Consider the following 57,671-nt stretch of genomic DNA (forward strand, 5'->3'; position numbering starts at 1 on the left):
GGAGAAGGATCAGATGGAGTATGCCGAGAACGAGAATTTTGAAGCTACAATGGAGGTACTGGAAAAAGAGGATCTGGACAGGGTAGTGGAATATAAGAATACCAAAGGTGAACAATATCAGAATTCAGTTCGGGATATTATTTTCCATATGGTGAATCATTCTACCTATCATCGCGGGCAGATCGCTACCGAATTCAGGAAAGAAGGTATAGATCCAGTGGTTTCAGATTATGTGTTTTACAAGCGCGATAAATAGCAGGTAAAAAATAAATATTAAATTGAAGAAAATTTAAATCATGGAAGACGATAAAAAACATAAAAACCAAAAAGGAAAGATCAATATAGAGCTGGATGAAGCCGTGGCAGAAGGAACTTATTCCAACCTGGCCATTATCAACCATTCTGTATCAGAATTTGTGGTGGATTTTGTGAATATCATGCCGGGAAGGCCTAAGAGTAAAGTTAAGTCCAGGATCATCCTTACTCCGCAGCATGCCAAAAGGTTATTAAAGGCCTTAGGTGATAACATCAATAAATTTGAGCAGGCTCATGGAGAGATCAGGGATTATGATAAAGCTCCGTTGCCACTTAATTTTGGTCCTACAGGACAGGCGTAGTTTAGCAATACAGATTTACTAAAAAAGAGATTTCTCTCGTTGCCCTGAATGACAAGATTAAAATTGTCATTTCGAAGGAGCATAGCGACTGAGAAATCTCTTTTTTATTTTCAGTTTTTAAAGCGAAAAAATCCTACTAATCATTGTATTTGGCAAAATAGATCTTTGCGGCTTTCATAACTCTTGGTGAAAGAATCAATGTAGCGATCATAGTTGGAATTGCCATTAAAGCGAAAAATCCGTCGATTAGATTCAGGATAAAACTTAATGAGGTTGTAGCTCCAATAATGATACTCAGAATATAGACCCAGTTGTAATATTTTTTGTTTTCGGCACCTATAAGGAATGAAAGACATTTTGTTCCGTAGTAGGAATAAGAGAAAAGCGATGATATACTAAAGGCAAGTATACAAAGCAATAATAAGTAATGTCCAACATATGGAATCGCCTGGTCAAATGCCGCGGCGGTAAGGCTTACCCCATTCACATCTTCTGTCTGCCATACATCTGTTACCAGAATTGCCATTGCCGTTAAAGTACAAACCACCAAAGTATCGATGGCCGGGCCTAACATGGCGATAAGACCTTCCCTGATAGGTTCAGAAGTTTTACTGGCACCATGCGCCATCGTAGCTGTACCAATTCCGGCTTCATTAGAAAATGCCCCTCGTCTTATCCCAAGTAAGATCAAGCCTCCTAATAAACCTCCCAGAAGCGGTTCTCCCTTATAATTATTAGCAGCAAAAGCATCTGTAAATATCATCCCGAAATAATGGAAAACCACCTCGTAATTCACCAATAGAATTGCCAGAACCGAAACAAAATATAAGGCCACCATCGCCGGTACTAATTTAGAAACAGTTTTACTTATACGGTCCAAACCTCCAATAATAACAACAGTGGTAATAAGTGTAAGAGCAATTCCTATAATCAGGCTGGAGGTAAATCCTGTTTCAATATTGTTAGGTTCAAGCAGGATATAATTGATCGCCTGCGTAAGCTGGTTCACATTGAAAACCGGTAAGGCACCTACCAGACCCGCCACTGCGAAAAATACAGCCAGAGGTTTCCATTTTTTGCCAAGACCTTCAACGATAAAGTACATTACTCCACCCTGAATTTTCCCCTCGGTATCTTTACCTCGGTACATCACCGCCAGGCTGTTTGTAAAGAACTTTGTGGCCATACCTACAATAGCACTAATCCATAGCCAGAAGATCGCACCTGGGCCACCTACGGCGATAGCGACTGCTACCCCGGCAATATTACCCATTCCCACCGTTGAGGACAAGGCTGTAGATAAAGCCTGGAAATGATTGATATCCCCCGGATCATCCGGATTGTTATACTTACCACGAAGCACTTCAACAGAATGTCCAAGGTATCTGAAAGGTAAAAATCGGGAATAAATTAAGAGATAGATCCCGCCACCAATAAGCAGGATGACTAATGGAATACCCCATACAAAAGAGGCAAAATCTTCAATGAATTGGTTGATTAGGGACATAGGTATACTTTGTCCCGAAAATAGTAAAATTTGTGGGTGTATCTATCCTATTAAAATGACTTTTAAAATTTAGCTTCCAATTAAATTCATTTTGCCCAAACCCAGCCGGAGTTTAAGTATCCTAAATTAAAGACCCTGAAACAAGTTCAGGGTGACTTTCTATTTTTTTCGTCATGCTGAACTAGTTTCAGCATCTCAAATGATAGGTTTTGAATCAAGTTCAGGCTAACGAATCTTAAAACTCAGACGTAAAATGGAATTTTATAGATGGATATTTTTGTTGCGTCATTTGTAAAGAGAACTGGGAATCGGCAAGAAATACCATTTGCCCGGATTTATCCTTAGCGAGGTATTTAGATTTTACCCTTTTAAATTCCTTGAATTCTTCACTCTTTTCATCTTCAGCTTCGATCCAGGTAGCTTTATGTACGTTCAGATTCTCGTAAGTGCATTTAGCACCGTATTCGTGCTCCAAACGATATTGAATTACTTCGAACTGAAGTGCTCCCACAGTCCCGATGATCTTCCTGCCGTTCATATCCAAAGTAAATAGCTGGGCAACCCCTTCGTCCATCAACTGGTCAATTCCTTTTTCCAATTGCTTGGATTTCATAGGATCGGCATTGTTGATATACCTAAAGTGTTCCGGGGAGAAACTTGGGATCCCTCTATACATCAGGTTTTCACCTTCAGTAAGAGTGTCTCCAATTTTAAAGTTCCCGGTATCATGAAGTCCAACGATATCACCAGGATAAGAAACATCCACGATCTCTTTCTTTTCAGCAAAGAAAGCGTTTGGAGAAGAGAACTTCATGTTCTTGTTATGGCGAACATGAAGATAATTCTTATTCCTTTCGAATTTTCCTGAAACGATCTTTATAAAGGCCAGCCTGTCGCGATGCTTAGGATCCATATTCGCATGGATCTTGAATACAAAACCTGTGAAATCTTTTTCATCTGGTTTTACAATTCTGGTATCACTTTCTTTAGGTCGTGGTGGGGGAGCGATCTTGATGAAACAATCCAACAATTCTCTAACACCAAAATTATTCAGGGCAGAACCAAAGAATACCGGTTGCAGCCTTCCCTCAAGATATGCTTCGCGATCAAATTCGGGATATACACCCTGCGCAAGTTCAAGCTCCTCTCTAAGAGTTTCAGCTGCGGAACCTCCTATCAATTCATCAAGTTCTTCAGATTTAAGATCGCTGATCTCTACTGTTTCTTCGATATCTTTTCTCGGATCTCCGGTAAAGAGATTCACATTCTTTTCCCATATGTTATAGATTCCTTTAAAATCATAACCCATCCCAATAGGGAAACTCAAAGGAGTTACGGTAAGATTCAGTTTTTGTTCGATCTCATCAAGTAGTTCAAAAGCATCTTTACCTTCACGGTCAAGTTTGTTAATGAAAACGATCATTGGGATGTTACGCATTCTACAAACCTCTACCAGTTTTTCAGTTTGTTCCTCCACACCTTTGGCAACATCAATCACTACGATCACACTATCTACAGCAGTAAGAGTTCTGAAAGTATCTTCAGCAAAATCCTTGTGACCCGGAGTATCCAGGATATTTATTTTAATATCGCGGTATTCAAATGCAAGAACAGAAGTAGCCACCGAGATCCCTCTCTGTCGCTCAATTTCCATAAAGTCACTGGTAGCACCTTTCTTGATCTTGTTAGATTTCACCGCTCCGGCTTCCTGGATAGCACCACCAAAAAGCAAAAGCTTCTCTGTTAACGTGGTTTTACCGGCATCGGGGTGAGAAATGATACCAAATGTCCTTCTTTTATTTATCTCTTTCTGATAATGCTTCATACCTGCTGATATTGGAGCGGCAAAAATACTATTATTTTCACGAATTTCCTTTTTAAAGAGGTCGCCTTTTTATCGTTGAAATTTCACCTTTAAACCATTAAACAGTAACTTTATTGGGTATATGTTCGATATGGCGGATATTTGATGTAATCCTGTGAGAAATGATGGATTTTACCCTACAAGATCTTAGATCTGTAATTTTGTTTTTTACTGTAAATCTTATTTTCAGCTTCTCTTCATTTTCTCAAATCCACACCGAAACAATTGCCAAGGATTCTTACGCCATTAACCTTGGTATTACTCCGCAGACAACTGCTAATGCCTTAAAGCCCTATGGTTTTATCTACGAGTTATTAAGTGAATACCCGGTAGAGATCAAATGGATTATAGATCCTGAAAAAAGGAAGGATGGAGTTGATTTCAGGCTTGGCGAGGAAGATTTTAGATCAGGTTCTTTTGTGATCCCGGTTTCTTATATAACGGAAGAGGTAAGATCCAGGATCCAGAACTGGGAAGATCGGGGGATAATTGGAACTTATTTGAGTGAGGATAAAGCTTTACCCATATTTACAGATCTTTCCATTGCTCCAAAATGGACACTGGATAAGCAAAACGGTAGTATCGCGCTGGCATATTTTAGGGCGGCCGGTATCCCCGGGGATGCCCATGGAGGCTATAATTCCAGCAACTGGAAGACACCAGATGAACTGGGAGTTTGTGATGATATCTTTGTGATGCCTCATGCTGAACCAAAATTTGAAACTCATAAGAATCTTTATTACTGGAACAGGGAATATAAAGGTGCGATTTGGGCCGGTTGCCATGCCGGGAGCCAGCTGGAGAATTTACACGGAATGGTCCCGGCGGTGGATACTACAAAAATTATCCAATTAAATTTTTTATCTGAAGGCGCTGCAGGGGCCAGGACCACTGGTCTCATTCCGTATTATGAACACCGGTATGCCACTCCTCCATATACGCATCAACTCCCAGCCGATCCCGTTTCACAATACCTGGGACGAAGCGATAAAGCTTTGATCAATGGTTCTGAACGTATTTTTTATCCTAAAAAAGCGAATGTCTGGCGTCAATCTGCCAGGCAGATAATCATAGATGTCTCGGCTCCAGATGTTCCTTTACTTTCAAATGGTCCCGGAGCTGTTATGATCTACGGCAATGGTTTTGGTGATGCCAGGAACGGATTGGTAATGTACCAGGCTTCCCATGATTTTTCTGGTGATGCTCCTGAGAATATTGCGGCCATGAGAGCTTTTTTCAACTGGAGCTTTTATGCTGCAGAAGTGAAGCGCAAAGAGAATATCATAAGATTTCAGAATGCACAGGGAGATAAGATCTTTGCGGCGAGGGTAGGGGACGATCTGGCTAAAATGCTGAATTTGGATCCGATTTTATTCGACCTCGATAAGGCTGAAATCAAATCTCAAGCGGCAAAACAACTGGATGAGATCGCGGCCTATATGCTTGAATATCCAGAATTGCTTATCGATATAAGATCCCATACAGATAGCAGGGCAGACGATAGCTACAATATTAAACTTTCTAAGGAACGGGTGGCGGTTACCATGGATTATCTAATCAATAGTGGTGTTGATGAAGCCAGGATCTCCGGTAGGGGCTATGGGGAGACCGAGCTGGTCAACAACTGCAGGAACGGCGTAAGATGTTCTGAAAATGACCATGAAAAGAACCGCCGATCTGAATTCATACTTTCCATAAACTGCGATATTTATAGCGGAAACCTAAAACTTTAGGAATTGCTTAATCAGCTTCTTTATGATACAAATCACTGTTTTTGTACATTTGAGCTTCAATTAAAAAAATGGCAGAAGAAAAAGTAATCTTAGTTAACGAAAAAGACGAGCAAATTGGGCTCATGGAGAAAATAGAAGCCCACGAAAAAGCTTTACTGCACAGAGCTTTTTCAGTATTTGTTTTCAATGACAAAAATGAGCTGATGATCCAGCAAAGGGCCTTGTCAAAATATCATTCTCCAGGATTGTGGACCAACACCTGCTGTAGTCATCAAAGAGAGGGAGAATCTAATGTTGAGGCTGGAAAAAGAAGACTTCAGGAAGAAATGGGGTTTTCTACAGATCTAAAGGATACCATTTCTTTTATTTATAAAGCACCGTTTGATAACGGACTTACAGAACATGAATACGATCATATTCTTGTGGGAAATTATGAAGGAGTCCCAGATCTTAACCCAGATGAGGTGGCTGCCTGGAAATGGGTGTCGCTAGATGATCTAAAAGTGGACATGAAAAAGAATCCACATATTTACACCGAATGGTTTAAGATCATTTTCGATAAATATTCTTCACACGTAGGATTATGAGAGTAACGGTCCATAGAAAAGCTCACTTTAATGCGGCGCATCGTCTTTTTAGAAAAGACTGGGATGATGAGCGCAACCTTGAAGTTTTTGGAAAATGTAGTAACCCTAATTACCACGGGCATAATTATGAGCTTATCGTTTCAGTTACCGGAGAACCAGATCCTGAAACTGGTTTTGTGATGGACCTGAAAATTCTAAAGGACCTTATAAATTCTGAAGTTGAAGAACCTTTTGATCATAAGAACCTTAATATTGAAGTTCCCGAGTTTAAAGAATTGAATCCTACTGCAGAAAATATTGCCGTAGTGATATGGAATAAATTGCGAAAAAAGATAAATAAAAGTCATGAACTGGAAGTTACCTTGTACGAAACACCAAGGAACTTCGTGACTTATAAAGGAGATTAATATGAACGTAGGCGATAAAGTACCAGATCTGGAATTAAAGGATCAGAATGGAAAAGCATTTAAATTTTCAGATCTCATAGGGAAGAAGGCCTTTGTAGTATATTTCTATCCGAAAGATTTCACCCCGGGCTGTACTAAAGAAGCCTGTAGTTTTAGAGACAGTTACGAGGATTTTAAAGAACTAGGTGCTGAGGTAATAGGAATAAGCGGGGATTCTACTGAATCACATTCAAAATTTGCATCAAGGTATAACCTGCCATACGTTTTCCTTTCAGACGATAAAAAAAGGGCAAGAGATGTATTTGGCGTAAAATCAAGTCTGCTTGGTTTGATCCCGGGTAGGGAAACTTTCATTTTTGATAAGCAAGGCAAGCTGCTTCATAAATTCAATAGCATGAATGCAAAAAAGCATATGCCCGAAGCTTTATATGTTTTGAAAAAAAATCAGAATTAATTTTATCGAAAAATCATTTTGGTTTCGAAAAATAGTTTAAATTCGCAGCCGAAATTTAATGATAATGGCGAGTAAAAGATTGCTTAAAAAGGACGTGAATTATGTAATGGGAGACATCATCGATGCTGCCTATATTCACCAAATGGCTAACCCAAAAGAAGACCCAGCGAAATCTGAGGCGATCGTGGACGAGGCTATTAAAGAATACGATGCATTGATCACGAAGATCAACCGTCGTGACGTTGAAAATAAACAGAAACACTTTAAAGAAGTTCAGTCTGAGCTTGAGACTAAAGCAAACGCTTTGATCGAAAAGCTTAACGCACTTTAATAAGTTGCCGATGTAGCTCAGCTGGCTAGAGCAGCTGATTTGTAATCAGCAGGTCGTGGGTTCGAGTCCCTCCATCGGCTCAAAGAAAAGCTTCTCCTTTAGGAGGGGCTTTTTTGTTTTTATCACGTTGGGACGAGAAGCTTGTCCTGAGCGAAGTCGAAGGGAGTCCCTCCATCGGCTCTTAGCAAAAACCTCTCTTTTTAGAGAGGTTTTTTATTTTCAGGTAAGTTCATTTTTAATTCTGGATCAATGTAATACTTCCAGTTCCAGGTTTTTTGAGCATTTTTCCTGTACCTTTTTAAAATATGCTTCATCCTCACGAACATCTTTATCCCAGAAAGGGATCATTTTATTCAGTTTTTCACGGTATTCTTCAGATTCTATTTTTTCAGGAAAAGCGATCCTTAGTACTTCCAGCATAATATGAACTGCTGTGGAAGCTCCCGGCGAAGCTCCTAAAAGAGCTGTGATCTTTCCATCCTTGCTATGCACCACATCGGTGCCGAATTCCAGTACTCCTCCCTGTTCTTTATCTCTCTTAATGATCTGAACACGTTGGCCAGCGACTTTTAACTCCCAGTCATCGGGATTTGCATCTTTAATGAAGACCTTCAGGTCGTTCACACGGTCCTCGTGATCCATTCTCACCTGCTCGATAAGATAGGAGGTAAGGGGAAGGTTATGCCAGAATACACCCCACATGGAGGGTAGATTGTCAAGTTTTATAGATTTGGGAAGATCCAGAATAGATCCTTCTTTCAGGAATTTTGTGCTGAACCCGGCAAAGGGCCCAAATAGCAGTTCCTTTTTACCATTTATATACCTGGCATCAAGATGAGGAACAGACATGGGTGGAGCGTCCACCCCGGCTTTGCTGTAAACTTTAGCATGATGCTTCTCTATGGTCTCCCTGTTCTTGCAAAATAGCCACTGGCCACTTACGGGGAAACCACCATAGCCATCTTTTTCGGGGATCTCAACTTTTTGAAGCAAGGGTAAGGCACCTCCACCAGCACCTATAAATATATGTTCGGCATCATAATAACTTGTTTCGCCGGTATTTCTGTCTTTAATTTTGGCCGACCAGTCTTCAGGGCCATCCGGATCTATGTCCAGAACCTCGCGGTTTCTTAATACCGGCACCTCGAACTGCTCTTCAAGGATCTTAAAATATTGTTCGGTAAGTGATCCAAAATTCACTCCTGTTCCCAGTTCCATTCTGGTCGCGGCCATTACTTCATCTGCTGAACGATTTTTCATGATAAGAGGGAACCACTCCTTCAGTTTTTCATGTTTGTCTGAAAATTTCATTTCCTCAAACATGAAATTTGAGCTCATGGCTTCGTATCTTTTTTTAAGAAACTCCACATCTTTTTCTCCCCGTACCCAGGCATGGTGAGGTATGGTATGTATGAAACTCTGAGGATCCTTTATTAATTTTTGTTCAACCAGGTATGACCAGAATTGTTTAGATCTTTCAAACTGCTGAAAGATATCGATAGCCTTGGATATGTCTACCTCGCCATTTTCATCCTGGGGAGTATAATTAAGTTCGCAAAAAGCCGAGTGTCCCGTCCCGGCATTATTCCAGGCCTTGGTGCTTTCCTGGGCTACACTGCCCAGTCTTTCAAAAATTATAATTTTCAGTTTTGGGTCTGTAAGCTTAAGCATTAGCGCAAGAGTAGCGCTCATTATTCCGCCACCAACACAGATGAGGTCATAATCTCGATTGGTATTATGCATAGTAAAAAGAATTTTTCTCAAGATAATTAATGCATAAGCTAAATTGAGCCAATGAAATATTAAGAACTTGTTATAAACTAAAAAAGGAGCCGAGTGGCTCCTTTAATGTTATATGTGAAATTGATTTGTCCTATGAATTTTGATCCACAGTCTGATCTTCAACTTTCTCTTCAAGTTTTTCCTGCTTTCTGCGCTCCTTTAAAAAATCTTTCAATTCTTCTCCATATTTCGATTTCTTTACTTTCGGAGCCAGAGAAGAATAAATGGTATCCAGATATTTTATATTAGCATCGAATACTTCTGAAAGGGCAAGGTAAGGAGCGATCTCGTGTTCCTTGTTATTGATGGCGAAGTTCACGGTGTACAGGTACTTTCTTTTCAGAAGTTTATCATATTTCTTATCGATCTCCATTAATTTTTCTTCGTCCTGAGCTTTTTCAGCTTCAAAACTCTCCTTGATTAGATCAAGGTTTTGATCGTTAAACCTGCTTATCATTTTACGGTATTCCACCAGTTTTTCCTGATTTACAGAACCAACGATATTTGCATTGGTCTCAAATTTCTCAAGACTTGTATTAATGGTAACCTCGCCTTTGTCTGCGAAAAAATCTATACGATCGTCGTATCTGTTATTGTCAACTTTCTCTAAATAGAGGTACATGATCTGCGGGCTTTCAATATAGGTCTCCATAGCGAAATTTGGATCGCCATCTACAATTACAGAGTCTACATTTACCAGAACGGTGTCTTTTATTTTCTGAAGATAAAGGGTTCCTTTTTTAAGACCTTTAATTTCACCGCTAACAATAAGGTTGCTTTCTTTCTCAGAACAAGCTGTGATGCTTATTATAATAACTAAAAGAAGAGCTAATTTTTTCATGTGTTGAATTCAGATTTTTTAAGGTGGGCAAATATCTTATATTTTTCTGTTTAATACTAACTCCCGGCTGCTATTTGCATTAAAATTGTACACAGGATCGCGCCGTATGTTCCTACCACGTATCCAAAGACAGCTAGCAATACTCCAACCGTAGCTAAAGAAGGATGAAACGCAGCTGCAACCACTGGTGCAGAGGCGGCTCCTCCAACATTCGCCTGGCTTCCAACTGCCAAAAAGAAATAAGGTGCCTTTATAAGTTTTGCGGTAGTAAGCAATACGATCACATGGATCAATATCCAGATAAGACCAATGCCTAATAAGCCCGGGTTTTCGAAGATCTTCCCAAGATCCATTTTCATACCTATGGTAGCGACCAGGATATAAATGAAAATACTTCCTATTTTACTTGCTCCGGCTCCTTCATATTTTTTCATTTTGGTAAAAGAAAGAAGTATCCCGATGGCAGTAGCGATAGTGATCATCCAGAAGAACTGCGACGAAAATGAGGAAAGCGCGCTTTTGGAATCGCTGAAGATTTCAAAATTGGCGAGAAGGTATTCAGACATTCCATCTGCTCCCCAATGCGCAATTCCCACGGCTCCGAAGGCCAGCGCCAGCATGATCATAAAATCTGGTAGGGTTGGAATTCTGGTTACGCTTTCAGCATAACTGCTCACCTTCACCTTTAGTTCCTGTATTGCAGAATTATCTGCTTTTAACCAGTTGTCTATACTTTCATTTTTACCAATTCCCATAAGGATGATGGCCATCCAGAGATTCGCCACTACGATATCCACGAGGACCATACCGCCATATAGTTCGGGGTTGTACTCATAGATTTCCAGCATTGCGGCCTGGTTGGCACCTCCACCAATCCAGCTTCCGGCAATGGTAGAAAGGCCTCGCCAAATAGCATCTGGCCCAACACCGCCTAAAGTTTCAGGTGATATTACAGACATAATAAGAATGGCCAGGGGACCACCAAGTACGATACCTATAGTTCCAGCAAAGAACATGATCAATGCTTTGGGTCCAAGGTTGAAAATGGCTTTTAGATCTATACTCAAAGTCATAAGAACCAGGGCTGCCGGTAACAGAAATCTACTGGCTACGAAATATAATTGTGAAGTCTCATCATCGATCAATCCTAAAGAATTGAAGATTGCAGGGATGAGGTAACACATTAATAAGGCTGGAACAATTTTATAAAATTTACCCCAAAAACCTTCTTTCTTTGAAGATGTATAAAAAACGAAGCCCAGTGCGAGCATTAGAAGTCCGAAGACTATCGCGTCATTAGTAAAATAAGTAGTTTCTTCCATAAAATTAGACTAGATGGCCGGCAAAATACAATTTTTATTATTTAGGATTAAAGGCAGTACAAACTTAAATTTTGAGCAATTCTGAAATGCTTTTTGCTACGCCATCTTCTTTTCCGGGAGTCGTCACCATATGCGCTATTTCCAGTACCTCTGGCTTTGCATTTCCAACAGCGATACCCATTCCTACACCTTTTAGCATTTCGATGTCATTGTAATTGTCTCCAAAGGCCATGCTTTGGGAAAGTGGGATTCTGAAATGATTGTCCAGCAAATGTTCTACCGCGGTTAATTTCGAGATCGCTTTTGGAGCTATTTCCAGGTAAGAAGGTTTTGATCGATATAGGTGCAGATCTTCCGGATAATTTTCTAGTAGGAAATCCCGGATGCGGTCTATATTTTCCTCTTCACCCATGGCCATGATCTTGTGAGCTCCCTTTTCCTCGCTTTTCCATTTAGAAATAACATTGCTGTTGCTTTCAAATTCAGGATTTACCTTGGTGTTGTTGATCTCCCGCCTGGTCCAGAAATCGTCTTTGGGCACATACCATTCATCATTATGAAACAAACTTAAATGTACATCGATGCTCTCGTTGAATTTGCTCAGGTCACTAAGAATATCAATTGGGATTTCGGTAGAGCTTACCGATTTTCCATCCACCAGGATCAAACCTCCATTATAACTGATAAGAGGCAGGTGTTCTATATCCATCTTTTTCTGAAGATGCCTCATTGCTGCGGGCATTCTTGAAGAAATTAGAATGAAAGGAATATTGGAATTATTAAGCTTTTTAATAGTTTCTACGGTGTAATCTGAAAGATCTCTTTCGGCATTCAGCAGTGTGCCGTCAATGTCTGAAAAAATTATTTTGAACATTATTCTTCCTGCTTTTTATTTTTAGGGTTTCTTTTTGCTTCTTTTAAAGCCTTGTTTAGCATCCATTCTATCTGCCCATTGGTACTTCGAAATTCATCTGAAGCCCATTTCTCGATAGCTTTTAACATATCTTCATCTACTCGTAAGGCGAATGCTTTTTTCTTGCCCATAATTTACTCAAGTTCTTTGATAAAATCGGTAATAACCGGGATCAATTCAGGATGTAAAGGCCTGTTGGGTTCGTTGTAGGATTTGGTGTTTACCAGCCTGTCTTTGCTTTCTACTTTTCTGAAAATATGGTTCATGTTCTCAAGTAACACCAGCTTGGAATTTTCATTGGCAGAATGCAGCATTTCAGCCTCCTTCGGTTCTGTTTGAATATCCATGGTTCCATTAATGATCAAAACCGGGATGTCCAGATCTTTAATTTCTTCTGAAGGATCGTATTGCATCCAGCTTTTAATGAAAGGCTGTACATATGGTGCGAAGATGGAAGCAAGCATAGGATTATCATTTTCTGTAGTTCCTTTTTCCTCTAGCTCGTCAAACTTTTTACGGGTACTTTCTCCCAGCTCAGGTGCCATCTTTGAATACTGTTCTACTATAATGTCATCTATAGGTTGTCCCGGGCCAGCCAGGGAAATAAACGCATCTGCATGTTCCTTGGAAGCCAGTATCCCAATTAGCGATCCCTGGCTGTGACCGGCTACGATGAAATTTTCAAATTCATCCTTAGCTTTAAAATAATTAAGTATATCTACTACATCACCAGCCATATCTGAAATGCTGAGGTCTTCGATCTTCATTTTAAGTTCCATCATTTTGAAGATCCTCTTATCAAAACGAAAGGAAGCTATACCATTTCCGGCAAGTTCGCGAGCCATCTTTTTCATTCCATCGTTTTTCATCATGGATTGGTTCCCATCCCTGTCTGTAGGACCAGAGCCCTGTATAAAAATGATGAGGCTTTCTGCCTTTTGATCTGCTGGCCTGGTTAAGGTTCCAGGGATCAACTCGTTTATACTTAATTCTTCTTCGGTATATTTTACCTCCTGGGCAAATCCTGAAAAGGATATATTTAAAAGGAGAATAAGGGTTATGCTGATTTTTTTCATTTCTGGTTTAATTTTTCCTGATATCGCCTGATCACTTTTTTGGCTTCTTCAGGCTTATTGGTTCCTATCAGGAATTTCTTTTTGTCTTTTGTAATGATCTGTATGCCTATATTTCCTGATACATTATAAGCTTTTTTCTTGCGGGATACTCGAATTCCCCAACCGCCATATTCTGTCCAGGGAGAATATTTCCTGACGTAACACTCATTGATCTCACTCCATTTAAATTCTTTCCTGAAAAAGCTAAAAGCTTCAAACCTGGCGCTTATTCCCTTGGCATCGATCTTAGTATGTAATCTCAAAACCCAGAAAAGAAGGATGATCAATAGCACTAGACCCAGGCCAAAAAATTCCGCGGTCGCCGTTCCGTGTAATTGATAATTTTTTACCATGGGAATAATACAGCCTACCATGGTAAGAGCGAGGATTGCGATGAACCACCATTGCCTGAAAGCCTGTTCTTCCTTAAAAATTCGCATTCCTAATGATTCAGGGTTCCGGCATTTACCACAGGAGTCGCATCTTTATCTCCGCAAAGAACTACCATAAGATTACTAACCATAGCTGCTCTTCTTTCTCCATCAAGTTCTACCACTTCTTTTCTGCTTAATTCATCCAGAGCCATTTCTACCATACTTACGGCACCTTCAACGATCTTATGTCTTGCGGCAACGATTGCAGTAGCCTGTTGTCTTTTTAACATGGCGCTGGCAATCTCATTGGCATAGGCCAGATATCCGATCCTTGCTTCCAGGACTTCGATACCGGCAATATGTAATCTTTCTTCCAGCTCTTTTTCTAAGGCATCGCTTACCTCATTTACACTCGATCTAAGGGTAATATCCTCATCCAGTCCTTCGTCGGCAAAATTATCATAAGGATACAAACTGGCAAGTTTTCTTACCGCAGCATCTGTTTGCACTACCACAAAATTCTCAAAATTATCCACATCAAAAGATGCTTTAAAGGTATCCTCGACCCTCCATACCAGGATGGTGCTAATCATTACCGGGTTACCAAGTTTATCGTTCACCTTAAGACGCTCACTATCAAAGTTTCTTGCCCTAAGCGATATTTTCTTTTTAGTATAGAAGGGGTTTACCCAGAATAATCCGTTTTGTTTTACGGTTCCCTTATAATCTCCAAAAAGCAAAAGTACGCGGGACTCGTTGGGATTTACCAGGATAAGCCCTGGCAGAATTAAAATAGCGATAATAAAGGCGATGCCCCATGTTGGGTTGCCTGTAGAAAGAACAGCTGCAATACTTCCGAAGAAAAGTATTAGAAATAGAAATAACATTACGTAGCCGTTAAATGCCTTTAGTGATTTTTCCTGTGTCATGATCGAAATTAGTTATGATATTAAAATGATATCATAAATATATAATTTTAAATTTTAATCTTTTGTATTGTTAACAGTTATTTTTTGTTGTCTTGATTATATTTGCGGCAAATAACAAAAAAGATGAGAAGAATATTTTTTGCAGTCACTTTTATATTTGCTTCAAGCTTTGGATTTGCTTCTGAAGGAGATTGGGGTAAAACAGGGCATAGGGCTACAGCAGAAATAGCCGAAAGTCATTTAACCGAAAAAGCAAAAAAGGCTATCAACGATCTATTGGACGGATACGGTCTGGCATTTGTCGCTAATTACGCCGATGATATTAAAAGTGATCCGGATTATAGAAAGTATGGTCCATGGCACTATGTGAATATAGATCCAGAAGCTGAAGAGTATGTTGTTGAGGAAGCTAGTGAGAAAGGTGACCTGGTACAGGCTATTAGAAAATGTGTGCAGGTTTTGAAAGATGATAATGCTTCAGAAGAGAAAAAAGAATTTCATCTTAAAATGCTGGTTCATTTTGTAGGGGATCTTCATCAGCCTTTTCATACTGGCCATGCCGAAGATAAAGGAGGAAATGATATTCAGGTGCGCTGGTTCAATGACGGTTCTAATATTCACAGGGTATGGGACAGTGAAATGATCAATTTTTACCAGATGAGCTATACAGAACTGGCAATGAACACTAAAGACCTTACGAAATCTGAAATTAAATCAATTCAGAAAGGAAAGTTATTGGATTGGGTCTATGAATCCAGAGCAATGGCTGAAGATCTTTATGCAGGAGTAGAAAATGGTGAAAAGTTAGGCTATTCTTATATGTATGAGCATATGCCTACGGTGCTTACTCAATTGCAAAAAGGAGGTTTACGTCTGGCTAAGATCCTTAATGATATATATTCCGGTAAAGAGAAGGATTCTTAGTAGATCTTTCTGAAAGTAAGATTTATCCTGGGATCAACCTGCATTTTAGTTTTTGGAAGCTGATGTTTCCAGAACTCCTGAGTTGTTCCCTTCATGATTAAAAGGCTGCCATGTTGCAGCCTTATTTTATGCTTAGCCGTTGTATCTTTTTTATGTTTTAGATGAAATATTCTTTTTTCTCCTAAACTTACAGAAGCGATAATCGGATTTTCTCCTAATTCCTTTTCGTCGTCAGAATGCCATCCCATGCTATCTGAGCCATCCCGGTAATAATTCGCCAGGCAAACATTGAAACTGGTTTCGGCGTATTTCTCACATTTTCTTTTGATCTCTTTCAAATCCCTGGTAAAAGGATCGGGCTTCATTTCCAGGCCTGAATAGGTATATGATTTTCCAGATTCACCGAACAAGGCAGTTAATCTTGGTTGATAGATCTCCCTGCCGAAGAGCTTTATTTTATCATGCCTCCAATTATCTAGATTTTTAAGATGATCTAAATAGGTATTTGCCTTTTTCTCATCAAGAAAATTGGGGTAATACTCCAGCTCTGCGTCTTTAAGATCGATCTTCATGAGATTAAAATTCTAAAATCTTAAATAATACCATGCCCACCAGATAATAATAAATTGTAAGAAAATCCTTACAATTAAAGCCCAGCGGGGTAGTCCCGCTCCTGCTTTCTCTGAGGATAACATATAGAAGTGTACCAGGAAGAAAATAAGCAACATCAATATTATCCCATAGATGGCGTAATCTTTTGTTGCCGGGAACAAAAGGCCAATACCTAAAATGATCTCTGCCAGTCCGCTAAGGAGCACCAAAGCCTTATGGGCCGGGAGGTATCGAGGCATGATTCTCATATACATTTTAGGTTTTATAAAATGAAAAATACCTGCGACGATATACATTATCGCCATTAAATAAAGATGCCAGGGGTAGGTCATGAAAATAATTTTTGATGAAGATAAGAGAATTTAGCGTTCGAAGAAATTTGTTAAAACTTTTACTCCTACAAATAAATGTTGCGTAAATACTTTAATTAGAGTAATTTCAAACCCCAAAATCTAACTGTTAACCTAACCAGCTTTTGAAGAAAAACTACTTTCTTTACATTCTAGTATGTGTTTTTTTCTGGAATTACTCCGCGGCACAATCTACCGATAAGATTTCTGAAGATTCTCTAAGGGTTATTTCAGAAACTATTGCAGATCAGATGGGTAAGTACCATTATGAGCAGGCTATCGAACAAGCTCATAACCTTTTGACTCTCGCTAAGGATCAGGAAAACTTCTATTATGTTACAAAGGCTTATAATTATTTAGGACACGCCTATACCGATCAGGAAGATAGTGCACGTGCTCGTAAAAATTACACACTTGGTCTGGAGTACGCTCAGTTAAGTAAGAATGACACTGTTTTAATGCATTCTTATAATAACCTTGGGAATATTTATTCTGAGATCCCTGAAACACAGGAAAGGGGAATTGCCTATTATAATAAAGTGATTGATATTGCTAATAGAATTGGTGCTACTTCAGAACTTATTGCTCCAAAGACCAATATCGGCTGGACTTACCTTGATGATGGGCAATATGAAAAGGCTTTTCCATATATCTATGGTTCCCTGGAATTAATGGATTCCCTGGTCCAGGAGAAACCGGAATACCTGAACCAAATTGATTATTTCTATTCACCAATTTATATGCTTCATGGAAGGTATTATTCGCATAAAAGGCAATTTGATACCGCCAAGTATTATTTTGAAACCTCTATTGAGTTAGCAGAAAGAGATAGTTTGATCTTTGAAGCTGCAGAGGCATATGATGAATATTCAAAAATGCTGGCCAGGCAGGGAGATTATGAAGCCGCTTACCAGGCGCAGCAAAAATTCATCGATTATAAGTCGATGTTCTTCGAGAGTGAAAAATTAAAACAAACAGAGGCCGCTAACGCGAAATACAATCTCAACCAGTATAAAAAGGATCTTCTTATCGCTGAGAAGGAACAGAAATATCAACATGATATTATTCAGAAGTCCAAAGAGAAGGTTGTGGTAATGGTATTTTCTTCCATTGGGATGATCTTTATTCTGGTCTTCCTTTATAAAGTGAACCGTGACAGGCAGAACCTTATCGAGAAATTAAAATTCAAGAATATCCAGTACCGGGATGCTAAGGTAGAGGCAGAGAGGCTTTCCTTGTTAAAAACAAGATTCTTTAGTACAGTTAGTCACGAGATCAGGACTCCGTTATACGGAGTGGTAGGTCTAACGTCCTTACTGCTTGAAGACAAGAGCCTTAACAAGCATAAAACAGATCTTAAGTCCTTAAAATTCTCAGCAGATTATTTACTGGCTCTAATTAATGATGTTCTCCAGATGAATAAAATGGAGTCTAATGAGGTAAAACTGGAGAATGTATCCTTCAGCCTGAAGGATCTCATGAATAGCATCGTGAATAGTTTCGAATTTACCAGGGTACAGAACAAGAATAAGATCCACCTGGATATAGATGAGAATATACCAACCTTTCTTATTGGAGATTCGATACGGCTATCCCAGGTTCTTATGAACCTGGTTGGTAATGCCACGAAATTTACCGAAAGAGGTAATATATACATACAGGCGAAGCAAACAGATTCATCAGAAGACAGGTCTAAAATCTATTTCGAAATTAAAGATGATGGTCCGGGTATTCCGGAAAGCAAGAAGAAGGTTATCTTCGAGGAATTCTCCCAGCTAAATAATTCGAACTATAATTACCAGGGCACAGGTCTTGGATTGCCAATTGTGAAAAGGTTGCTTAAACTTTTCAACGCCAAGATCAAACTTGAAAGTAAGGAAGGGGAAGGGTCTGCCTTCAGTTTTTATATAACCTTCAAAATAGATAATTCTAAGAAGGAAATATTAGAAGAGATCGAGCCTTCAGAAATTATTGATCATTCCGGAAAAAAGAAGATCCTGATCGTTGATGATAACCGAATTAACCAGGTGGTCACCAAAAGGATCCTGGAAAAGAAGGATTTTGAATGCGAAGTTGCTGCAAACGGACATCAAGCTATCGAAATGGTGAATAATGGTAAGTATGACCTTGTACTTATGGATGTGAATATGCCTGGAATTTCTGGTTTGGAGGCTTCAGTTGAAATTAGAAAATTTAATCGTGATATCCCTATTCTTGCCTTAACTGCAGTTGAGGTAGAAGAAATACGGGAAGATATTAAGGCTGCCGGAATGAGCGGAATCATCATAAAACCTTATGATGTTCAGCAATTTTACCAGATCGTATATAAAAACCTAAGCATTAATAAACTTACCGAAGAGGTATAGCTCATTTATTTCTTTACCGGTTTCGCAGATTCCGGAGCTTCAAAAAAGCCTTTTTCAGGTTCGAAAAATTTAAAGTTGGAAAGTGTGGCCTCTCCCAGTTTTTCTCCAAATCCTGTTTCAGCATTCCAGTTATGAAAACGCCATTCGGTGGCCAGGTCTACGTTCTCATAATTCTGGTAATTTGAATAAACTATAGCGTGGGGGTTTTTTTCTGCCTGTTCGCGATCCTTGCTAAAGGTCACGATATAAGCAGCCGCTTTTAATCTATTCGTTTCCGGATCTTTATAAACGATATACCAGTCATCTGGCGAATCACCTATGTTAGATTCAAAACTGAGTTTCGCGGTTTCATATTGCAAACTGTCTAGGAGACGATTTTCCTGTGTTTCCCAAACCGTTCCCGGATCTGTGAGCTTAAAGGGCATCGCGAAGAAATATTGCCAGGTGAAAATATCGAATCTGGCATCTTCAACGTTTGCCGTATCTGGAGTGATAAAAACTTCCTCTCCGTCATAAATTATAGAGGTACCGTTAGATCTATCTAATCTTACCTTAGAAGAGTTAGTGGTCATGCTAACCTTGCCGTCCAGCCTCGTGCTACCTCCAAATTTCAGGTTAATGTCGAAGGAGATCGCTTCGCGGGTCATGAAAGCAGCCTTGTTATGAGCTTCCTCAATATTTTCTGAAAAGGAAAAAACCTTTGGGGGCGTTGCTCCATCTCCAATTCCATTATCTGGTTCTACAGGTATCTTTTCTTCAGATGTATTCTGTTTACAGGCTATGATCAAAAGCAATGCGAAAAGGAGGCTTAATTTTTTCATCAGGGATAGTTTTGGTTAAAAATACGAAAGAAAAGGGATTGGAAATAAAAAACCGCTTCCGAGGTGGAAAGCGGTTTTCAATGAGATCTAAACAGATCTTATTTTACCATTTCAAAACTTCTCTTGATGAAGTTTGTCAATTCTTCTCCTTTAAGGAGATTTTGAGAAAGTCTAGCAAGATCTAATGATTGTTTAATTAGACGCTGCTGTTTTTTCTCTGTTTTGGTATTAAGAATGGTGTTGATGAGCTCGTGATTGGTATTCACAACCAGGTTATACATCTCTGGCATATTGCCCATTCCAAACATTCCGCCGCCACCGGTCTGCTGCATTTCTTTCATTCTTCGCATAAATTCCGGCTGAGTGATGATCAATGGGGCAGCATTGCTGTCCATCGCTTCCATCTGTATCGTATACTTTTCAGAAGGGATCACCTTTTCAAAATCACTTTTCAGCTTCTCTTTTTCTTCTTCAGAAAGTTTAGAGATCTTATCGTCATCTTTCTTGATAAGGTTATCTACATGATCTGAATCTACACGTACAAAGGAGATCTTTTCTTTTGAAGTTTCCAATTTTTGAAGCAGGTGAGAAACGATAGGAGAGTCCAGTAATAATACTTTATATCCTTTATCCTTTGCAGCCTCAATATAACTGTGCTGCTCATTTTCGTTGGAAGCATAAAGAACAACCATGTTACCATCCTTATCGGTCTGGTTCTCCTTAATCTTCTCCTCCAGCTCAGTGAAGGTATAATACTCTCCATCTGTAGTTGGGTATAGAGCGAATTTGTCTGCTTTTTCAAAGAATTTATCTTCGGTAAGCATACCATATTCAATAACGATCTTAATATCGTTCCATTTCTTCTCAAAATCTTCCCTGTTATTATTGAAAAGACTCTTCAGCTTATCGGCCACTTTCCTGGTGATATAACTAGAGATCTTTTTCACGGCACTATCTGCCTGCAGGTAAGATCTGGAAACGTTAAGAGGAATATCTGGTGAATCTATCACCCCTCTTAGCATAGTAAGGAATTCAGGAACGATACCTTCAACATTATCGGTTACAAAAACCTGGTTCTGGTAAAGCTGAATTTTATCTTTCTGAATGTTCATATCCTGGGCCATTCTTGGGAAATAAAGAATTCCCGTAAGGTTGAAAGGATAATCTACATTTAGGTGTATATGGAATAATGGCTCCTCGAATTGCATAGGATACAATTCTCTATAGAATTCATTATAATCTTTTTCTTCAAGATCTGTAGGCTGCTTGGTCCATGCCGGTTCCGGGTTGTTGATGATATTATCAACGGTCTTGGTTTCCGGTTTAGCATCTTCCTTGGCATCTTCTGGAAGCGGAAGAGTTTCTTCCTTGGTTCCAAATTTGATCGGGATTGGCATAAACTTGTTATACTTCACCAATAATTCCTGAATACGGTTCTCTTCTAAGAACTCCTTATCATCTTCATTTATATGAAGAATAACCTCGGTACCATGTTCTTTTTTATCTCCTTCTTCTAAAGTAAACTCTGTAGTACCTTCACATACCCAATGGGCAGCTGGTTCATCTTTATGAGATTTTGTACGAATCTCTACTTTATTCGCTACCATAAAGGCAGAATAGAATCCAAGGCCAAAATGGCCGATAATTCCACTGTCTTTGGCGGAATCTTTATACTTATGTAAGAACTCCTCAGCGCCAGAAAAAGCAACTTCGTTGATGTACTTTTCTACTTCTTCTTTGGTCATTCCAATTCCCTGGTCTGTAATGTGAAGTGTATTATTATCTTTATTGATCTTCACTTCGATCACAGGGTTACCATAGTCTACGTTGGCCTCACCAAGGCTGCTAAGGTGTTTAAGTTTAAGAGTCGCATCGGTTGCATTTGATATAAGCTCCCTCAAAAAGATTTCATGATCACTGTATAAAAACTTCTTGATGAGCGGAAAAATGTTTTCAACAGATACATTTATTTTTCCGGTTGCCATATTTATAGTTTTAAATTTTGATTCACTCTCCTGAATTCAAAAAAAATACCATTAATGATTTGCTGTCAAACTGACACGATATGTAATTCGCAACTGTCTTTTGCGTCTAAAAACCTAGTTTTCAATAGGGATTGAAATTTTTAACAATAATTTGTTTAAACTTTAAGTGAATTACTTAAACAAAGTTGTAAATTTATATCAGAATTAAAAGTTATGGCAAAGACATCAGGAAATAAGACAGTGAAGAAAGCTCCAAATGCTGATAAACTTATCGCTATATATATGGATTATGTACTTGAGCACGAGAAGACACCTAGAAGTGTCTACAAGTTTGCCAAGGATAATGAAATGACCGAGGCAGATTTTTATAAGCACTTTGGAAGTTTCGAAGGTTTAAGAAAAGCTATTTGGGATAAATTTTTTGAGAATAGCATGAGTGTAATGGAAAAGGCTAAGGAGTACGCGACTTTCGATAATCGCGAAAAGCTACTTACTTTTTTCTATACATTTTTTGAGGTGCTAACAGCAAACCGAAGTTACGTTCTTTACGTACTTAATGAACATGGGCAATCTTTAAAAGGATTAGACCAACTGAAAAATTTAAGGAAGAAAATCAAGAGTTACGCTAAAACTCTTATTCAGGATGGCAATAGGGAAAAATCTCTAAAATTATTTCAGCAGAATGAAATGATCTTTTCTGAAGGAGTATGGGTACAGTTTTTATTCCTACTTAAATTCTGGATGGATGATAATTCTCCAGCATTTGAAAGTACAGATATAGCAATAGAAAAATCGGTGAACACGGTATTTGATCTATTTGATAACACTCCCTTAGAAAGAGTGGTAGATTTTGGAAAATTTCTGTGGAATGAAAGAATGGCGTAAGCCAAAAGTGAAAGATAGATGAAAACCATAGATAAAATACCAACAGGAAAAATAGGCAGGACCGGGAAACTGGTTTCCACGGGAGTGAAAATCGGTGGAAATTACCTTAAATATTACGGGAAAAAAGCCTTTAATCCTGAATTGACCAGGGATGAGCTGGATGAAGATAATGCTTCAGATATATATGACGGCTTGAAAAGTTTGAAGGGGAGTGCTCTGAAGGTAGCACAAATGCTATCCATGGAAAAAAACCTTCTACCTGGAGCTTATGTTGAAAAATTCAGTCTGGCGCAGTTTAGTGTACCACCATTATCTGCTCCTTTGGTAAGAAAGACATTTAAGAAATATCACGGAGAATATCCGGAAGATCTATATGATACGTTTGCAGCCCAGTCGGTAAATGCGGCCAGCATCGGACAGGTGCATAAGGCCACAAAAGATGGGAAAAAACTTGCTGTGAAAATCCAATATCCGGGGGTTGCAGACAGTATCAGTTCAGATCTTGCTATGGTAAAACCCATAGCGCTTAAAATGTTCAATTTATCTTCTAAGGATTCCGAGAAATACTTTAAGGAAGTTGAAGGTAAGCTTTTGGAGGAAACAGACTATATACTGGAAGTGAAACAAAGTAAAGAGATCTCTGAAGCTTCCTCGCACATCCCAAACCTTAGATTTCCTAAATATTACGAAGATCTTTCGAGTGAACGTATCATCTCGATGGATTGGATGGAAGGAATTCATTTGAGCGATTTTGCCAAGCAGAATGAAGATCAGGAACTGGCCAATAAAATAGGACAGGCACTTTGGGACTTTTATATGTTCCAGATCCACGGATTAAAGCAGGTACATGCAGATCCACATCCTGGTAACTTCCTGGTAGATAAAGATGAAAATCTTATCGCGATAGACTTTGGTTGTATCAAACAGATACCTGAAGATTTTTATGAGCCTTATTTCTCTTTAACGAATAGAGAAAATTTAAATGATAAAGAATTTTTTTACAAAAAACTCTATGAGCTTGAAATTCTGAATGAGAATGATTCAGAAAAAGAAAAAGAGTTCTTTTCAGAAATGTTTCATGAGATGTTTACAATGTTCTCGACCCCATATCAATCTGAAAAATTTGATTTTACCGATGAACAATTCTGGAAACATCTTACTGAACTAAGTGAAAAATATTCGAAAGACCCTGAATTACGAAGAATGAATGGAAATAGAGGAAGTAGACATTTTCTCTATATGAGTAGGACCTTTTTTGGCCTTTACAATCTATTACATGATCTTAAAGCGAAAGTAGATATTCAAAATTTTAGAGTGTATCTCTAATGGTTGATTTATTGGTTAGGTTGTTAGGAAGCGTAGTCGATCCCAATCGGATGCGCTTCCTTTTTTTATGAAAAAAAAATCCCCGGTAATTGCCGGGGATTTTTCATTATAGCTTTTTAAGCTTATTTTCCTGCAGCATCATTAGGTGTTTCATCTTTTGCCTCGATGTCTTTTTTGTTCTTTACATACTTTTCCAGCCATTGATCCTGTTCCCATAACACGTGTAGCACAGATTCTTTAGCGCTGTAGCCATGACTTTCTTTTGGCAGCATTACCAGTCTCGCCGTAGCTCCAAGTCCTTTAAGCGCGTTGAAGTAACGTTCACTTTGCATAGGATAGGTACCAGAATTATTATCTGCTTCTCCATGTATAAGCAGTAAAGGAGTTTTCATTTTATCTGTATGCATAAATGGTGACATCCTGTAATACACATCTGGAGCTTCCCAGTAACTTCTTTCCTCACTTTGGAAACCGAATGGAGTCAGGGTCCTGTTGTAAGCACCGCTTCGCGCTATTCCGGCTGCAAAAAGATCTGAATGCGATAAAAGATTTGCGGTCATGAAGGCGCCATAGCTGTGTCCACCAACGGCAACACGATCGCGGTCAACATATCCCATTTCATCTACTGCATCTATCGCCGCCTTGGCATTAGATACTAATTGTTTTCTAAAGCTGTCATTAGGCTCTTCATCTCCCTCCCCAACAATTGGAAAAGAAGCGTCATCAAGAACTACGTAGCCTCGGTTTACCCAGTAAATAGGTGACCCGTAATAAGGATAGGTGAAATCATTGGCATTCGAGGTATTTTGGGATGCCGAATTTTTATCCTTGAACTCACGTGGATATGCCCACATGAACATTGGAAGCTTTTCTGGATTCTCTTTATCATAACCTGCAGGTAGATAAAGTGTGGCATTCAACTCAAGTCCATCTTCTCTTTTATAAGTGATCACTTCCTTGCTTACATCTTCCAGACTTTTAAATGGATTTTCAAATGTAGTGATCTGGGTTAAGCCGTCTTTTGAATTGATATTCCTGATAAAATAATTCGGATATTCTTTAGAGGACTCTATACGCACAAGGATCTCTCCTTTTTTCATATCCAGGGCTTCTACTAAAGTTTCCTTTTTATTCTTGAATTCAGACTGATAAAGTCTTTTGGTAGTACCATCTTCAAGATCTATTTTGTCTACAAAAGGGAATTGACCTTCTTCGGTATAACCTGATCCTAAAAGGAAGGCTTTTTCCCCATCCAGGTTAAGAACGCTTTTACCAAATTTATTCTTTTTAGTTACGAAGCTTCCGGGGTCACTGTAAACATCCTGGTAATTCCTGTCGAAAATGATCTCGGGTTTTTTAGATGCATTAGATGGATCAAAAACATAGGTTTTCGTATTTCTAGTATTCCACCAGTAATCTGAGGCAATAGCTGTATTCTTATCTCCCCATAAAATTCTGCTACCTCTGTTTTTTACCTTAATTAAGGATCTACCGTCGTCGTTAAATGGAGCTTCTATCTGGAAATATTCATCTCTGTATTCAGCTTCAACTTCAGGATCTCCTCTATCAAGCGCTTTTACATAAACCAAAGTTGCCGGTTGATCATCACGCCAGGTGAAATCCCTTTTTCCTTCACGCTCTGCCATAAAACCTTTTGGAAGATCTTCAATTAAAGGAACTTCATTGATCTTATTTACAAGTTTACCAGCGGCATCATAAATATTGGTTTCTGAAGGAAACCTGTAATAAGGCACCAGGTATGAGAACGGCTTTTTGATATTGGTGATCATCACATAATTTCCGTCAGGTGAAAAGGAGATGTCACTATACATTTTTGGAGCCATCCATTTGGTGGTTTTTCCATCCAGGCTAACTTTTACAAGTTCAGATCTGGCAAGCTGTTCAAAATTGTATTCGTCATTTGGGTTTTTCAACAGATCCTGGTAAGTTCTGTTTTGAGCTTCTTTACCATCACTTACCGATACGGTTGGTCCTGTAGGTACAGAAGTTTCAGTATCGATTAGTTTTTTTCTGTCAGATGGAAGCATGGTAACCAGCAGTGCAGAATTGTCTCTGAACCAGTTCACGGTGCTTCTCATATTTGCATTCAGCCTGGCTTCAGTAAGCTTTTTTGCAGTTGCTGCTTCCACATCCAGAACCCAAAGTTCAACACCTTCATTGGTGGTATGGGTGAAAGCGATCATTGATTCATCTGGTGACCAGGTAAAATTTGTAAGACGTGGAGATTCAGGTAGTCCCGTAACATCTTTAGGGGTAGTCCCACTCACGGTTTTCACCTTAAGATCATTATAATATCTGGCTCTACTATTAATATTAGTAACAGGATTGATGCGTAGACCGCCCAATCTCATTTCTTCCTCACTTAATTCTGCAATACTCTTGAATTGATCCCGGTAAAGAAAGACCATCATTTCTGCATCACTGTCTATAATTGTAGCAGGAGCAAGAGGTACGTCAATTAGATCAAGGATTTCTTTGGGTGGTTTTTGATAATCCAGGTTCTCCTGGGCGACTAATCCTGAAACAAACAGGAATACAGCCGAAAGGCAAATAAAAACTCGGTTCATAAAATAAATTTTAATTCAAACTTTAAGGATAGCAAAAACGGAATCAATGTTAATGTTTGTTATATTGCGAGCCCGTTTTTTTACAATTTGCTTAAATTTAATAAGAATAATTTTTAATATCATAATTATCGTCCATGTATCAGACAAAAATTGCAGGATTAGGAAAATATGTTCCGGAAAACGTTGTCACAAATGATGACCTATCCAAAATGATGGAGACTAATGACGAATGGATCACTGAACGTACAGGAATTAAGGAAAGAAGACATATAAAAAAAGGTGACGGCAATTCTACAGCCGTTATGGGTGTAAAAGCCGCCAAGATAGCCATAGAACGCGCGGGAATTTCAAAAGATGATATAGACCTTATCGTTTTTGCAACCCTGAGTCCAGATTATTATTTCCCTGGATGTGGTGTTCAGGTTCAGGAAATGCTGGAAATAGACACTTGCCCGGCATTGGATGTACGTAACCAGTGTAGTGGTTTTATCTACGGTATGTCTGTAGCAGATCAGTTCATTAAAACAGGAATGTATAAGAATGTTTTGTTGATAGGTAGTGAGAACCATAGTGGAGGTCTTGATTTTACAACCAGGGGACGTTCGGTTTCTGTGATCTTTGGAGATGGAGCAGGAGCAGCCGTTCTTACCAGGAGCGATCATAACGGTGAGGGCATTCTGTCTACGCACCTGCATTCTGAAGGTAAACATGCTTTAGAACTTTCTTTGAAAGGACCAAGTACAGAGCATTGGGTGCCAGAGATCATTGCCGAGAATCCACAGGGAGATGATATACCATATTACCCTTATATGAACGGACAGTTTGTATTTAAAAATGCTATTCAGCGTTTTTCAGAAGTTATAAATGAAGGATTGCAGGCCAATGGGCTCGAAGTGTCAGATATAGATATGCTTATCCCGCACCAGGCAAACCTGAGGATCTCCCAGTTTGTTCAGCAGAAATTCAAGCTTAAGGATGACCAGGTTTATAATAATATACAGAGATACGGAAATACCACCGCGGCTTCTATCCCGATCGCTTTAACTGAAGCATGGGAAGAAGGAAAGATCAAGGAAGGAGATATCGTGGTGCTTGCCGCTTTTGGTAGTGGGTTCACCTGGGGGAGTGCGATCATTAAATGGTAGCAGACCGCTTGAAAGATTTTTATATAAAATAAAAACTCCCGGTTCGCCGGGAGTTTTTGATTTTATTATTTATACGCCTTTATAATATTTCCAAAGATCATAGATCCCAAATCCTATAAAACCCACCGCGAGCAAAATTCCGAATGCGTCTGTTTCGCCCATCTGCAGTTTTTGATAGAGTCTGAAACTTCCATAGCCAAGAAATAATATTCCCAGGATGAGGTTCCATTTATTTCTTTGTACTCCGGGATCGCCGGTATTTAGCTCTTCGTTATTCATTATCGAAATCTTTTGGGAAGGTTTCCTTGGCGATCTTTACAGCCAGGTCATATTCCTTTTCCAGAACGAACAGCAATACCTGCCCAGGTAAGCCTCCACCAAAACCAGCTCTTAGCCCTGAGTCAAAATCATTTCGAACCCTCGAGTGTATCCCTTCTTTTTCGAATAATTCCTGTAAATACTGTACGTTGGTTTCCGGGCCAGTATAGACCCTTTTATAACTGATATCCTCACTCATTATTTAAAGTTTATCCCTCTAAATTACGAATTAGGAAGCTGCTATTTTAACAATTTAGACTGAAATTAACTTTCTAGGCATTGTAGAACTTGCTGTTCCAGATCTCTGTACTGAAGTTTTTACCCATTTTAAAGCCATAGAATATAGCCAGGCCTGCAAACCACTTGAATATGAAGAAGAAGATCATAAAGAACTCCGTTGTAGATTGCTGCTGGCTGAACATACCATTTGGAACCAGCAATGCAGTTAAAAAACTGATGGCAAGAAGCAGAAGTATAAAGTTTTCAAGAGTTTTGAAAGGCCACATCAGCATTTTTCGAAATGGATGTAGGTCGTTACCCCATTTATGCACCAGGTAGTAGTAATCATTCCCAATAGGAGCAAATAGTAATGGATCATCTGCATTCTCCAGTTTAAAGAGTTTAGAGGGAGCTACGATCTTGAAACCTCTGAGGGTGGTTTGATGAGCTCTTTCTAATTGCTTTATTTCCATAAGGGCCTCATAAGGAACCTCAGATTTAAAATATTTTGAATCCAGAAATCGCAATCTATAATCCACACATATTTCGTAGATGTCTGAAAGGTGGAAGATCCTGTTGGTTTCCAGAAGGTCTGCATCAAAATCATTGTGATCTATGCCATCTCCCTGCTTGATCTCCTTAAGAACAGCTTTATCTTTCTTTTCTGCTTCCGCGAGAATAAGATTAACCTGATTCAGAATTTGTTCTTCTGTGGATCTTTTGTTTCGAACTTTAAGGAGTTGGTGTTCTACGTTGGTGCGGGGAAATCTCAGCTTCATTTTCTTTTTCTTTAGCAACACTAAATTAGACAATTATGCTTAGAATAACAATCGCAATACTCTTAAAATGAAGCTGTAAGAAGGGTTTTTTGACTTACACAGATGTTAATTCTATACTAATTGGGGTGATTTTAAAAACCGTCTAATAGGCTTCATCGTAATTTTCTATATAAATAATTAAACCTTGTATTATGAAAAAGCTAAAATTTTTTACCCTGCTAAGTTTGTTTCTTATTTTGGGAACGGCAGCAATTGGTCAGAATGTAAAAATGGTAGGAGGAGCAGAGATGTATTCTTCTAAAAATATCGTGGAGAACGCGGTTAATTCGAATGATCACACCACTTTAGTTGCGGCAGTTAAAGCTGCAGGACTGGTAGACGTACTTTCCAGTGAGGGCCCGTTTACCGTGTTCGCTCCAACCAATTCAGCTTTCGAAGCTTTACCAGCCGGAACTGTTGAAACTCTGTTGAAAGAAGAGAATCAGAAAAAATTACAGGCAGTATTGACCTACCACGTACTAGCCGGAGATTATGAAGCGGCAGATATTGTTGCTGCGATCAAAAAAGGTAATGGAAAAGCCACCTTTACTACCGTTAATGGAGCAGAAGTTTCTGCAATGTTAGATGGTGATAAAGTAAAATTGAAAGATGCAAACGGAAATGTAGCGACGGTAACAGTTGCTGATGTGGACCAGTCTAATGGAGTGATCCATGTTATAGATACTGTGATTTTACCGTAGGTAGAAGCAAATTTTAAACAGATTTTATGAAAAGCGGCTTATGGCTGCTTTTTCTAGTTAAATAAACGTCAAATAACCTAAGGTTTTTTTCTAGTCTGTTACTTTCGGGTTACTTTAAAAAAAAGAAAAAATTATTACTATGAGATTTTTAAAATTCAATTCTTTAATTATTCTGGCCAGTATCTTATTGGCTTCATGTGGATCCAGCGGACCAACGGCCAAGGATGATCTTAAGAAATTAAAATCATACGAGTCTTATGCTTATCTACCTAACAAGGATACCATTATAGATCGTGATTTTAATAATGAGGAGATTCAAACCACTATTGTTGAAACCATAAATGCCAATATGCGTGAAAATGGTTTTGTACTGGATCGCAAAAGTCCCGATGTCCTGGTGCATTATCATGCCATGTTCGATGAGAAAATCGCGGTAAATGCAAACCCGGTATATACTAATTATGCCTATTACCGTCCTGGATATTACGTTGGACCTTATTACCAGGATTTCATGTATGATAATTACTTCACCGTTCAGCGATTAAACGGCCCCAGAGTAGATCAGGTGCCATATCGTGAAAGAACAGTGGTTATAGACCTTATAGATAGAAGGACCAATGAGATCCTCTGGAGAGGAACTTCCAATGAAACTATTAGTACACGAAGAATGGACAGGGAAATAAGAGAGTATATAGATGAGATCTTTAAAGATCAATTCTAGTTTTTTCCAGGTAACCGAAAAAAAAACCGTGTGATTGTTCACACGGTTTTTTTATTTATCTCAATTCAGCTTTGAGTTCTTTTTCGAATCTATGCTGAAGTTTATTCATCATTTTGTCAACCTGTTTATCGGTAAGTGTTTTATGTTCATCCTGGAACACAAAGCTAACGGCGTAACTTTTCTTGCCTTCAGGTAGGTTCTTGCCCTGGTACACATCAAAAAGGTTAACGCTGGTAAGCATTTTCTTTTCGGTTTGTCTGGCGATCAGCTCGATTTCCTCATAAGTAACCGTTTCATCCAGTAACAAAGCAAAATCTCTCCTAACACTTGGATATTTCGGGATAGAGGTGAAGCTGGTCTTCTGCTCCTTGGTCATTTCTATCACTTCGTCCCAGTTGAAATCTGCATAGATCACTTCCTGGTCGATATCCATTTTTTTAAGAATAGATTTCTTTACCACTCCAAACTCAACAAGTTTAGCCTTTTTACCACTCAGTTGTAAACCTTCAGAAAATATATCGCTTTTCGCAGACTTAACTTTAAGATCTTTAATGCCTAGTTTTTCAAAAATAGAATTGATCACTCCTTTTAAATAAAAGAAGTTTCCGTTTCCGGCAGCAGCATTCCAGCTTTCAGCAGTCTTTTCACCGGTTATGAATAAACTTAAATGTTTATTTTCTTCTCTTCCACTTACGTAAGAATGATATGTTTTACCAAATTCAAAGATCCTGATATTGCTTCGCTTTCTATTGATATTGTAGCTGATTGCTTCCAGGCCAGAGAAAAGCATGGTCTGTCTTAAAACAGAAAGATCCTGGCTTAAAGGATTAAGCATTTCTACCTGGTACTCATCTTTAAGCTCTTCACTTAATTTATTGTAGTTCGCGGTTGTTAGTGAATTTGCCATGGTTTCATAGAAGCCCTGACCAATTAATTGTCCCGCGATTAGATTCTGGATCTTGTAATCTTCGAATTTAGAAGAGTTCGCCACAGAAAGGCTCAACTTATCTCCAAATTTTATATTGTTATATCCATAAACCCTTAGTATCTCTTCGATCACATCAGATTCACGCTGAACGTCTACCCGAAAGGACGGAATGGTAAGTCCCATACCGGTTTCGGTTACGTTGTTCACCCTAATATCCAGGGATGCAAGGATAGATTTAATAGTTTCCTCCTCCAGGTTCTCCCCGATAAGTTTATTTACTTTTTCAAAGGTTAGGAATACCTGGAAATCCTCTATCTTCTTGAAATAAAGATCATCGATATCGCTGGTGATCTCTCCTCCAGAGATCTCAGAGATCAATAAAGCAGCTCTTTTTAAAGCGTATTCAACAGAATTAATATCTATGCCTCTTTCAAATCTGAACGATGCATCGGTGTTTATCGCATGTCTTTTAGCGGTCTTACGTACACTCACCGGATTAAAATAGGCGCTTTCAAGAAATACCTGAGTAGTAGCCTCGGTCACTCCGCTGCCAATCCCGCCAAAAACTCCGGCTATACAAAGCGGTTTTTCAGCATCACAGATCATAAGATCTTCTTCATGAAGTTCTCTTTCCACCTCATCTAAAGTGGTGAATTTTGTTCCAGCCTTTAAGGTCTTTACATTGATCTCATTACCGGCGATCTTTCCGGCATCGAAAGCGTGAAGTGGTTGTCCCAACTCGTGCATTACGAAATTGGTAGCATCTACCACGTTATTCTTTGGAGTAAGGCCAATGGCTTTTAATCTATTCTGAAGCCATTTTGGAGACTCCCCAACTTTTACTTTAGATAAAGTAACTCCGCAATATCTTGGAGCAAGGTTAGAATCATCTACCTTGATCTGTATCTTTAAACTGCGATTATCAACATGAAAACTGCTTACTGAAGGAGTAATTAGCTCCAGGTTCTTTCCCAGTTGCTGGTAGCCAGCCTTCAGGTCCCTGGCAACACCCCAGTGACTCATCGCATCGGCACGGTTTGGCGTAAGGCCTATTTCAAAAACCTCGTCATTTTCAACTTCAAAAATTTCAGCGACGGGAGTACCGGGAACAAGTTCATTATCCATTACCATAATACCTTCATGGCTTTCTCCCAGGCCTAGTTCTTTTTCTGAACAGATCATTCCATAACTTACTTCCCCACGGATCTTTCCTTTTTTGATCTCCCAGCTTTCGCCTTTTTCGTCATATAGTACTGTTCCTATAGTTGCTACCGGAACTTTCTGGCCTGCATCAATATTCGGAGCTCCGCAAACGATCTGTACCTCTTCACCATTACCAATATTTACCTTGGTTAACTGAAGCCTGTCTGCATTAGGGTGAGCTTCGCAACTAAGCACGTGTCCAACCACAATCCCATTTAATCCGCCTTTTACACTCTGGAAGCTGGTTATTCCTTCCACTTCAAGACCTAGATCTGTTAGTAATTCGCCAGTTTTTTCAGCGTTTTCAGGTAGTTTAATGAACTGTTGCAGCCAGTTATATGAAATCTTCATGAATAATCTTTTTCAGGCAGCAAAGATAGTATTACGAATGGTTTTGTCATAATCTGAAAAATAATTTTGTGAGAACCTTTTGGAATAAAAAGAGAGGTGAATTCACCTCTCTAATTTTGATCTGTAAATTATTCTATTTAATTCTTTTTCGTAAGGTTCATGGTTCTAACTTTCTCCCACTCACCGTCTGTTGAAGCATAGGTGGTCCATTCCACTTTATTCGTTTTTTTTACGATATCGTGTTTCATGGTAACCTCTTCATCGTCATTGTTGGTATAACTTTCAGTCAATTCCAGATGGTTTGGATCCAGCTCCTTGATCTTCATTTTTGAATTATAGATACCGGTTGGCTGATTTCTTCGCATAAAAGCAACGTCGAATTCATCCTCATTAGGATCATAAACCATTATTCTCTTACAGCATGGTTTGTTGCCAGGATCATTATGGTCTACGATCATTATAGACCCCTCGTCACTATAGGAAATGCTATTTGAACTTACAGAACTATTGGTTTCCTCTCCCTTGCTATAGGTTTTGGTTTCATTTTCCCAGTTGCCCACCAGGAAGTTCATCTGTTTATCCTTGTTCTCCAACATGGCCATTTTTACTTTTCCAGCCTCGATTACCAATTGATTCTCTTCAGTATCTTTTTCTGAAGCCATCTTCATCGACTTTTCGATATACTTCTTGGCCTCATCTTTTTTACCCATTTCCATGAGTACATCTGAATATGAGTCATAAGGATTAGCCTCATTTGGATATTCTTCGATCTGGGCTTGTAAAAGCATTTCTGCAGCTTTTAGGTCCTTGTCATCCTGCATTAATCGGTAGGCCAGCACGTTCAAAGGCTCGGCCATACCTTCATATTCCTTGTTGGTATTGTTTTCATTATATACCTTAAGTACTTCTTTCGCACCTTTTTGCTTATAAGTTTTATAAAGCTGATCTGCCATTATCTGGCCCTCGTTCTGAGCCAGTAGGGAAGTTGAGAAGCATAGTAGCATGATACTAATGCTCCATCTAAGTTTGATAATTGCTCGCATAATTTTCATTTATTAAAGTTTGATTAATTGTTCCGAATTATTCTAGTAGGTGAAAAATATGGAGCAAACAGCTAAGTAGGAATTATGTTTTAAAATCAGGGGAAGTGACTTAAAGATAAGTAAAAAGATCTTATCCTATTATTTAAATAATTGAAGGGGAGTTGTTTATAATGTTAAAAGAAGAGGGCAGGTGAGTTAACTGCCCTCTTCTTTAATATAAAACAGATTTAATTTTTCTTTTTCATGACACGATGAGCGACTTTCTTTTCGCCTTCATCTGTAATGTCATAAACTATCCAATTTGCTTCGTTGCCATTTCTATCAATGACGTGTCTTGTTTTGGATATTTTACCGTTTTCTTCCATGGTTTCCATCAATTCAAGCTTATTGGTGCTATATTCCTCGATCTTCATATCGGCAGTTTGAACACCATTCAGCGTCATGTTATTTACCCTGACTACATCGTAAGTGTTGTCCATAGCATCATAAGCGATTAATTGTGTTCCTTCCCAGCCTTCATCCTCGTTACTCATGGTCATTACCATGGCAGAATTCATTTTACTAGGCATAAAACTAACGTCATCTGTAAATCTTAATTCTTTTTCACCCTTATCGTTAAAGCCATAGCCTTCAACCTTCCAGTCGCCGGCAAGGAAACTAAAAACCTTATTTAGTCCCTTCAATTTTGCCAGTTTAGATTTTGATGCCAGTTTAAGGTTGTTGTTAAAATCATTGTCCTCTGCACCTTCCAGGAGACTCAGGGATTTTTCTAACTGCACCTTAGCTTCGTCTTCATTTCCTTTTTCTATCAAGGCATCGGCATAGGAATCATAAGGATTCGGCTCATTTGGATGTTCCTCGATCTGTGCCTTGAATACTATGGCTGCAGCATCGGCATCGTTTTCTGTGTTCAGCAATCTATACCCCAGTACATTCAATGGTTCCTGTAGACCGTGATATTCAGAGTCCTCAGGCATTTTTTTGTACATGGCGACAGCAGCATCGATCCCATTGGATTTATATTCCTGATGAAGCTTGTCTATCATTTCGTTATTGGCTTCTCCATTTTGCGCGCTAAGCGAAAAGCAGAAGATCATGAAAATACTGAAAATCGTTCCTTTAATTGTGTTACTTAAATTCATCTTCTTTAGATTAAATGGTTATTAAATCAACAGTTATAGAAGTTGCCTTAACGGCGTTTTCTAAATTTCTTAAAACTGGGGCATTAAAGATTTAACCTCGAAGATTACTTGGGGAATTGAGGTTTTGGTAAGTATTGAGATTTTATCGGATCAACTAAAGATAATTAAATTTCTTAATATGCTGAAATTCAGAATATAAAAAAGGGCCGAAGCCCTTTGAACAATAGATATTTAACCTTAATTAATTACAACTTTGTTTGAGAATTGGTGTGTTTTCATTCCTTTTGGAGTCTCCATTCACCTTAAAATCTGTCCATACATTACTATTCGGGCTATTCCCGCTGCAATTTTTTTCTAAGGTTACGGTCCAGGAATATTCAACACATTTTTCCAGATCCATGATTTTCCGTTCTGGTTGGCCATTTCCATCCCAGCCTTCCAGGCCTGATACTTCTACAGATTGAGCAAAAGTAAATACCACCAGGGCATCATCCATATCCTCGGCAGGAGTGTAGAAGAATGTATATTCACTTTCTCCATTTACGGTATAGGAGAAACTTTCTTCGCAACCGCAGTTTTCTATTGTAAGATTTCTTTCTATAAAGCCTCCGCTTCCAATTTTATATCTGAATAAATAAGTTCCTTCTTCCTCAAAAGTCCAGCTGTCGCAAACACTGGTTCCTCCTTCGCCTTTGAAAATCTGTTGAAATCCGTCATCGTCATCAGATTGCGGATCATCTCCATAAACATATAGTTGAAGCTGAACTTGCGTATCCTTATTTTTTGGTCCGGCGGTTGCCTGTGGAAAAGAAAAACAGAAATCTGCAGGAACTCCCATACAAATCACTTCATCATAATCAAACAATTCTGGAATAACCTCTTCCTCAACTGAAGGTTTTGCATCTGCCGTGATTAATGGCCCGGTCTCAAGAGTATCTGTACTACAGGCATATAAAATGCCAAGACCGAAAATAAAATATAGAAATTTCTTCATAATTAGTTGGTTTTTAAAAAATTAGGAAGATTAATTTACACAAATGGGGGATTTCCCCTATTGTTTGTTTCAGTTTTTCGATAACTGAAAGTAATTTATCGACGAGTAGCGTAAGTCACTGTAATTAAGTGTATTGACTAGCTGATGTAATTCCAGATAGTTTTGTTCTTTACAAGTCTGGAGTAGGCATTTTTTACAACAAGGTTTTTCTCTTCAGATAGATTTGGATCTTCTTTTAAGATCCTGGTAGCGTAATATCTGGCAGATTGAAGTATGGAATTATCTTTAACGATATCAGCTATTTTGAGATTAAGCACACCGCTTTGCTGGGTTCCCATCAAGTCTCCGGGTCCCCTAAGTTTAAGATCTACCTCGGCGATCTCGAAACCATCATTTGTAGTGGTCATGGTTTCAAGCCTGGTTTTACTGTCATTAGATAATTTATGTCCCGTCATCAGGATACAGAAACTTTGTTCGGCACCACGACCAACACGTCCGCGTAGCTGGTGTAACTGTGAAAGTCCGAATCTTTCGGCACTTTCAATGATCATCACACTGGCATTAGGAACGTTTACACCAACTTCAATAACCGTGGTGGCAACCATGATCTGGGTTTCAGCCCGTACGAATCGGTCCATCTCGTAATCTTTATCTGCGGGTTTCATTTGCCCATGGACTATTGAGATCTGGAAATCTGGAAATTCTCTGGTGATACTTTCGTAGCCATCCATAAGGTCTTTATAATCCATTTTTTCAGATTCCTGAATTAACGGGTAAACCACGTAAACCTGCCTGCCTTTTTTGATCTCATCTCTAATAAAAGCAAAGACCTTAAGCCGGTTACTATCAAATCTGTGTACCGTTTTCACCGGTTTTCTTCCAGGGGGCAATTCATCTATGACCGAAATATCCAGGTCACCATAAAGACTCATCGCAAGGGTTCTAGGTATTGGAGTTGCGGTCATTACCAGCACATGCGGCGGGATATGATTTTTCCTCCAGAGTTTTGCCCTTTGAGCCACCCCGAATCTATGTTGCTCGTCTATTACTGCCAGCCCAAGATTATGGAATTTTACTTTGTCTTCTAAAAGCGCATGAGTACCAATTAAAATATCAATTTCACCGGCTTCAAGCTTTTCGTGGATCTCTCTTCTTTTGGCAGTTTTGGTAGAACCGGTAAGAAGGTAAATGCTTACATCTATTTCTTCGCAAAGTTCCTTTAGTCCATTATAGTGCTGGATGCTGAGAATTTCTGTGGGAGCCATTAAACATGCCTGAAAACCATTGTCCAGAGCAATGAGCATGGACATGAGTGCTACAATGGTTTTTCCAGAACCAACATCACCCTGCAGTAACCTGTTCATTTGCGCGCCACTGCCCATATCACCCCTTATCTCTTTGATCACTCTTTTTTGTGCATTAGTAAGGTCAAAGGGTAGATTATGCTGGTAGAAATCATTAAAATATTCCCCGATCTGTTCAAAATTGAATCCTTTGATCTTCTGCTTATGCAGCATATTTTTTCTGATGAGCTGTAGCTGGATAAAGAACAACTCTTCAAATTTTAACCTGAACTGGGCTTTTGCCAGTAATTCCTGGTTTTTCGGAAAATGAATATTGAAAAGCGCCTCTGCTTTCGAGATAAGTTTAAGCTCCTCAATAAGTTGTGTTGAAAGACTTTCAGAAAACTTCAGACCAGTTTGCTGAAGCACTTCCTGCATCAGCTTCATAATAACCCGGTTGGTAATCCCTTTTTTCAGCAACATTTCAGTAGAAGGATATACCGGTTGCATGGCTGTTCTAAGATTCTTTTTATAATCTGCGACCAGCTCCATCTCGGGATGTGGCATACTGAAAACCCCGTTATACCAATTCGTTTTTCCGAAGATCACATAAGGGACATTCAGCTTAAGGTTTTCCCTGATCCATTTATGTCCTCTAAACCAGATCAATTCCATTTTTCCTGTATCGTCTACGAAATCTGCCACCAGTCTTTTTCCTCTTTTTTGCTCCACCATTTTCATGTGAACGATCTTTCCCACGATCTGAACTTCAGAGGAATTCCGTTGCAACTGATTTATCTTGTAAAAGCCTGTTTTATCGATATACCGGTTGGGAAAGAAATTGATGAGGTCCCGGTAAGACTGAATATTGAGTTCTTTCTTAAGAACATCGGCCCTGTTCGGGCCAACTCCTTTTAAATACTCAATGGGGGTCTGCAGCAGATTCTGGATCATAAAAACGAAGATATTAAAACAGTTTGATTTTTCGGGATGGGCTTTTATGAGAAGATGTTTAAACTTCAATTTTTATGCTTACAACGTTCAAATTTGTATTTTGCGGTAGTTATTCCCAATAATTACATGCGAAAATACCTGATCTTCCTATTTTCATTTTGTTCGGTTGTTTTAATGGCTCAGGAACAAAATCTTTCCCAAACCGGATATTTTGATTTTAAAACCGTTAATGCTCATGTCAGGATTCAGCCTTTAGAAAAAGCTGTTTCTGGCAAGGTGAGTTATACTTTCGAAGTTCTGGTGCAGCAGGATAGCCTTTACATCGATGGTAGAAATATGCAGTTTACCGATGTTAGTCTGAACGGAGAGGCTGTAAAATTTTCGTCAGATGAAAAAGGGATCTATATACTTTCAGAATTTCTGCCTTCAGAAAATAACCTTCTAGAATTGAATTATTCCGCAAAGCCGACAACCGGGATGTATTTTATCAACTGGGAATTTCCTGAAATCGATGACGCTCAAAAACAGGTTTGGACGCAGGGCCAGGGAAAATATACTTCTAACTGGTTGCCTAGTTTTGACGACATGGAAGAAAAAGCTGAATTTGATCTCAGCTTTGAATTTCCTTCAAAATTTCAGCTTATTTCCAACGGGGAATTAAAGAATACAGAAAATATAAATGACTCTACCAGGCTCTGGCAATTTGATATGGAGAAGCCTATAAGCAGTTACCTTGTTGCTGTCGCTGCAGGGAAATATGATTTTAAAAAGGTGCAATCTGAAACCGGAGATCTTATAAGACTTTATTATAAACCCGAGGATTCTCTAAAAGTAGAGCCTACCTACAGGTATTCCCGTGAGATATTCAACTTTCTGGAAAACGAGATCGGTTTAGCTTACCCGTGGCAAAAATATGACCAGATCCCAGTGCAGGATTTTCTTTATGGCGGAATGGAAAATACCGGCACCACCATTTTTTCAGGTTCTTTTATGACAGATTCTACCGGATTCAAGGATAGAAATTATGTAAACGTAAATGCTCATGAACTGGCTCACCAGTGGTTTGGTAACCTGGTGACTGAAGTTTCTAGTAAACATCACTGGCTTCACGAAGGTTTTGCTACTTATTATGCTCTTTTAGCTGAAAAAGAAATTTTTGGAGAGGATTATTACTATTGGAAATTATACGAATCTGCGGAGCAGCTCAAAGCATTGAGCGATTCAGGGAAAGGAGAATCCTTGCTAAATCCAAAAGCCAGTTCTCTTACCTTTTATCAGAAAGGAGCCTGGGCACTGCATATTTTGAGAGAAAGGGTAGGGGATGAAGCTTTTAGACAGGGCGTAAAGAATTATTTAGAACTTTATAGTTTTAAAAATGTGACGACAGATAATTTGCTGGCAGAAATGGAAGCTGCATCTGGACAGGATCTGTCTCAATTCAAAGCTGATTGGCTGGAACAGTCCGCGTTCAAAGCTACCCAATCTTTAGAATCCCTGAAGAAATCAGAATTCATTATCAATTACCTCAATATTGCTGCCCTTAGGGAAACCTCTTTAGATCAGAAATATGAATATCTGGAGAAGGCTTTAAGTTTTCCGGTAAACGATTACATTGGCCAGGAAGCGGTGCTTCAACTAGCTGGTCTACAATCTCAACAGGCAATCAATCTTTATAAAAAAGCATTTGAATCTAATAATATTTTCGTTCGTCAGGCCATATCTTCAAGCATGGATGTTATTCCGAATGACCTAAAAGCAGAATTTGAATCCCTGCTGGATGATGAATCATATCTTACCATAGAAGCAGCTTTATTCAGGTTATGGGAGCAGTTCCCCGCAGATCGTACAGCATATTTGGATCAAACCCGGGATTTGGTTGGTTTTTATAACAAGAATATTCGAATGCTTTGGTTAACTTTAAATCTGGTGACTCCAGATTATGAGACAGAACTCAATCAGCAATATTATGAAGAACTGGCCGATTACACAGATATATGGAGGCCATTCAAGGTAAGGGAGAATGCTTTTAGTTATTTATTTCAGCTGGGAGCATTTAACAAATCGAGTTTACAGAGTCTAATAAAAGGAACCGGACATCATACTTACAGTTTTCGAAATTACTGCAGGCAGTTGCTTTCAGAGCTTTTGAAAAATGAACAATATCGCAAAGAATTGATAGAACTGTCTGGGAATATGGCAGAAGAAGAAACAGCTTATTTGAGATCTAAAATCACGGGCTAATATGCGTGCACTGGTAATTTCGGGAGGAGGTAGTAAGGGCGCCTTTGCGGGCGGTGTTGCTCAATATCTTACCGAGGTACTTAAAAGAGATTATGATCTTTTTATTGGCACTTCAACTGGTAGCCTGCTTATGTCGCACATGGCTCTTCATAAAGCTGATAAGGTAAAAGAGGTTTTTACTTCGGTGAATCAGGCTAGTATTTTTAGCAGTCGGCCATTCTATATTAATAAAAAGCACGGGCACGAAACCATTTCTATCAATCACTTTAATGTCATCAGGAATTTTCTAAAGGGGAAGAAGACATTTGGCGAAAGTTATAATCTTAAAAATCTCCTGGCAGATACGTTTACCAGAGAAGAGTTTGAAGAATTGAAATCTGGCGAAAAAGATATAGTCGCCACGGTTTCCAATATTTCACTGAATGAAGTTGAATATAAATCCATAAAAGATTATGAATATGAAGAGTTTATCGAGTGGATATGGATCTCCTGCAATTATACTCCATTTATGAGCCTGGTGAAGAAGAATGGCTGTGAATATGCTGATGGCGGACTTGGATCTATGGTGCCTATAGAAGAGGCCATAAAAAGAGGAGCGACAGAAGTTGATGCGATCATTTTACAAACCGAAGTCACCTATTTTAACCGGATGCCTTCTAAAAATGTATTTTCCTTGATCACGAATTTGTTTGCCTTTATGTTAGACCGTATTGAAAAGCAGAATATCAGGATTGGAAAATTTGCCGCTAATAATAAGGACGCTATTCTTAATATTTATTATACCCCTACTGTACTTACTACGAATTCTCTTATTTTTGATGAACAACAGATGAAGGCATGGTGGGAAAGCGGATATGAATTCGCGAAATACAGAAATGAAGAGTTGAACCAAATTGAACCTTAATGCGTGCATTGGTAATATCTGGAGGAGGGAGTAAAGGAGCTTTCGCCGGCGGCGTTGCTCAGTATCTTATCCAGGAACAAAAGAAAAGTTACGATCTTTTTTTAGGGACTTCTACCGGAAGTTTATTAATTCCCCATCTTGCCGCTGGGAATATTCAAAAGATCTATGATATCTATACAAGCGTAACCCAAAGGAAGATCTTTAGTGTAAATCCTTTCGTGGTTAAGAAGAAAGACGGCCGGGAATATGTAACGATCAATTACCTCAACACCGTCTGGCAGTTTATAAGGTCCCGAAGAACCTTTGGTGAGAGTAAAGCACTTAAAAGGAATATTCGTAAGAATTTCTCACGCCAGGATTTCATTGAACTCAAGAGAAAGGTGAAGGATGTTGTGGTGACAGTTTCCAATCTTTCCAAGAACAGGGTAGAGTATAAGTCTATACATGAATTTGAATACGATGATTTTTGTGACTGGATCTGGATTAGTTGCAACTATATTCCATTTATGAGTCTGGCGCAAAAAGATGGTTTTGAATACGCCGATGGAGGGTTGGGTTGCGTGGTACCTATCAGGGAAGCTATTAAACGTGGAGCCACAGAGGTGGATGCGATCATCCTGGAAGCTGAAAATATGGAGTACAATAAGATCCTGGGGAAAAATCCATTTTCCCTGATGGTAAACTTATTTGGGTTTCTTCTCGACCAGGTAGAGTATCATGATATCGTAGAAGGTAAACTAGCTGCGATGAACAAAAAAGTAAAGCTGAACATCTACTATACCCCAACCAAACTAACTGAAAACTCTTTGGTTTTTAATAAAAAGGCGATGACCGAGTGGTGGCAGCAAGGATATGAATATGCCGAGAAAAAAGAACTGGAGAAGAAAGCTGCGAAATCATCGTGGTTTAAGCTAGGCTTCTAACTTCTTTCTTGATATAGCTTAATGCAGCATCGGTTGGAGGCTGCTTTTCCATTAAATTCCTTAGAATTATATCCCGTAATTCGTCGGTATTGGTTACGCTTTCCTTTCCCGCAGCGTTTCTAATCAGAGTAATGGTCGCGTTCTTGGCCGTTTTTATATAATCCCAGCATTCGTTACTCACGTATATTTGCTGGGCAAGATTGTGTTCAAATTCTTGTTCTATATTGGCGATCAAAAGAGAAGCATACATTTCTGCGTCTCCAGAAGTAGGTTTTACCCTGAAAAGGATCTTGCCGGGGGAAATTCTTTCTAATAAAAGCGTTAGTCTTTCATAGGCCTGCAATCTAATGGGAAGAGAGGTTTTCTGCTTTTCCCGAAGCATTATAAATCGCCTTCTGTTTTCTTCATTTTTCGAAAACGTATTGAAAAAGTAAAAAGATATTAATCCTACTACCACTGCCGGCAGGATAGCGTATAGAAAATTCAGGATCTCTGTTTCGTTCATTATATAATTTTTAATCTATGGCGTCTTCTGTCTTTCTCAGGCTTTTTAAATTGAGATTTCCTCCTAAATGGGGACAAGCCAGAAGTTCCTTAACAGATGCGAAATTTACTTCATCTTTATGGTATGAGAAAGTCGTGGCCAGAGTTTTTGCCAGATTCTTGTCACTCAGGTTAATATCTACATCGTCTGTGCTGAACTGGCACGGATGCTCATAGCCGCAGGCATGACTTATCTGCAATAATTCTTTTCGGAACTTTACAAAATAGAAATTGGTTCTCATGGATTTGTCTTTCACATTGATGCCAGACTGTAGCCATTTGTTCTGCGTGGCGACCCCGGTTGGGCAGGTGTTGGTATGGCAGCTTTGCGCCTGTATGCATCCAATACTCATCATAGCTTCACGTGCTACATTGATCACATCTGCACCTAAAGCAAAAGCCATGGCGGCCTTCGCAGGAAAACCTAATTTTCCGGCAGCTACAAATACAATTCTATCTGTTAATTTATACTTCTGAAAGATCTTATAAACATCGGTAAAAGCATAGATCCACGGAAGGGAAACATGGTCTGCAAAACTTGGGGGAGCAGCGCCTGTACCACCTTCGCCACCGTCAATGGTAATAAAGTCTGGACCATGATCTTTTTCCTGCATGATCCTGGCAAGTTTATCCCAGTCCTTTAGTTGTCCAACGGCAGATTTTATGCCGGTTGGTAATCCTGTAGCTTTTGCGATAGACTCCACAAAATATATCATGCCTTCAACATCATCAAAAGTAGAGTGATAGGGGGGCGAAACCACATCTTTTCCCATGGGTACACCACGAATCTCGGAGATCTCTTTTGAAATCTTTGCTGCAGGAAGCACCCCGCCTTTTCCCGGTTTTGCTCCCTGGGATAATTTTAATTCTATGGCGCGGATCTCCGGATTTTCCTCTACCATTTCTACCAGCTTCTCCATAGAGAAATTGCCGTTTTCATCCCTAACTCCAAAATAGCCCGTACCAATTTGAAAAACCACATCTGCTCCCTTTTTATGATAGGGAGAAAAACCACCTTCACCGGTATTATGGTAGGCACCGGAAAGTCTACAGCCTTCATTTAACGATTCTATGGCTTTAGCAGAAAGAGAACCATAGCTCATGGCCGATACATTTATGACCGAGGCTGGCCGGTAAGGTCTTTTTCGCTTATTCCAGGCACCCATGATCTTGGCGCAGGGAATTAATCCTGAATTTTTAATATTTGGATGTCCCTCTGGTAATTTATAGGGTAGAAGTGCATTATTGATAAAAATGTAATGTGTGGAGAATATATCCTGGTCTGTACCAAAGCCTTCATAATTGTTCATGTTCTTGGCAGAAGCATAGATCCATCCTCTTTCCCTTCGGTTAAAAGGAAGCTCTTCGCGATTATTAGCAACAATATATTGCCGCAATTCCGGACCGATGCTTTCCAGGAAATATCGCAGGTGGCCTACAACAGGGAAATTATGCTTTATGGTATGCTTCTTATTGAAGAAAATATCAGCAATGGCAATGATCAACAGAATGGCCAGAAGCCAGCCCCACCATGGGATCGCGCTTAAGAAATTGGCGAATTCCTGCATTAGCTCTGATTTAAATAATCAAGGGTTAATTGCGTCATGGTCTTTACTCCCAGAAGCAGTCCGCTTTCATCAATAAAAAAGTCTGGAGTATGATGCCTGGTGGCTTCAGCATTTAAAGGCATTCCACCTAAAAAGAAATAGAAGCCCGGAATTTCCTCCTGGAAGAATGAAAAATCCTCACCCCCGGTAGTAGCTTTCATCAGGTTAATATTTTCAGCTCCAGCAACTTTTTTAAGGGTGGGAAGCATTTGTTTGGTTAATTCTGGATCATTGAAAGTGATCGCCGTATTATTTTGAAATTCAATGGTAGCATCTCCTCCATAAGCCTTCGCGATCGCCGGTACCATTTCGTTCATTCTTTTAAGGATCAATTCTTTGTTCGCAGGGTCTAAAGTTCTCACCGTTCCTATCATTTCGGCAGTTTCCGGGATAATATTGAATCTAACTCCGCTGGTGATTTTTCCAACTGTGATAACCGATGCAGATTCGGTAAGTTCTGCATTCCGGCTAATGATGGTTTGAAGTCCGTCGATGATCTTGGCAGAGATCAATATCGGGTCAACCCCGCTCCAGGGTGCTGAACCATGGGCTTGTTTTCCCTGAACATTTATCACAAATCTTTCCACCGCGGCCATGGTGCCTTCGGGTTTATACTTTATGGTTCCAACTGGAGTAGCCGCATTAATGTGCAGACCAAAAATGGCATCTACATCTGGATTCTTTAAAACTCCTTCTTTGATCATTAATTTAGCTCCACCTTCTTCACCCGGAGGTGGTCCTTCTTCTGCTGGTTGAAAGATGAATTTAACCGTACCATTTATTTTGTCTTTATTTTCTGAAAGTATCTTAGCCACCCCCATAAGAATAGCGATATGGGTGTCATGTCCGCAAGCGTGCATCACCCCGGTCTTGGAACCAAGGAATTCTGTTTTAACCTCAGACTTGAAAGGTAGATCGTTTTTCTCTGTAACTGGTAAAGCATCTATATCTGCTCTAAGAGCTACTGTTTTTCCGGGATTATTTCCTTTAAGTATTCCCACGACTCCGGTTTTGGCAATACCCTTCTTGGTTTCAATACCCAGAGAGTTTAGGTGTGCAGCAATTTTTTCGGCTGTTTCAAATTCACGGTTAGAAAGTTCAGGATGCTCATGGAAATCCCTGCGCCATTCGATCACTTTATCTTCAATATTTTTGAATTCCTTTTCTGCAATGGAATTCTGCGCAAAACTTGCTCCTCCAAGAAATAAAGAGAGTATTAGTATTTTGATCTTCATAGGTTCATTTTAAAAATTAATAAGTCTGTAATTATCATTCTGTAGCTGGACCAGGGCGGTCATCGCTGATAAAGCAAACACAGCATGATCGTCTGTATTTTCACGATTTACCTCATAATGGGTGGCACTTTGACCACAAATTATTATGTCTACCCCGTTTTCTGATAGTGCTTTGATCAGCGGTAAATTAGGGTTTGAAGTTACCTCTGGAAATTTCTTTTTGTAAGATTCGTCGTTTAAGGCATCCTGAACTGCCTTCCCGTGCAAAACTATCGCTACTTGCATATTCCCGGGATCAACCCCGGCGTGTTCATGCATGTTGAGGTATCTCGCCGCTGTTTCAATAAGTTTATTTGGTTCAGCTTCATCAAAGCTTCGGTTTACATCAAAAACGACTTTTAGTACTGAGGAAGTATCAGTTTTGAATCCGGGTGTTTCGACCGGGTATGTCTTTCCGTAGTCTGGGATTACGTCCCCTGGCATTAGATCCTGGGAGAAAGTGTTCAGAGAAAATAGAAGAAAGAGCAGGAAAAGTGTTTTTTTCATAGATGTTGACAGAAAATAGGATTTAAGGAAATTAAAGATATTAAAATATAATGCACTGCCGGTCTGCATTAGCAAATGTTTAAAAAACGGCAGGCTTCAGGTTTCCTTTTTTAAGCATTTTAGTTACCTTTCAGCTTTTAAAAACGGAGAAAATTTGGAAGCTTATTTAGCTGGATTAAATGACGCACAGAGGGCTCCGGTGCTGCAGAAAGACGGGCCCATGATCGTAATTGCCGGAGCGGGTTCCGGTAAAACCAGGGTACTTACTTTTAGGATCGCCTACCTGATGAATCAGGGTGTAGATGCTTTTAACATTCTTGCACTTACTTTTACCAATAAAGCGGCAAGGGAAATGAAGCATCGTATTTCCCAGATCGTGGGAAGCAGCGAAGCCAAGAACCTGTGGATGGGAACCTTCCATTCGGTTTTTGCCAAGATCCTGAGGTTTGAGGCAGATAAGCTTGGTTATCCTTCCAATTTCACGATCTATGATACGCAGGATTCCCATTCGGTGATCAGGGCGATCATTAAGGATATGAGGCTGGATAAAGACGTTTATAAATATAAACAGGTATATAACCGAATTTCATCTTATAAAAACAGCCTGATTACGGTAAAAGCCTATTTTCAAAATGGTGAACTTCAGGAAGCAGATGCCATGTCTAAGAAGCCACGTTTGGGTGAGATCTACAAAGAATATGTAGATCGTTGTTTCAAGGCCGGCGCGATGGATTTTGATGATCTACTGCTGAAGACGAATGAACTTTTAAACCGTTTTCCAGAAGTACTTCATAAATATCAAAGCAGGTTCAAATATATCCTGGTGGATGAGTACCAGGATACGAACCATTCGCAGTATCTAATTGTTCGTGCACTTTCAGATAAGTTTCAGAATATATGTGTGGTGGGAGATGATGCTCAGAGTATATACGCCTTCCGTGGAGCGAATATTAATAACATTCTGAATTTCCAGAAAGATTATGATAACGTACAAATGTACAGGCTGGAGCAAAATTATCGTTCTACCAAGAATATTGTAAGCGCGGCCAACTCTATTATCGATAAGAACCAGACCAAACTGGATAAGGTGGTTTGGACGGCAAATGATGATGGTCCCAAGATCGTGGTAAATCGCTTGCTTACCGATGGGGAAGAAGGAAGGTATGTGGCAAGTTCTATTTTTGAGAACAAAATGCAAAACCAATTAAACAACGGTGATTTCGCGATCCTTTACAGAACCAATGCCCAGAGTAGGGCGATGGAGGATGCTCTTCGGAAAAAGGACATTCCATATAGAATTTACGGTGGGCTCTCTTTCTACCAGAGAAAGGAGATCAAGGACGTGCTTTCCTATTTACGTCTTATTCTGAATCCTAAAGATGAGGAGGCCTTAAAAAGGGTGATCAATTACCCGTCTCGTGGGATTGGGATGACCACGATGGACAGGCTCGCCATAGCGGCTAAAGAACACAACAGGTCTATTTTTGAGGTTATTGAGAATATCAAAAATCTTAACCTGAATATCAACCGCGGAACTCAGACCAAGCTTGAGAATTTCGTGAATATGATCAAGAGTTTCGCGATCATGAACGAAACAAGTGATGCTTTCCAGGTGGCAGAGACCGTGACCAAAAAGACCGGTTTAGTTCAGGAACTTAAAAAGGATGGTACGCCAGAAGGTATTGCCAGAATTGAAAATATTGAAGAATTACTGAATGGTATTCGCGATTTCGTGGAAGGACAACGAGAAATTGCAGATACCACGGGATCGCTTGCAGAATTCCTGGAAGACGTAGCCCTGGCAACAGACCTGGATAATGATACCGGCGACGATGACCGCGTGGCCTTAATGACCATTCACCTGGCAAAAGGGCTTGAATTCCCCTATGTTTATATTGTTGGGATGGAGGAAGATCTTTTCCCGTCAGCAATGAGTATGAACACCCGTAGTGAACTGGAAGAGGAGCGAAGGTTGTTTTACGTGGCTCTTACTCGTGCCGAAAAACAAGCGTATTTAACCTATACTTTATCACGTTACAGGTGGGGAAAACTTGTAGATGCCGAGCCGAGTAGATTCATCGAGGAGATCGATGACCAATACCTGGAATTAATGGTGCCTCAGGATGACTATAAATACAAGCCATTAATAAATACCGATATCTTCGGAGATGAGGTTGATAAGAGTAAATTGAGGCAGACCAAACCAAAAAGTGGAACTCCGCCGCCTGCTCATAAGCCATCACAGGAGCAATTACGTAAACTGCGTAAGCTGAAACCTGCTTCACCAGAACCTGAAAAGGCAAGAAATACCATTGAACTTGCAGAAGGAAATGAAGTGGAACATCTCAGGTTTGGTAAGGGGAAAGTGCTTAAGATCGAAGGAGTTGGCCAGGATAAAAAGGCTGAAATAGATTTCCAGCAAGGTGGGATCAAGAAACTTCTTCTACGTTTTGCCAAGCTGAAAGTATTATCATAAAAAAGAATTTGTATTTAAATGTATAAATTACATATATTAGCATTGAGGATTAGATGATCCCTACAATCATCTAATTTTTAAGAATCAAACAAAAAAACTTTTTGGAGAGACCTTTCGGGTCTCTTTTTTTATGCCTGTATTTTAAGTTATGCTTTAATGTCAATTTCTGTACCTATTATTCCTGCTTCAATTTTACCAAGACATGTGACATTTTGTTAAAAATGATGTAAAAAACGATTCGTCAGCAGCTATGAGGGAAAAAGATCGCTGAATATTCTTTAAATTGAAAGAAAAAAATATGATTAGAGAAGGAAGTAAAGTGAAATGGAAATGGGGCAACGGGACGGCCACGGGTAAAGTAATTTCAACCTATACTGAAGAAGTTACCAAGCAGATAGACGGTAGCGAAATCACCCGCAAAGGCAAGGAAGGAGAAAAAGCTTTGTATATTGAACAGGAAGATGGCAGCAAAGTGCTGAAATTAGAAAGTGAAGTTGAAAAGGCAGATTAAAGAAAACCGTCTGTAGAAAACTTCAAAATTTATAATTATTAATAGGTTTTAAAGAAAAAATTATGGCTGAATTACTAAGAATTTATGATGAGAACCCGGCTCCAAAACATATTAATAAAGTAGTTGAAACCCTTAAAAAGGGTGGACTAATAATTTATCCTACAGATACCATTTACGGCCTTGGCTGTGATATTACCAATGTGGCTGCACTGGAAAAGATCGCGCAGATCAAAAATGTAAAGCTCGAAAAATCGAATTTCTCCTTCGTTTGTGAAGACTTGAGCAATCTTTCAGATTATGTGAAACAGATAGACTCAGCGACTTTTAAGATACTTAAAAGATGTCTACCCGGGCCTTATACTTTTATCTTACCCGGTGGGAACAATCTTCCGAATGTTTTTAAAAAGAAAAAAACGGTAGGGATCAGGGTTCCAGATAATAATATTTGCAGGGCTATTGTGAAGGGATTAGGAAATCCAATTGTGTCTACATCTATCAGGGATGAGGATGAAGTACTGGAGTATTCTACAGATCCGGAACTTATCAGGGAAAAATGGGATCATTTAGTAGATATTGTTATCGACGGCGGTTATGGAGATAATATACCTTCTACGGTAATAGATCTTACAACTGAAGAGCCAGAAGTGATACGTGAAGGAAAGGGAAGTATCGAGATCATGTGAAAATTTCATAAAATTCTCTAGATGCTAGTTAATTACATTCTAAAGTAGGTTCTATTTTAGCTAGTATCCCATAACATTCATACCTTAAATAAAAAACTGAATGTTATGAGTTTTATCGAAACTACAAGTAAGGAAAAAGGAAAGCCTATTAATCTGTATTATGAGGATTATGGAGAAGGAAAGCCTGTTATTTTAATTCATGGCTGGCCTTTAAGCCACAGAATGTGGGAATACCAGATCAATTCAATCGTTGATGCCGGGTTTAGGTGCATTGCTTATGACAGGAGAGGATTTGGAGATAGCGATAAGCCCTGGACAAATTACGACTATAATACGCTAGCCAAAGACCTTGAAGATATTATCAATAAATTAAACTTATCAGAAGTTTCTATCATTGGATTTTCTATGGGGGGTGGCGAAGTCGCTCGCTATATAGGTAATTATGGAACTTCAAAACTTTCTAAAGCAGCGCTTATATCTGCGGTTCCTCCTTTTATGCTAAAAACAGAGGATAATCCCGAAGGATTGGAGAAAGAAGTTTTTGAGGGTTTTAAAAAGGAAATTAAAAAAGACCGACCTTCTTTTCTGCAAGGATTCGGAAAACAATTTGTGAATTTTGAGAAAGTTGGAGACAGAATAAGTCAGGAAATGGCCGATTATTACTGGTCTATTGCCTGTAATGCTTCACCTAATGCTACTTTAGAATGTATAAACTCTTTCGGTCTTACAGATTTTAGAGAGGATCTTGGAAAATTTGATATCCCTACCCTGATAGTACATGGAGATGCCGACCAAATTGTACCAATCGAGATCTCTGGTAAGAAAAGTGCTGAACTAATCGCGGATAGTGAATATCATGTGATTGAAGAAGCACCGCATGGCCTGGTATTAACGCATACTGCTGAATTCAATAAGATTTTAATTGATTTTCTGAAGTCATAAAAAATTAAAAGCCCTGCAAGTGCAGGGCTTTTTGTTTGCGGATGAACTACCGATTATAGTAAAGAATCGATATTTTCATTGAAAACATGATGATATCCATCCTGGCTAAATATGAAGTCTTCCATATTATGGGTTCGAAGATCCCTTTCGTTCATTTTGATACAGATATTAATTCAGAAAACGAAAGTAAAGGCCATTGCTTTAATGGAAACAAACGCCTCCATTTTGGTAATCTTCATAAATAAATTTCAGAGTTAATAGAATGTTAATTTTGAAAACCCGAAAATATATGAATGATTACATTTTACACGAGAACGTTTGTTAAAATTTGATTTTTTTACGCGTCATTATGGCCTTTTTCTGAAAACAAATAAGATTTTTTGATAAATGGCTCAGGAAAAAAGCAATTGAATGTTAAAGGATCATAGAACCACGGATTCGTAACGCTCAATAAAAATTTGATGTACTTCTTCGGGAGTGAGTATTAATCCTTTTTTTTGAACAGATTCTGCAAGTTCATATCCAAGCCTTGCTGCGGCAAGTCTTTGTTCGGGAGTCCCGTGATGTTGACTGCTAAAGGTGAGGCAATCACCAACATTAAAGGAGAGCCGGAAATAATCTTCAATTCTTTTCCAGTTATAGGTAGCACCACGTTTATGAGTCATAAAATAAGCTGCCGCAAAATCGGCTTCTAGTTCAAAAAATCTGGATCTTTCTGCAGCGGAATCTAATTGATCTTTATAATCCCAGTCTGCATCATTTTCAAATTGTGCCTGGTGCCACCATTCATGAGAAATTATAGAGGTAAAGGCAATATCGCCTTCTATGCCAATAGCCACGAGACTTTCCAGTAAGCCATCTCCAATAACCAGCAAGCCGTTGGACCTGGTAAAGGCATCCAGGGCGAAATAGGGGTTTTCAGGAATATTATTTGATTGGGTATTTAATTCCAGAAGCATGTCTGCTTTTTCATAAGCCTCATCCCTGTTGCGCACTGTCCGGTCAAAGCTTTCGATCATATCTGTAAGCGTTTCACGGTCATTTAGGCTTGACGTATGAATAGCATTAAGGGTGATCTCACGATCTAGGTTCCAGAATTTGGTTAATTCCCTGATGCGTTTTCTGGCTAGCTGGTTATACTCACCGTTGGGTCCATAATAATTTTCTCCAACGTAGTAAGTAGCATACCGGCGATTTAGATCGGCATAATAATGTATTAGTTCAAGATCAAAAAGAGGATCATTAATAAGGCTGGAAAAATAAGCCTGTAGTACTTCACCAAAATCGGTGACCTGGCAGTTCGCAGATATTATATCATCAGAAAATATTCCGTTTACCGCATAGGAAACAGGTTCTGTATGGGTGTAAACAAAACTGGTCTTATTATAGTTCTTAGGTGAAGAGGTAATGGCATTCTCTTCAGATTCATTAAAAACCAGATCTTCTCCCGAGCAGGATTGCATGCCGTTAGCGCAAATAAAGGCACCAAGACACCAGGTATACACATCTATCTTCTTCATAGCATCAAAATTTAGGTGTGGTTGGCTATGACTAAAATAATATAAAATACTGATTTTTAGGTTTCTAAATCCTTAAATAAAAAAAGCCCCGCAATTGCGAGGCTTTTCTTTTAGATTTTAATGGATGCTTACTCCTGGTTAGAAGTCGCTTTTTCCATTCCTTCTTCTATCATACTGTAGAACTGGTCAAGTTTAGGAAGAACAACGATTCTTGTTCTTCTGTTCTTAGCACGACCTTCAGCAGTTTCGTTAGTAGCAACTGGAATGTAGTAAGATCTACCTGCAGCAGTCATACGAGCTGGTTCAACACCAAAATCATCCTGAAGAACTCTTACTACAGAAGTTGCACGCTTCACACTTAAATCCCAGTTATCTTCGAACATTGAAGTGCTAATTGGTTTGTTATCTGTGTGACCTTCCACCATAAACTCGATGTTTGGCTTGTTCTTAACAACAGTAGCTACTTTTCCAAGTACTTCTTTCGCACGAGGAGTGATATTGTAACGACCACTGTCGAATAACAACTTATCTGAAATAGATACGTAAACAACACCTTTTTCAACGTTGATCTCGATATCCTCGTCGCTCATGTTTCCAAGAGCACCTTTAAGACTAGTAACTAAAGCAAGAGTTACAGAATCCTTTTTATTTATAGCGTCTTGCATAGAACGAATCGCAAGATCCTTTTCTTTGATACTTTCTAATGAACGCTCAAGGTTTTCAGCTTCTTTCTTAGAAAGAGTAGCAAGATCACCAACGTTATTTAAAAGGGCAGCATTTGTATTACTAAGACGAGTAATCTCAGTATTCATTCTGTCTTTTTCATCCAGACATGAATTCAATTTAACCGTAGCGGTGTTCAATTGATCCTGAGTTTCTCTTTGCTTGGTTTCCAGTTCGTTGTATTTTTTCTGTGAAACACATGAAGATAGCAAAATGGCAGCTGTTGCCGACAAAAGCATGATTTTTTTCATAATTAGTTTCTTATAAATTTAAATTGTTAGAATGCCCAAAAATATCAAAAAAATAATAAGACGGAAGTGTATTTTAACAATTCCTTTTTTAAATATTTTTAAAGTTCGGTGAATTTGTTTTTTCCCATAAAATAATGGGCAAACACGATGGAATTTATTTTATGGTAGTTCTTGAAAATAAATGCTTTAGGTCTTTTTTTTCTAATCTTCCCATAATGCCTGTAGAAGCTGGCGTGAGCTTCTAAAATTGCGAAGAAATGATTGAATTTTCCTTCAAAAATGAATTTGATTCCCGCGAGACCATCCAGTACCATTCTAAAGAAGAGAATAAAGAAAACTTTTGATGGTTCTACGTTCTTTAAAATTAAAAAAAGACTGTTTCTAAAATTAAAAAAGGTCTTTTTCGGATTCATATCGGCCAGAGTCGCTCCACCTACATGAAAAACCCTGGAAGCACTTACGTATTTGATGTTGTATCCTGTATTTTGAAGTCTCCAGCATAGGTCTATTTCTTCCTGGTGCGCGAAGAAATCCTCATCCAGACCTCCAATCTCATCAAAAGCTTTTTTGCGAACAGCCAGGCAGGCACCACTGGCCCAGAAAATATACTGATCGTCATTATACTGTCCATGATCTTCTTCAAGTTCCTGAAAGATCCTTCCGCGGCAGAACGGGTAACAAAACTTATCAATATAACCACCCGCAGCACCTGCATATTCGAAATGGTCTTTTTTCTTGTAATCCAGGATCTTTGGCTGAATGGCTGCAGTCATAGGTTCTGCTTTAAAAACCTCTATGATAGGTGTTAACCAGCCTTCCGTAACTTCTATATCGCTATTTAATAATATGTGAATTTCTTCCGACACAGACTTAAGGGCAAGATTATAACCACCAGCATAACCGGCATTTACTTTGTTCCTTATAATACTTACCTGCGGAAAGTTATTTTCTAAAAAACTGATAGAATCATCTGTTGAAGCATTATCTGCTACATATATATGAGCGTCTTCAGAATATTTTATTACAGAAGGAAGAAATTGTTCCAGCAATTTTCTTCCATTCCAGTTAAGTATGACTACAGCTATGTTCATTATCTAATATATTCCGGGAGCTCTTTTAAAAAGATATAGTTCTCATTTTCATAGTCCATCTGGCAGAAAAAATGTTCCAGTCCATTAGTGACCATAAGGTAATTCGCCTTTAAGGTCAGGTTGTAACGGGCTATCTGATCAAAAGTGTTCTGGGTGATCTTGATCGAAGGAGCTTTACATTCCACGATGATCTGTATTTCTCCTTCAGGTTGAAACACCACGATATCATATCTTTTGGTAAGCCCGGCGATCTTCAGTTGTTTCTCTACATTGATGAGGCTCAGAGGATAATTTTTTTCTGAATGCAAAAATTTTACACAATGTTGTCTCACCCATTCTTCCGGGGTTAGAATTACGAATTTTTTCCGCAGATCGTCAAAAACGGCTATTTTATTTTGATTATTTTTGAACCGAAACGAATATGGGGGGAAATTCAGTTTTTGCATGTTTCAAAAGTAATAAAGAATATTACAGCCATGCAATTTAGTTTTTGAATTCCCTGTATCTAAATCTGCACCAAATTCCCTATGGACGAAGCAAGACAAATCGTTACCGACATTCAGAAAGGAAATATCAAGCCGATATATTTCCTGATGGGTGAGGAACCTTATTATGTAGATAAGATCTCAGACTTTATTGCAGAAAATATACTTACTGAAGAGGAGCGCGGTTTTAATCAAATGACCATTTATGGCCGGGATTCGAATATCGATGATATTGTGAGTAATGCCAAACGCTATCCCATGATGGCTGAAAGACAGGTGGTGATCGTAAAAGAAGCTCAGGACCTTTCCAGGACTATCGAAAAACTGGTGGATTATGCCGAAAATCCGCAGCCTACCACAGTACTGGTTGTTTGTTATAAATACAAGAAAATAGATAAGCGTAAAAAACTTCATAAAGCCATCGCTAAGACCGGGGTGATTTTTGAAGGGAAACGCATGTATGAGAACCAGGTAGGGGACTGGATTATAAAAACCCTGAAAGCACGAGGATTTGGTATCTCGCCAAAAGCAGCCCAGATGCTGGTGGAATTCCTGGGGACCGATCTTGGGAAAATAGATAATGAACTGCAGAAGCTGCAACTTATATGTCCTGAAGGCACTACCATTAGTCCTGAGATCATCGAGCAGAATATAGGTATTAGTAAAGACTTCAATAATTTTGAGCTTAGAAAGGCGATAGGAGAGAAGGATACGCTTAAGGCGCATCGCATCATCAATTATTTCGCACAGAATCCCAAGGATAATCCTATGGTAGTAACGGTATCACTATTATTCTCTTATTTTTCCCAGATCCTGCAATATCATGGATTGAGTGATAAGTCAAAGGGAGCCGTGGCCAAACAGCTTAAGGTAAACCCTTATTTTGTGAATGATTATGTGAATGCTGCCCGGAATTATCCTATGAAAAAAGTAAGTCATGCGATTAGTTTGCTCCAGGAAACCGATGTGAAAAGCAAGGGAGTTGGAGCAGCAAATGTTTCTCAGGGAGATCTTTTGAAGGAACTTCTGGTGAAAATAATGAATCAAGAATGAGTGCATTTTCATCATGGATCAATGCCGCAAGGCTTAGAACTTTACCGCTTTCAATTTCCGGAATTTTAGTTGGTAGCAGTATTGCCGCCCATGCGGGGCATTTTGATATTGCCATTTTCAGCCTTGCCCTGGGAACTACCCTTGGTTTACAGATCTTATCGAATTTCGCCAACGATTATGGCGATGGGGTAAAGGGAACAGACAATGATGAGAGGATAGGGCCGGTGAGAGCTATTCAAAGTGGATTGATAACCCAGAAGGAAATGATGATGGCCATGGTGATCACGGCCATAAGTACATTATTCTTAGCGGTACTGCTTATTTACGCATCCTTTGGATCTGATCAATTGCTTTCAGCTTTTATCTTCTTTATTCTGGGAGTTGCGGCTATCGTAGCGGCTATAAAGTATACAGTTGGTAATTCCGCTTATGGCTACCGCGGAATGGGGGATATATTTGTATTCATTTTTTTCGGACTGGTTGCCGTTTATGGCTCCTATTATTTATATAGCCATGATCATGAGATCGTGAGCATTTTTCCGGCGATCTCGGTTGGTTTCTTAAGTGTTGCCGTATTGAATTTGAATAATCTTCGGGACAGGATTTCAGATGAAAAATCCAAAAAGATTACCCTGGTCGTGAAATTGGGGGAAAGAAAAGCGAAAGCTTATCATTATATTTTGATCATTGGGGCATTGTTGTTCTTCCTCTTATACTCTGTGATTACCACTTCAGAACTGAATGATTTTATTTATGTCCTCGCTTTTATCCCACTGGTATTTCATCTGCAAAGGGTAATGAATAATAAGGATCCAAAATCACTTGACCCAGAGTTGAAGATTGTAGCCTTATCTACCTTTGGGATCTCGATCTTGTTTGGATTAGGGCTTATCTGGTAGTGTTTCCGCTAAGTTTAACAAAATTATAAATCCTGTCTATTAATGGTTTTTTATTGAATCCTTACTTTTATAAAAACCAATATTTTTAGATTATGAAAATTACTTTTTATGGCCAGAATACCCTGGCATTGAAAATAGGAGATATTAATGTACTTGTAGATCCATTTATTACCGGTAATGACCTTTCTAAAGACAAGGTTGATATCATGGACCTTAAAGCCGATTATATTTTATTAACCCATGCTCACCAGGATCACATTCTTGATGCCGAAGCCATCGCCAAGAATACCGGTGCTGTGATCGTAAGTAATTTCGAGATTGCAAATCATTATGAAGAGAAAGGTTTCGAAGTTCACCCTATGAATCACGGAGGTAGCTGGGATTTTGAATTCGGAAAAGTAAAATATGTGAACGCCATTCATACCAGTTCTTTTCCTGACGGAAGTTATGGTGGCCAGCCTGGAGGTTTTGTGATCGAGGGTGAACACAAGAATATTTATATAGCCGGCGATACTGCCCTGACTATGGATATGAAATTGATCCCGATGCAAACCGAGCTTGATCTCGCCGTGCTGCCAATTGGTG

At 39.1% G+C, this 57,671-nt stretch carries 55 protein-coding genes and 1 tRNA gene (2 of these 56 only partly in view); 25 read left to right on the plus strand and 31 right to left on the minus strand.

Annotated elements, in window-relative coordinates; translation table 11 throughout:
* Both C8P64_RS13370 and C8P64_RS13375 read left to right on the plus strand, forming a co-directional pair.
* A protein-coding gene (locus tag C8P64_RS13370; RefSeq protein ID WP_108172578.1) for a DinB family protein crosses the window boundary here: on the plus strand, nt 1-256 show its 3' portion. Its footprint begins 200 nt before the window's first position; 256 of the gene's 456 nt are visible here — the last part of the coding sequence; its start codon lies beyond the left edge, outside the window; it ends in the stop codon at nt 254-256.
* A gap of 40 nt (nt 257-296) precedes the next feature.
* Nucleotides 297-617 carry a DUF3467 domain-containing protein gene (locus tag C8P64_RS13375; protein WP_108172579.1) on the plus strand — a complete coding sequence of 107 codons (321 nt, stop codon included), beginning with the start codon at nt 297-299 and terminating at the stop codon, nt 615-617.
* 136 nt (nt 618-753) lie between these two features.
* On the opposite strand, the gene C8P64_RS13380 is transcribed toward C8P64_RS13375, so the two are convergent.
* Both C8P64_RS13380 and C8P64_RS13385 read right to left on the minus strand, forming a co-directional pair.
* A complete protein-coding gene (locus tag C8P64_RS13380) occupies nt 754-2,124 on the minus strand; it encodes an alanine/glycine:cation symporter family protein (RefSeq protein WP_108172580.1) in 1,371 nt (456 codons plus the stop codon).
* A 235-nt stretch (nt 2,125-2,359) separates the two neighbouring features.
* Nucleotides 2,360-3,949 carry a peptide chain release factor 3 gene (locus C8P64_RS13385; RefSeq protein WP_108172581.1) on the minus strand — a complete coding sequence of 530 codons (1,590 nt, stop codon included), beginning with the start codon at nt 3,947-3,949 and terminating at the stop codon, nt 2,360-2,362.
* A 161-nt stretch (nt 3,950-4,110) separates the two neighbouring features.
* Between C8P64_RS13385 and C8P64_RS13390 the strand changes: the two genes are divergently transcribed.
* The 6 genes from C8P64_RS13390 (at nt 4,111) to C8P64_RS13415 (ending at nt 7,580) form a co-directional block, all read left to right on the plus strand.
* Complete coding sequence (locus C8P64_RS13390) at nt 4,111-5,721, plus strand: OmpA family protein (RefSeq protein ID WP_108172582.1); 1,611 nt, start codon at nt 4,111-4,113, stop codon at nt 5,719-5,721.
* 68 nt (nt 5,722-5,789) lie between these two features.
* Nucleotides 5,790-6,308, plus strand: a complete 519-nt coding sequence (gene idi / locus C8P64_RS13395; protein ID WP_108172583.1) for an isopentenyl-diphosphate Delta-isomerase — start codon at nt 5,790-5,792, stop codon at nt 6,306-6,308.
* Complete coding sequence (locus C8P64_RS13400; protein WP_108172584.1) at nt 6,305-6,715, plus strand: 6-pyruvoyl trahydropterin synthase family protein; 411 nt, start codon at nt 6,305-6,307, stop codon at nt 6,713-6,715. Before idi ends, C8P64_RS13400 begins: the two co-directional genes overlap by 4 nt.
* Nucleotides 6,711-7,169 (plus strand): peroxiredoxin, encoded by a 459-nt coding sequence (locus C8P64_RS13405; protein WP_108172585.1) that lies wholly within the window; start codon nt 6,711-6,713, stop codon nt 7,167-7,169. The genes C8P64_RS13400 and C8P64_RS13405 overlap by 5 nt, the downstream gene beginning before the upstream one ends.
* Nucleotides 7,170-7,233: 64 nt before the next feature.
* Complete coding sequence (locus C8P64_RS13410; RefSeq protein WP_108172586.1) at nt 7,234-7,500, plus strand: hypothetical protein; 267 nt, start codon at nt 7,234-7,236, stop codon at nt 7,498-7,500.
* Nucleotides 7,501-7,506: 6 nt separating this feature from the next.
* Nucleotides 7,507-7,580 (plus strand) — tRNA-Thr (locus C8P64_RS13415).
* Nucleotides 7,581-7,746: 166 nt separating this feature from the next.
* Here the strand turns inward: C8P64_RS13415 and mqo are convergent.
* The 8 genes from mqo to C8P64_RS13455 form a co-directional block, all read right to left on the minus strand.
* A complete protein-coding gene (gene mqo / locus C8P64_RS13420; protein ID WP_108172587.1) occupies nt 7,747-9,243 on the minus strand; it encodes a malate dehydrogenase (quinone) in 1,497 nt (498 codons plus the stop codon).
* A 130-nt stretch (nt 9,244-9,373) separates the two neighbouring features.
* Entirely contained in the window at nt 9,374-10,123 is a 750-nt protein-coding gene (locus C8P64_RS13425) for a DUF4369 domain-containing protein (RefSeq protein ID WP_108172588.1), read from the minus strand.
* Nucleotides 10,124-10,179: 56 nt separating this feature from the next.
* Nucleotides 10,180-11,445, minus strand: a complete 1,266-nt coding sequence (locus C8P64_RS13430; protein WP_108172589.1) for a DUF819 family protein — start codon at nt 11,443-11,445, stop codon at nt 10,180-10,182.
* Nucleotides 11,446-11,509: 64 nt separating this feature from the next.
* Nucleotides 11,510-12,319, minus strand: coding sequence for an HAD family hydrolase (locus tag C8P64_RS13435; protein ID WP_108172590.1), 810 nt, complete (start codon nt 12,317-12,319; stop codon nt 11,510-11,512).
* Nucleotides 12,319-12,489 (minus strand): type II toxin-antitoxin system antitoxin, encoded by a 171-nt coding sequence (locus tag C8P64_RS13440; protein WP_108172591.1) that lies wholly within the window; start codon nt 12,487-12,489, stop codon nt 12,319-12,321. Before C8P64_RS13440 ends, C8P64_RS13435 begins: the two co-directional genes overlap by 1 nt.
* 3 nt (nt 12,490-12,492) lie before the next feature.
* Nucleotides 12,493-13,434 carry an alpha/beta hydrolase family protein gene (locus C8P64_RS13445; protein ID WP_108172592.1) on the minus strand — a complete coding sequence of 314 codons (942 nt, stop codon included), beginning with the start codon at nt 13,432-13,434 and terminating at the stop codon, nt 12,493-12,495.
* The gene (locus C8P64_RS13450; RefSeq protein ID WP_108172593.1) at nt 13,431-13,913 is read right to left on the minus strand and encodes a hypothetical protein; all 483 of its coding nucleotides are present in this window, start codon (nt 13,911-13,913) and stop codon (nt 13,431-13,433) included. The genes C8P64_RS13445 and C8P64_RS13450 overlap by 4 nt, the downstream gene beginning before the upstream one ends.
* 2 nt (nt 13,914-13,915) lie before the next feature.
* Nucleotides 13,916-14,776: an SPFH domain-containing protein gene (locus tag C8P64_RS13455; protein ID WP_108172594.1), complete on the minus strand. Its 861-nt coding sequence runs from the start codon at nt 14,774-14,776 to the stop codon at nt 13,916-13,918.
* Nucleotides 14,777-14,899: 123 nt separating this feature from the next.
* Here C8P64_RS13455 and C8P64_RS13460 point away from each other — a divergent pair, with 123 nt between their 5' ends.
* Complete coding sequence (locus C8P64_RS13460; protein ID WP_108172595.1) at nt 14,900-15,700, plus strand: S1/P1 nuclease; 801 nt, start codon at nt 14,900-14,902, stop codon at nt 15,698-15,700.
* On the opposite strand, the gene C8P64_RS13465 is transcribed toward C8P64_RS13460, so the two are convergent.
* Nucleotides 15,697-16,272, minus strand: coding sequence for an alpha-ketoglutarate-dependent dioxygenase AlkB family protein (locus tag C8P64_RS13465; protein WP_108172596.1), 576 nt, complete (start codon nt 16,270-16,272; stop codon nt 15,697-15,699). The two genes, C8P64_RS13460 and C8P64_RS13465, sit on opposite strands and share 4 nt — an antisense overlap.
* Before the next feature lie 12 nt (nt 16,273-16,284).
* Complete coding sequence (locus C8P64_RS13470; RefSeq protein WP_108172597.1) at nt 16,285-16,644, minus strand: DoxX family protein; 360 nt, start codon at nt 16,642-16,644, stop codon at nt 16,285-16,287.
* 143 nt (nt 16,645-16,787) lie between these two features.
* On the opposite strand from C8P64_RS13470, the gene C8P64_RS13475 reads away from it, so the two are divergent.
* Nucleotides 16,788-19,028 (plus strand): tetratricopeptide repeat-containing hybrid sensor histidine kinase/response regulator, encoded by a 2,241-nt coding sequence (locus C8P64_RS13475; protein WP_108172598.1) that lies wholly within the window; start codon nt 16,788-16,790, stop codon nt 19,026-19,028.
* Between the two features lie 5 nt (nt 19,029-19,033).
* Here C8P64_RS13475 and C8P64_RS13480 read toward each other — a convergent pair whose 3' ends face one another.
* Together C8P64_RS13480 and htpG are read right to left on the minus strand one after the other, a co-directional pair.
* Nucleotides 19,034-19,849 carry a DUF6503 family protein gene (locus tag C8P64_RS13480; protein ID WP_108172599.1) on the minus strand — a complete coding sequence of 272 codons (816 nt, stop codon included), beginning with the start codon at nt 19,847-19,849 and terminating at the stop codon, nt 19,034-19,036.
* 98 nt (nt 19,850-19,947) lie between these two features.
* A complete protein-coding gene (gene htpG / locus C8P64_RS13485) occupies nt 19,948-21,834 on the minus strand; it encodes a molecular chaperone HtpG (protein ID WP_108172600.1) in 1,887 nt (628 codons plus the stop codon).
* 213 nt (nt 21,835-22,047) lie between these two features.
* Here htpG and C8P64_RS13490 point away from each other — a divergent pair, with 213 nt between their 5' ends.
* Both C8P64_RS13490 and C8P64_RS13495 read left to right on the plus strand, forming a co-directional pair.
* Entirely contained in the window at nt 22,048-22,719 is a 672-nt protein-coding gene (locus tag C8P64_RS13490; protein ID WP_108172601.1) for a TetR/AcrR family transcriptional regulator, read from the plus strand.
* An 18-nt stretch (nt 22,720-22,737) separates the two neighbouring features.
* A complete protein-coding gene (locus tag C8P64_RS13495; protein ID WP_108172602.1) occupies nt 22,738-24,045 on the plus strand; it encodes an ABC1 kinase family protein in 1,308 nt (435 codons plus the stop codon).
* 122 nt (nt 24,046-24,167) lie between these two features.
* Here the strand turns inward: C8P64_RS13495 and C8P64_RS13500 are convergent, their stop codons facing one another.
* Entirely contained in the window at nt 24,168-26,633 is a 2,466-nt protein-coding gene (locus C8P64_RS13500; protein WP_108172603.1) for a S9 family peptidase, read from the minus strand.
* A 134-nt stretch (nt 26,634-26,767) separates the two neighbouring features.
* Here C8P64_RS13500 and C8P64_RS13505 point away from each other — a divergent pair, with 134 nt between their 5' ends.
* On the plus strand, nt 26,768-27,778 hold the full coding sequence (locus tag C8P64_RS13505; protein WP_108172604.1) for a 3-oxoacyl-ACP synthase III family protein: 1,011 nt from the start codon (nt 26,768-26,770) through the stop codon (nt 27,776-27,778).
* 69 nt (nt 27,779-27,847) lie between these two features.
* Here the strand turns inward: C8P64_RS13505 and C8P64_RS13510 are convergent, their stop codons facing one another.
* The 3 genes from C8P64_RS13510 to C8P64_RS13520 form a co-directional block, all read right to left on the minus strand.
* Nucleotides 27,848-28,057, minus strand: coding sequence for a hypothetical protein (locus C8P64_RS13510; protein WP_108172605.1), 210 nt, complete (start codon nt 28,055-28,057; stop codon nt 27,848-27,850).
* Nucleotides 28,050-28,295: a putative signal transducing protein gene (locus C8P64_RS13515; protein ID WP_108172606.1), complete on the minus strand. Its 246-nt coding sequence runs from the start codon at nt 28,293-28,295 to the stop codon at nt 28,050-28,052. The genes C8P64_RS13510 and C8P64_RS13515 overlap by 8 nt, the downstream gene beginning before the upstream one ends.
* A gap of 73 nt (nt 28,296-28,368) precedes the next feature.
* The gene (locus tag C8P64_RS13520; protein WP_108172607.1) at nt 28,369-29,094 is read right to left on the minus strand and encodes a hypothetical protein; all 726 of its coding nucleotides are present in this window, start codon (nt 29,092-29,094) and stop codon (nt 28,369-28,371) included.
* A 191-nt stretch (nt 29,095-29,285) separates the two neighbouring features.
* On the opposite strand from C8P64_RS13520, the gene C8P64_RS13525 reads away from it, so the two are divergent.
* Nucleotides 29,286-29,834, plus strand: a complete 549-nt coding sequence (locus C8P64_RS13525; protein ID WP_108172608.1) for a fasciclin domain-containing protein — start codon at nt 29,286-29,288, stop codon at nt 29,832-29,834.
* A gap of 139 nt (nt 29,835-29,973) precedes the next feature.
* On the plus strand, nt 29,974-30,555 hold the full coding sequence (locus C8P64_RS13530) for a DUF4136 domain-containing protein (protein ID WP_108172609.1): 582 nt from the start codon (nt 29,974-29,976) through the stop codon (nt 30,553-30,555).
* Between the two features lie 55 nt (nt 30,556-30,610).
* On the opposite strand, the gene pheT is transcribed toward C8P64_RS13530, so the two are convergent.
* The 5 genes from pheT to recG form a co-directional block, all read right to left on the minus strand.
* On the minus strand, nt 30,611-33,037 hold the full coding sequence (gene pheT / locus C8P64_RS13535; RefSeq protein ID WP_108172610.1) for a phenylalanine--tRNA ligase subunit beta: 2,427 nt from the start codon (nt 33,035-33,037) through the stop codon (nt 30,611-30,613).
* 137 nt (nt 33,038-33,174) lie between these two features.
* Entirely contained in the window at nt 33,175-34,080 is a 906-nt protein-coding gene (locus C8P64_RS13540; protein WP_146167225.1) for a tetratricopeptide repeat protein, read from the minus strand.
* A gap of 227 nt (nt 34,081-34,307) precedes the next feature.
* On the minus strand, nt 34,308-35,222 hold the full coding sequence (locus C8P64_RS13545) for a tetratricopeptide repeat protein (protein WP_108172612.1): 915 nt from the start codon (nt 35,220-35,222) through the stop codon (nt 34,308-34,310).
* A gap of 241 nt (nt 35,223-35,463) precedes the next feature.
* Nucleotides 35,464-36,216, minus strand: coding sequence for a hypothetical protein (locus tag C8P64_RS13550; protein ID WP_108172613.1), 753 nt, complete (start codon nt 36,214-36,216; stop codon nt 35,464-35,466).
* A 137-nt stretch (nt 36,217-36,353) separates the two neighbouring features.
* The gene (gene recG / locus C8P64_RS13555) at nt 36,354-38,453 is read right to left on the minus strand and encodes an ATP-dependent DNA helicase RecG (protein WP_108172961.1); all 2,100 of its coding nucleotides are present in this window, start codon (nt 38,451-38,453) and stop codon (nt 36,354-36,356) included.
* 126 nt (nt 38,454-38,579) lie between these two features.
* Here recG and C8P64_RS13560 point away from each other — a divergent pair, with 126 nt between their 5' ends.
* The 3 genes from C8P64_RS13560 to C8P64_RS13570 are packed head-to-tail and all read left to right on the plus strand — an operon-like array spanning nt 38,580 to nt 42,521.
* The gene (locus C8P64_RS13560; RefSeq protein ID WP_170106664.1) at nt 38,580-40,694 is read left to right on the plus strand and encodes a M1 family metallopeptidase; all 2,115 of its coding nucleotides are present in this window, start codon (nt 38,580-38,582) and stop codon (nt 40,692-40,694) included.
* Between the two features lies 1 nt (nt 40,695).
* Entirely contained in the window at nt 40,696-41,598 is a 903-nt protein-coding gene (locus tag C8P64_RS13565) for a patatin-like phospholipase family protein (protein WP_108172615.1), read from the plus strand.
* Nucleotides 41,598-42,521 carry a patatin-like phospholipase family protein gene (locus C8P64_RS13570; protein ID WP_108172616.1) on the plus strand — a complete coding sequence of 308 codons (924 nt, stop codon included), beginning with the start codon at nt 41,598-41,600 and terminating at the stop codon, nt 42,519-42,521. The genes C8P64_RS13565 and C8P64_RS13570 overlap by 1 nt, the downstream gene beginning before the upstream one ends.
* On the opposite strand, the gene C8P64_RS13575 is transcribed toward C8P64_RS13570, so the two are convergent.
* The 4 genes from C8P64_RS13575 to C8P64_RS13590 are packed head-to-tail and all read right to left on the minus strand — an operon-like array spanning nt 42,505 to nt 46,452.
* On the minus strand, nt 42,505-43,026 hold the full coding sequence (locus tag C8P64_RS13575; protein ID WP_108172617.1) for a DUF7935 family protein: 522 nt from the start codon (nt 43,024-43,026) through the stop codon (nt 42,505-42,507). The two genes, C8P64_RS13570 and C8P64_RS13575, sit on opposite strands and share 17 nt — an antisense overlap.
* Before the next feature lie 10 nt (nt 43,027-43,036).
* Nucleotides 43,037-44,632, minus strand: coding sequence for an FMN-binding glutamate synthase family protein (locus tag C8P64_RS13580; protein WP_108172618.1), 1,596 nt, complete (start codon nt 44,630-44,632; stop codon nt 43,037-43,039).
* Entirely contained in the window at nt 44,632-45,906 is a 1,275-nt protein-coding gene (locus C8P64_RS13585; RefSeq protein ID WP_108172619.1) for an amidohydrolase, read from the minus strand. The genes C8P64_RS13580 and C8P64_RS13585 overlap by 1 nt, the downstream gene beginning before the upstream one ends.
* A gap of 9 nt (nt 45,907-45,915) precedes the next feature.
* The gene (locus tag C8P64_RS13590) at nt 45,916-46,452 is read right to left on the minus strand and encodes a DsrE family protein (protein WP_170106665.1); all 537 of its coding nucleotides are present in this window, start codon (nt 46,450-46,452) and stop codon (nt 45,916-45,918) included.
* 154 nt (nt 46,453-46,606) lie between these two features.
* Here C8P64_RS13590 and C8P64_RS13595 point away from each other — a divergent pair, with 154 nt between their 5' ends.
* From C8P64_RS13595 to C8P64_RS13610, 4 genes are all read left to right on the plus strand, one after another.
* The gene (locus C8P64_RS13595) at nt 46,607-48,928 is read left to right on the plus strand and encodes an ATP-dependent helicase (protein ID WP_108172621.1); all 2,322 of its coding nucleotides are present in this window, start codon (nt 46,607-46,609) and stop codon (nt 48,926-48,928) included.
* A 298-nt stretch (nt 48,929-49,226) separates the two neighbouring features.
* The gene (locus tag C8P64_RS13600) at nt 49,227-49,439 is read left to right on the plus strand and encodes a hypervirulence associated TUDOR domain-containing protein (protein WP_108172962.1); all 213 of its coding nucleotides are present in this window, start codon (nt 49,227-49,229) and stop codon (nt 49,437-49,439) included.
* Between the two features lie 62 nt (nt 49,440-49,501).
* On the plus strand, nt 49,502-50,122 hold the full coding sequence (locus C8P64_RS13605; RefSeq protein ID WP_108172622.1) for an L-threonylcarbamoyladenylate synthase: 621 nt from the start codon (nt 49,502-49,504) through the stop codon (nt 50,120-50,122).
* Between the two features lie 105 nt (nt 50,123-50,227).
* Complete coding sequence (locus tag C8P64_RS13610) at nt 50,228-51,064, plus strand: alpha/beta fold hydrolase (protein WP_108172623.1); 837 nt, start codon at nt 50,228-50,230, stop codon at nt 51,062-51,064.
* Nucleotides 51,065-51,486: 422 nt separating this feature from the next.
* On the opposite strand, the gene C8P64_RS13615 is transcribed toward C8P64_RS13610, so the two are convergent.
* The 4 genes from C8P64_RS13615 to C8P64_RS13630 all read right to left on the minus strand — a co-directional run bounded on the left by C8P64_RS13615 (nt 51,487) and on the right by C8P64_RS13630 (nt 55,095).
* Nucleotides 51,487-52,584, minus strand: a complete 1,098-nt coding sequence (locus C8P64_RS13615; RefSeq protein WP_108172624.1) for a hypothetical protein — start codon at nt 52,582-52,584, stop codon at nt 51,487-51,489.
* Nucleotides 52,585-52,712: 128 nt separating this feature from the next.
* The gene (locus tag C8P64_RS13620) at nt 52,713-53,558 is read right to left on the minus strand and encodes an OmpA/MotB family protein (protein WP_108172625.1); all 846 of its coding nucleotides are present in this window, start codon (nt 53,556-53,558) and stop codon (nt 52,713-52,715) included.
* 98 nt (nt 53,559-53,656) lie between these two features.
* The gene (locus C8P64_RS13625) at nt 53,657-54,649 is read right to left on the minus strand and encodes a glycosyltransferase family 2 protein (protein WP_108172626.1); all 993 of its coding nucleotides are present in this window, start codon (nt 54,647-54,649) and stop codon (nt 53,657-53,659) included.
* Nucleotides 54,649-55,095, minus strand: coding sequence for a type I restriction enzyme HsdR N-terminal domain-containing protein (locus C8P64_RS13630; protein WP_108172627.1), 447 nt, complete (start codon nt 55,093-55,095; stop codon nt 54,649-54,651). Before C8P64_RS13630 ends, C8P64_RS13625 begins: the two co-directional genes overlap by 1 nt.
* 81 nt (nt 55,096-55,176) lie before the next feature.
* Between C8P64_RS13630 and holA the strand changes: the two genes are divergently transcribed.
* The 3 genes from holA to C8P64_RS13645 form a co-directional block, all read left to right on the plus strand.
* Nucleotides 55,177-56,187: a DNA polymerase III subunit delta gene (gene holA / locus C8P64_RS13635; protein ID WP_108172628.1), complete on the plus strand. Its 1,011-nt coding sequence runs from the start codon at nt 55,177-55,179 to the stop codon at nt 56,185-56,187.
* Nucleotides 56,184-57,086 (plus strand): 1,4-dihydroxy-2-naphthoate octaprenyltransferase, encoded by a 903-nt coding sequence (gene menA, locus C8P64_RS13640; protein ID WP_108172629.1) that lies wholly within the window; start codon nt 56,184-56,186, stop codon nt 57,084-57,086. The genes holA and menA overlap by 4 nt, the downstream gene beginning before the upstream one ends.
* Nucleotides 57,087-57,178: 92 nt before the next feature.
* Nucleotides 57,179-57,671, plus strand: the 5' portion of a protein-coding gene (locus C8P64_RS13645) for a metal-dependent hydrolase (protein WP_108172630.1). It continues 188 nt past the right edge of the window; only the first 493 of its 681 coding nucleotides appear in the window; its start codon is at nt 57,179-57,181; the stop codon falls past the right edge of the window.

It is taken from the genome of Christiangramia gaetbulicola, assembly GCF_003054225.1.
GTDB classification, from domain to species: Bacteria; Bacteroidota; Bacteroidia; order Flavobacteriales; family Flavobacteriaceae; genus Christiangramia; species Christiangramia gaetbulicola.

Bases quoted from the DNA above. Each gene is read 5' to 3' on its own strand.
- C8P64_RS13585 (WP_108172619.1), bottom strand. From the start codon at position 45,906: ATGAAGATCAAAATACTAATACTCTCTTTATTTCTTGGAGGAGCAAGT.
- C8P64_RS13465 (WP_108172596.1), bottom strand. From the start codon at position 16,272: ATGAAGATCGATCTTAAAGACGCAGAGCTGGAGTATTACCCCAATTTT.
- C8P64_RS13625 (WP_108172626.1), bottom strand. From the start codon at position 54,649: ATGAACATAGCTGTAGTCATACTTAACTGGAATGGAAGAAAATTGCTG.
- C8P64_RS13490 (WP_108172601.1), top strand. From the start codon at position 22,048: ATGGCAAAGACATCAGGAAATAAGACAGTGAAGAAAGCTCCAAATGCT.
- C8P64_RS13600 (WP_108172962.1), top strand. From the start codon at position 49,227: ATGATTAGAGAAGGAAGTAAAGTGAAATGGAAATGGGGCAACGGGACG.
- C8P64_RS13455 (WP_108172594.1), bottom strand. From the start codon at position 14,776: ATGACACAGGAAAAATCACTAAAGGCATTTAACGGCTACGTAATGTTA.
- C8P64_RS13440 (WP_108172591.1), bottom strand. From the start codon at position 12,489: ATGGGCAAGAAAAAAGCATTCGCCTTACGAGTAGATGAAGATATGTTA.
- idi (WP_108172583.1), top strand. From the start codon at position 5,790: ATGGCAGAAGAAAAAGTAATCTTAGTTAACGAAAAAGACGAGCAAATT.
- C8P64_RS13430 (WP_108172589.1), bottom strand. From the start codon at position 11,445: ATGGAAGAAACTACTTATTTTACTAATGACGCGATAGTCTTCGGACTT.
- htpG (WP_108172600.1), bottom strand. From the start codon at position 21,834: ATGGCAACCGGAAAAATAAATGTATCTGTTGAAAACATTTTTCCGCTC.
- C8P64_RS13570 (WP_108172616.1), top strand. From the start codon at position 41,598: ATGCGTGCATTGGTAATATCTGGAGGAGGGAGTAAAGGAGCTTTCGCC.
- C8P64_RS13385 (WP_108172581.1), bottom strand. From the start codon at position 3,949: ATGAAGCATTATCAGAAAGAGATAAATAAAAGAAGGACATTTGGTATC.
- pheT (WP_108172610.1), bottom strand. From the start codon at position 33,037: ATGAAGATTTCATATAACTGGCTGCAACAGTTCATTAAACTACCTGAA.
- C8P64_RS13605 (WP_108172622.1), top strand. From the start codon at position 49,502: ATGGCTGAATTACTAAGAATTTATGATGAGAACCCGGCTCCAAAACAT.
- C8P64_RS13495 (WP_108172602.1), top strand. From the start codon at position 22,738: ATGAAAACCATAGATAAAATACCAACAGGAAAAATAGGCAGGACCGGG.
- C8P64_RS13545 (WP_108172612.1), bottom strand. From the start codon at position 35,222: ATGAATTTAAGTAACACAATTAAAGGAACGATTTTCAGTATTTTCATG.
- C8P64_RS13470 (WP_108172597.1), bottom strand. From the start codon at position 16,644: ATGACCTACCCCTGGCATCTTTATTTAATGGCGATAATGTATATCGTC.
- C8P64_RS13390 (WP_108172582.1), top strand. From the start codon at position 4,111: ATGATGGATTTTACCCTACAAGATCTTAGATCTGTAATTTTGTTTTTT.
- C8P64_RS13530 (WP_108172609.1), top strand. From the start codon at position 29,974: ATGAGATTTTTAAAATTCAATTCTTTAATTATTCTGGCCAGTATCTTA.
- C8P64_RS13445 (WP_108172592.1), bottom strand. From the start codon at position 13,434: ATGAAAAAAATCAGCATAACCCTTATTCTCCTTTTAAATATATCCTTT.
- C8P64_RS13630 (WP_108172627.1), bottom strand. From the start codon at position 55,095: ATGCAAAAACTGAATTTCCCCCCATATTCGTTTCGGTTCAAAAATAAT.
- C8P64_RS13375 (WP_108172579.1), top strand. From the start codon at position 297: ATGGAAGACGATAAAAAACATAAAAACCAAAAAGGAAAGATCAATATA.
- holA (WP_108172628.1), top strand. From the start codon at position 55,177: ATGGACGAAGCAAGACAAATCGTTACCGACATTCAGAAAGGAAATATC.
- C8P64_RS13425 (WP_108172588.1), bottom strand. From the start codon at position 10,123: ATGAAAAAATTAGCTCTTCTTTTAGTTATTATAATAAGCATCACAGCT.
- C8P64_RS13400 (WP_108172584.1), top strand. From the start codon at position 6,305: ATGAGAGTAACGGTCCATAGAAAAGCTCACTTTAATGCGGCGCATCGT.
- C8P64_RS13380 (WP_108172580.1), bottom strand. From the start codon at position 2,124: ATGTCCCTAATCAACCAATTCATTGAAGATTTTGCCTCTTTTGTATGG.
- mqo (WP_108172587.1), bottom strand. From the start codon at position 9,243: ATGCATAATACCAATCGAGATTATGACCTCATCTGTGTTGGTGGCGGA.
- C8P64_RS13565 (WP_108172615.1), top strand. From the start codon at position 40,696: ATGCGTGCACTGGTAATTTCGGGAGGAGGTAGTAAGGGCGCCTTTGCG.
- C8P64_RS13505 (WP_108172604.1), top strand. From the start codon at position 26,768: ATGTATCAGACAAAAATTGCAGGATTAGGAAAATATGTTCCGGAAAAC.
- C8P64_RS13560 (WP_170106664.1), top strand. From the start codon at position 38,580: ATGCGAAAATACCTGATCTTCCTATTTTCATTTTGTTCGGTTGTTTTA.
- C8P64_RS13435 (WP_108172590.1), bottom strand. From the start codon at position 12,319: ATGTTCAAAATAATTTTTTCAGACATTGACGGCACACTGCTGAATGCC.
- C8P64_RS13500 (WP_108172603.1), bottom strand. From the start codon at position 26,633: ATGAACCGAGTTTTTATTTGCCTTTCGGCTGTATTCCTGTTTGTTTCA.
- C8P64_RS13410 (WP_108172586.1), top strand. From the start codon at position 7,234: ATGGCGAGTAAAAGATTGCTTAAAAAGGACGTGAATTATGTAATGGGA.
- C8P64_RS13510 (WP_108172605.1), bottom strand. From the start codon at position 28,057: ATGAATAACGAAGAGCTAAATACCGGCGATCCCGGAGTACAAAGAAAT.
- C8P64_RS13575 (WP_108172617.1), bottom strand. From the start codon at position 43,026: ATGAACGAAACAGAGATCCTGAATTTTCTATACGCTATCCTGCCGGCA.
- C8P64_RS13590 (WP_170106665.1), bottom strand. From the start codon at position 46,452: ATGAAAAAAACACTTTTCCTGCTCTTTCTTCTATTTTCTCTGAACACT.
- C8P64_RS13620 (WP_108172625.1), bottom strand. From the start codon at position 53,558: ATGAAAAAAATCATGCTTTTGTCGGCAACAGCTGCCATTTTGCTATCT.
- recG (WP_108172961.1), bottom strand. From the start codon at position 38,453: ATGATCCAGAATCTGCTGCAGACCCCCATTGAGTATTTAAAAGGAGTT.
- C8P64_RS13615 (WP_108172624.1), bottom strand. From the start codon at position 52,584: ATGAAGAAGATAGATGTGTATACCTGGTGTCTTGGTGCCTTTATTTGC.
- C8P64_RS13460 (WP_108172595.1), top strand. From the start codon at position 14,900: ATGAGAAGAATATTTTTTGCAGTCACTTTTATATTTGCTTCAAGCTTT.
- C8P64_RS13540 (WP_146167225.1), bottom strand. From the start codon at position 34,080: ATGCGAGCAATTATCAAACTTAGATGGAGCATTAGTATCATGCTACTA.
- C8P64_RS13610 (WP_108172623.1), top strand. From the start codon at position 50,228: ATGAGTTTTATCGAAACTACAAGTAAGGAAAAAGGAAAGCCTATTAAT.
- C8P64_RS13515 (WP_108172606.1), bottom strand. From the start codon at position 28,295: ATGAGTGAGGATATCAGTTATAAAAGGGTCTATACTGGCCCGGAAACC.
- C8P64_RS13480 (WP_108172599.1), bottom strand. From the start codon at position 19,849: ATGAAAAAATTAAGCCTCCTTTTCGCATTGCTTTTGATCATAGCCTGT.
- menA (WP_108172629.1), top strand. From the start codon at position 56,184: ATGAGTGCATTTTCATCATGGATCAATGCCGCAAGGCTTAGAACTTTA.
- C8P64_RS13525 (WP_108172608.1), top strand. From the start codon at position 29,286: ATGAAAAAGCTAAAATTTTTTACCCTGCTAAGTTTGTTTCTTATTTTG.
- C8P64_RS13520 (WP_108172607.1), bottom strand. From the start codon at position 29,094: ATGAAGCTGAGATTTCCCCGCACCAACGTAGAACACCAACTCCTTAAA.
- C8P64_RS13450 (WP_108172593.1), bottom strand. From the start codon at position 13,913: ATGCGAATTTTTAAGGAAGAACAGGCTTTCAGGCAATGGTGGTTCATC.
- C8P64_RS13580 (WP_108172618.1), bottom strand. From the start codon at position 44,632: ATGCAGGAATTCGCCAATTTCTTAAGCGCGATCCCATGGTGGGGCTGG.
- C8P64_RS13550 (WP_108172613.1), bottom strand. From the start codon at position 36,216: ATGAAGAAATTTCTATATTTTATTTTCGGTCTTGGCATTTTATATGCC.